Genomic DNA, 53,392 nt, shown 5'->3' on the forward strand with positions numbered 1-53,392 from the left:
ATTGAATTGCCCTTTTCCGGTTGGGCCCAGCGCCGCGTTAATCGCGCGGCGCTGTTGCGTTTTGCGGGAGCGTTCGTCTTGTGCCCTCCGCGCCGCGTCGCAGACGCGGCGCTATGCCCAACGCTGTAGGCGCCCTCGGGAGAGGGCGCTCTCAGGGGCGGGAGCCGTTCAGGCTTTGATGACCACGTTGGGGGAAACGACGTCAATCCCCAGAGCCTTGCCAACCGCATAGTAGGTTAGCTGACCTGCATGGACGTTCAGACCGGCCATCAAGTGCGGATCGTCCTGGCAGGCCTGTTTCCAGCCCTTGTCAGCCAGAGCCAGCATGAATGGCATCGTCGCATTGCCGAGGGCGATGGTCGATGTGCGCGCCACGGCACCGGGCATATTGGCAACGCAGTAATGCATGACGCCATCGACTTCGTAGATCGGATCGGCATGGGTGGTGGCCTTCGACGTCTCGAAACAGCCGCCCTGGTCGATGGCAACGTCGACCAGAACCGCGCCGGGTTTCATGGTGGACAGTTGCGCGCGGGTGATCAGTTTGGGTGCTGCTGCGCCGGGGATCAGAACCGCGCCGATCACCATATCGGCCGTCTGGATCAGCTCGGCGGTGGCACCAGCGGTTGAATACTGGTTCTTGAACTGCCCGCCGAACACGTCATCCAAATAGCGGAGGCGAGGCAGCGAACGGTCCAGAACCGTCACATCCGCGCCCATGCCCGCGGCGATTTTGGCCGCATGCGTGCCGACCACACCGCCGCCAATCACAACCACTTTTGCGGGCCCGACACCTGGCACGCCGCCCATCAGCACACCGCGTCCGCCATTGGCTTTTTGCAGCGTCCAAGACCCGACCTGCGGGGCCAGACGCCCGGCAACCTCGGACATAGGAGCCAGCAGCGGCAGGCCGCCGCTCGCGTCCGTCACTGTCTCATAGGCGATGGCAGTACAGCCCGAGGACAGCAGGTCATGGGTCTGATCCGGGTCGGGGGCGAGGTGCAGATAGGTAAACAGCAACTGGCCTTCGCGCAGCATCTTGCGCTCACCTGCCTGAGGTTCCTTGACCTTGACGATCATGTCAGCGGTGGCGAATACCTCGGCGGCGGTGTCTACGATCTGTGCACCAGCAGCGACATAGTCGGCATTGTCAAAGCCCGAGCCCAGGCCCGCGCCTGTTTCGATGATCACCTCATGACCCCGCGCAACCGCTTCCTGCGCAGCATTCGGAGTCATGCCGACGCGGAACTCCTGCGGTTTGATCTCTTTTGGGCAACCGATTTTCATTTGGTCTCTCCGTTCATAAACTGCCTAAAGAATGGGCAAACTGCGCTGCAATTTCTGTGAAACTCTGCCTGTCCTGGCGGTTTTTTTCGGGAGAATTTCCTGTATGATGCGCCAATCACGCAAAGGAGTTGCGCCCATGAGCCTAGATACGACGGATCGAAAGATTCTGGCCTCGTTACAGAAAAATGGCCGGATGTCTAATGCAGAGCTGTCCGAGCAGGTGAATCTATCGCCCTCGGCCTGCCATCGTCGGGTCCAACGGCTTGAGGCTGAGGGCTATATCCGCAACTATGTGGCCCTGCTGGACGCACGTAAGATGAACGTACCGACCACGGTGTTTGTCGAGATCACCTTGCAGGGGCAGGCCGAAGAAGTTCTGGACGCGTTCGAAAAAGCCGTTGCCCGTATCCCCGATGTGCTGGAATGCCATCTAATGGCCGGGACGGCGGATTACATTCTGAAAGTCGTGGCCGAAAATACCGAGGATTTTGCCCGCATTCACCGCCAATACCTTTCGCGCTTGCCGGGTGTGGCGCAGATGCAAAGCTCATTCGCGCTGAGAACTGTGTTCAAGACTACGGCGCTGCCGGTCTGACGTCAGGCGGGGCCGGGATAGGTGAACAGCGCCAGATGCGCGGCGTTGAAGGCGAAATGCATCAGAACCGGCACCCATAGCCTGTTGGTCGCGTAATATCCCAATCCGCATCCCGCGCCCAAAATAGCTGCGAACACGACAAGCGCCGGGCCACCGGCAAAATGCACCAGCCCAAACAACAAGCTGGCCGCAGCGATACCAAAGGCCGCGCCGAGCTTTGAGGACAGGGCCGATTGCAGATAACCGCGAAAAAAGGCCTCTTCCGCCAAACAGGTTAGGAACAGGTTGGACAGCGCAAAGATCAGCCACCAATGTGGCAGACCAACCTCGGGGCGCACCGCTTGCTGGGACAGGCCTAGCGCAAATAAAGCGGGCAAGGTCAAAATCCCCAGGATCAATGGCGTTTTGCGAATAGCGGGCAAGCCTGCATTCTGTCCGGGCCAGACCAGAAGTGCGGCGAACAGAACCAAAGGTTTGTCCAGATTCATATACATGGAGAAATCGGTACTTCCGGGTCCGGCCTGCACGTGATCAAGCACCAGAAGATTGTTGAACCCCGGAACGATATGCGCACCCAAGGCCACACACCATAAGATCAGCGCGAAATGGCCGGGCAAAGACCAAAGCCCGGATGTGCGGCGCAGCGCTGCGGCCCCCGCAAGCCCGGCAATCGCGACCATTAAGGCGCTGGCTGAAACCAGCCCCTGCGCGAAGGCGACTGTTCCGAACAGGCTCAGCAACGATGCGCCAAGACGCCATCGACCGGATATCGCGCTGATCTGAGCGGCGATCAGGATGAACCAGGGCCAAATAAGGGGCAGAAGGGAAAGGAAATACGCCACAGGCCTCTCGCGGTTTTGACCCGGCCTTGATGCAGCAACAGGGTACGTTGATGCAAGCCGGCGGAGTGCAACCCATTGGCTATGCGGCAATTCCGTTGCTTGCATTTGGGCGTTTTCAGGTCCACATATTTGGAAAGGGTGCCGTTTCCGTGTCCGACCCGCGACCTTGCCGTAACGGTCCGATGAGCATAGGAAAGGGCTTTCATCAATTCATCTGATGACATCAGGCGGTTACATGCGCCCGATAGGGTCCGAACCCGGTTACTAGTAAGGAGCAGACCTTGGCTGACGAATACAACGACGCCCCCAAAGACTGGCTTGAGGCCGAGCTGGAAGACACGCTAGACGAAGATTTCGAGATCGAGTTTAGCGAGCCCATGCTCTCGATGGAGATCCGCAAGATCTATAAGGATCAGCACCCTGAGATGCTGGACCGCAAGGTCTATTTCCGCAACCTGCTGCGCCTTCAGGCTGAACTGATCAGGGTGCAGGATTGGGTACAGCATACCGGGGCCAAGGTTTGTATCCTGTTCGAAGGGCGTGACAGCGCGGGCAAGGGGGGCGTGATCAAGCGGATCACCCAGCGTCTGAACCCTCGGGTCGCGCGGGTTGTGGCTTTGCCCGCGCCCAGTCGCCGGGAACAAAGCCAGTGGTATTTCCAGCGCTACGTTCCGCACCTGCCGGCGGCGGGCGAGATCGTGCTGTTTGACCGGTCATGGTACAACCGCGCGGGCGTCGAGCGGGTCATGGGTTTTGCCACCGAAGATCAGGTTGAACAGTTCTTTCAGGATGTTCCCGAATTTGAACGGATGCTGGTGCGCTCGGGCATCATTTTGCTGAAATACTGGTTCTCGATCACCGATGAAGAACAGCAGTTGCGATTCTTGATGCGTATTCACGATCCGATGAAACAGTGGAAGCTGTCGCCGATGGATCTGGAATCCCGCATCCGGTGGGAGGCTTACACCAAGGCCAAAGAGGATATGCTGTTCCGCACCAATATCTCGGAAGCGCCGTGGTACATCGTCGAAGGCAATGACAAAAAGCGCGAACGTCTGAACTGTATCGAACACTTGTTGACCAAGATCCCCTACACCGATGTACCGCAGGAAAAGGTCAATCTGCCGGATCGCAAGTACAACCCCGAATATGAACGTCGTGTTCTGCCGGATGAGCTGCACGTGCCCAAAATCTACTGATCCTGACGCCCCTGATGTTCCGGGGCGTTTTTCTTTGGGCCAGAAACGACAAACCCCCGAGCGATGCGTCGGGGGTCGTCAAATAGTGTCATCCAAAGCTGGACGAGCGGGGTTTTAGAGCAAACCTTCGCGCTGTGCTTTCTTACGTGCCAGTTTACGGGCACGGCGGATCGCTTCAGCTTTCTCGCGCGCTTTTTTCTCGGACGGTTTCTCGAAATGTTGCTTCAGCTTCATTTCACGGAACACGCCTTCGCGCTGCAGCTTTTTCTTCAGGGCACGAAGCGCCTGATCGACGTTATTGTCGCGAACACTAACCTGCATGTGGTTGTCACCACCTTTCTAGATAGAGTTGCAAGGAAATTGCAGGAAGTGGCCGTATAGCAAAGCCGTTCTAACTTGTCTAGTACTGGTGCCAGAACCCGGAGAACCGCCATGACCACCACTTATGTAGACGCAAAAGAGCAGCTATTGAATGCGATGCTGGACCATGTCCCGTTTGACGGATGGTCGGAAACCAGCTTTCGCATGGCCATCAGTGATTGCGATATTGATGAGGCGCTGGCCCGCTCAATCTGCCCCCGTGGCGCGGTCGATATGGCGCTGGATTTTCATGCCCAGGGGGATGCGGCCATGGTGGAACGCTTGAAAACTGAGGATTTGAGCGATCTGAAGTTCCGCGACCGTATCGCCGCTGCGGTCCGGTTTCGCCTACAGGCCGTCGATGATAAGGAACTGGTGCGCCGCGGCATGACGCTGTTTTCGCTGCCGATGCATGCGGCGGATGGGGCGAAGGCGATGTGGCAGACCTGCGACCTGATCTGGGACACGCTGGGGGATACCTCGGATGATGTGAACTGGTACACCAAGCGGGCGACGCTGTCGGGGGTCTATTCCTCGACCGTGCTGTTCTGGCTGGGGGATGATTCGCCGGATCATCAGAAGACGTGGGAGTTTCTGGATCGTCGCATCGATAACGTCATGCAGTTTGAAAAGCTCAAGGCGCAGGTGAACGGCAACCCTCTGTTCAAACCTTTCCTTGCGGTTCCGAATTGGCTGGCCGGTCAGGTGAAGGCTCCGATGAAGATGCGGGCTGATCTGCCGGGAATGTTGAACCCACGCAAGTAGCACGTAAGTGTCTGGGCCTTTCCGATTTCGCCTGCTAGGCATTGCGCCAAGGAGGACTTGCCTATGACCCAAATGATGCGCGCCGTTGAAATCACCAAGCCCGGCGGCCCGGATGTGTTGCAACTGACCGAACGCCCAGTGCCCGAGCCCGCCGCTGGTCAGGTGGTGTTGAAAGTGGCCTATGCGGGTGTTAACCGCCCGGATGCTTTGCAGCGTGCGGGCGCGTATGATCCGCCTCCGGGCGCGAGTGATCTGCCGGGGCTTGAGGCGTCGGGCGAAGTCGTTGCCCTCGGCGCAGGGGTCGAAGGTGTCGCCATCGGCGATCAGGTTTGCGCCTTGTTGCCCGGCGGTGGCTATGCCGAATACGTTGCCACGCCCGCTGCCCATTGCCTGCCGATGCCAGAAGGGATGGGCCTTAAGGAGGCTGCGTGTCTGCCCGAGACCTTCTTTACCGTCTGGTCCAATGTGTTCACACGCGGCGGTCTGAAAGCGGGCGAGCGGTTTTTGGTTCACGGTGGGTCCAGCGGGATCGGAACAACGGCGATCCAGCTTGCAAATGCATTCGGCGCACGGGTCTTTGCCACCGCCGGATCGGCCGAGAAATGTGCCGCCTGCGAGAAACTGGGGGCCGAAAAGGCGATTAATTACCGGGATGAGGATTTCGTATCCACCATGCGCGCAGAGGGCGGGGCGAACCTAATCCTTGATATGGTGGGCGGGGACTATATCCCGCGCAACGTTAAGGCTCTGACCGAGGATGGGCGGCTAGTTCAAATCGCCTTCCTTCAAGGCCCCAAGGTCGAGCTGAACTTTGCCATGATGATGGTGAAACGCCTGACCCTGACCGGCAGCACCCTTCGCCCGCAATCCGATCTGGCCAAGGCCAAAATCGCCCAGGACCTGCGTGAGGCAGTCTGGCCGCTGCTGGACGCAGGCAAGGTTGCACCGGTTATGGACAGCGAATTTGATATGGCCGAGGCCGCAGCGGCCCATACGCGGATGGAAAGCTCGGGCCATATCGGCAAGATCGTTCTGAAAGTGGGCGGCTAGACGCCATCAGCCTGTTCAGGCCACGGCGCGGCGGTAGAGATGCCATGTGGCGTGGCCCAGAACGGGGATCACCACGATCAGCCCCAGCAGCAGCGGGATCGCGCCCAGGATCAGCATTCCGACAACGATGAAACCCCAGCCCAGGATGACGGCGGGGTTCTGTCTCAGCACTCGGACCGACGTCACCACAGCAACCGGCAGCCCGACCTTGCGGTCCAGCAACAGCGGAAAGCTGACAACGCTGACCGCAAGCGCGATCAGGGCGAACAAAAAGCCGACCGCGTTGCCAAACAGGATCATGGTCCAACCCGCGCCGGTCGTGAAGGTCTGGGTCAGAAATGCGCCCAACGACTCTGGCAGATCAGGACCAAGGGTTCGCACATAGATGCTCTGCGCCACCATCAGCCAGATCAGAAACAACATAACCAGATAGAACCCCAGCGCGAGAATGGCGCCGAAGGAAGGTGAGCGGAATACAGACAGCGCGTCCAGCCAATGCGCCTCGCCGCCCTTTTCACGGGTGCGGCTGATCTCATAGAGGCCAACGGCGGCTACAGGGCCGATCAGCGCGAACCCTGCGACCAGAGGGGCCAGCAGAGGGATCATGTTGCGGTCCAGCCCCAACCCAAACATCAGCAAGCCCGCAATCGGATAGATCAGCACGACAAACACCGCATCCGCGCGGGTTTCCAGAAAGTCGCGACCCCCGGCCTTCAAACATTCCCGCAGGTCCTGCATGGTCAGATCTCGAACAACTGGCAGTTTTCGTGTGTCGGCACTGCCAAGGCTGTTGACGCTTTCCGCGATGTGATCGCTGGTAGCGCCAAGATTTCGCGCAGCCCAGCTTACCGGGTTTCCAATCGTTTTCGCCATCGTCATCCCCTCCTCTTTTGCGGCTTGGCGCAGCAGAGAGAATCCGGCATCGGTTGCCCTGGGCCGGACCCGCCGGCAACGCTTACCCCCGAGTATAGCACAGTTTTTCCCGATTTGCGCCGGGTTGCGCTTTTGTGCCGATTGCGCTGCGTCACAAGCGTGTTAGCTTGTCGTCAGGGTACAGGAGGTGAGTATGCAGCAAACGGCACGTACAGTCGTCATTCACAAACATGGTGGCCCCGAGGTTCTGACCCTCGAAGATCGCCCGGTGGGCGAGCCGGGACCGGGCGAGGTGCGCATTCGTCATCGTGCCTGCGGACTGAATTTTATCGACGTGTACCAGCGCGCGGGTCTTTACCCGCTTGAGCTGCCACACGCGCTGGGAATGGAAGCCTCGGGCGTGATCGAGGCAGTGGGCGAAGGCGTGACCCATCTGGAACTCGGTCAGCGCGCGGCCTATGCCGCAATGCCAGCCGGGGCCTATTGCGAGGCGCGGGTGATGCCTGCGGCGCAAGTGTGCCCGCTGCCTGAAAGCATCTCATTCGACACGGCTGCGGCAATGATGCTCAAGGGGATGACGGTCGAATATCTATTTCATCGCACGACGCCGTTGAAGCGCGGGGATACGGTTCTGTTCCACGCCGCTGCCGGAGGTGTAGGCTTGATCGCCTGCCAATGGGCCAAATCCGAGGGGATTAAACTGATCGGGACCGCAGGAACGGACGAAAAATGTAGCCTCGCCAAGTTCAACGGGGCGGCGCATTGCATCAACTATCGCACCGAAGACTTCGCCGAACGCGTGGCCGAGATCACGGGTGGCAGAGGCGTGGACGTGGTAATGGACTCGATCGGAGCGGATACGTTCAACGGCTCGCTCGACAGTCTCAAGCCACTGGGGATGATGGTCTCGTTTGGCAATGCATCGGGCTCGGTACCGCTTATCGACATCGGCATTCTGGCCAAGAAAGGCTCGATCAAGATCACACGGCCCACCTTGTTCACGCATATTGCCGATCACAGCGTTTGTCAGGCGATGGCGCGCCGCCTGTTCAACAAAGTTGATGGGGGCGAGGTCAAAATCCACATCGACCAGCGTTTCCCGCTGGATCAGGTGGCCGAGGCGCATCGCACGCTTGAGGCACGCAAGACAACGGGCAGCACCATCTTGGAACTATGATCTGACATGGCCCCGACTTTTGGTCGGGACCAAGCTTGTGCGCAAGGAATGGGTTAGAACCGGTATGCGGCGCGGGCCTGAAAGGTGGTCGCATCGACGTCGACGCCGGATGAATTGAAGTCGTTGAACTCGTGATACAGGATTTCGCCACCGATGCTTACATTCGGGGCAACGATCTGTTCGTACCCGGCACCGATGAACCAACCATCGTCACTGCCCAGATTATCGGTTCCGGCTTCGGCAAAGCCGCCGATGCCATAAAGCAGCCCTTGCGATGTGACTTTGTAACCCGCGCGCGCTTTGATGCGCCAAACATCCTCGACCGTGGCTGCGCCACTCAGATCAACGTCTGTCCAATCGTAGTCGAAGCCGCCGCCAACAACCCAATCGCCAAGATCGTAGTCATAGCCCAGAATGATGCCGCCAATCGCACCGTCGCCGTCGATGCCCGAGATGTTTGTGTCGATATCGGCATATCCGACTTGCAGACCGCCATAGAAGCCCGTCCAGTCGCCTGAAGATTGCGCAGCGGCTGATCCCGCCGCCAGAAACGCAAGGCCAGTGGCCGCCAAAATCTTTTTTCTCATGTCGTGCTTCTTTCCCTCAGCTCGGTTTATTGCGCCTTTCCCGGTTTGGATCGCGCACTTGCATATTTGAATACGTTTGAGCGAAGGGTTGGATCACTCGGTGATTTAGCGAAGGAGGGGGTTTTCACCGAACCGACGTGGCAGAGGGGCGTCGTGCGGTTGAAAGTTTGCTTGCGGAAGGGAAACTATCTACAGATAGCTGTCCAACGAAAAACGGCGGCAGATTTCTCTGCCGCCGCCCTGAGGGAATCCGTGAGTGGATTATTGAGCTTGCAGCTCTGCCGGAGTTTTGCCGGCAATGTCTTTCCAGTTGGCGTCTGCGCGCTCGTTAAAGCCCGGGATGTCGCCTTCCCAGCGTTCCTGAATGTCGGCCGACAGGTTCAGGTACAGCTTGTTGTCAACGATTTTCCAGTAGTTCGGGTCGCCGTCAAACTTGAAGCCCATCGCGGTGCCGAATGCGCAGTAGCCGCCATATGCGGGCAGGTAAGCTTCGGGGTTTTCTTCAAATGCAACTTTGTTTTCTTCCGAAGCAAAGCGGTACAGCGCATCGTTGTGCAGTGTGGTGATGCGGTAGTCGCCCTTGGTGGCTTCGCCAACGGTGAAATAGGCAACCGGGTCATAACCCTGCAGCGCCAGGCCGGTCGAGCTTGCGTTCAGTTCAACGCCAGCGGCCAGAGCCGTGCTTGCAACTGCGACGGACAGCGCAACGCCGCCGATGAGGGATTTGATCTTGTTCATGGTGTTCACCTTTCGTGAATTGAGCCACCGGACGACACAGTAATTGTATCTGGGCAACCCTGTCGATTTTGTTCTGTGCGGTCGGTAATTGGCCGTCACGACCCCGAAGTGGGGGCCGGTCTGATCACGTTCAAAACAATCAAATGTGATCATGAGGTAACAAACGCGTTTCGCCCATGAATAAAGGGCGATGCTTACTTTTCGGGCTGAAAAGAAATCACGAATTCAGTGACTTTTTGTGCCGACATCTCACAGGGGCGCAGCAGGGCGCCGCTGTTTTTGGTCAGATAAAGGTTCAGGCTGATATAGTCCGGCCCACCGCGTTCACGGGCCACCAGTTTGTGGGATTTCCCACCCGCCAACTCGGATCGACTGACGACATAGGATTTGGCGCCGCTCTGCCCATTAGACGTGCCAAGAGGGATTGCGAAGAATGCGGTCAGAAACGTGTCCGAGGCGGTCAAGACTGACCGATTTTTGGCTCGGTTCCAGCTTTGATGCGCGCGATATTGGCGCTATGGCGCCAGTAGACCAGCAAGGTCAGGATAACACCCAGCCCAAATGTCGAGGACTCAGTCAGCACCATGATCCAGATTGTCGACATCGCCGCAGCCATCAGAGCCGCGAGAGACGAGATGCGCCAGATCAGCGCCGTCACCAGCCATGTCAGGCAACAGGCTACGCCGACGCGCCAATCCAATGCCAGCCACAGGCCGAGGAAGGTCGCGACACCCTTGCCGCCCTTGAACCCCAGCCAGACCGGAAAGCAATGGCCCAAAAACGCGGCCAGGGCGGCGATTTGAGCGGCGTCTTCTCCGGCCAGTGCGCGCGCCAGCAGGACAGCGACCCCGCCTTTGGCGGCGTCAAAGATCAGGGTCAGCGCAGCAGCGCGTTTGTTCCCGGTACGCAGGACATTGGTCGCGCCGATATTGCCCGAGCCGATATTGCGCAGATTTCCCAGCCCCATCACCTTGGCAAGGATCAGACCAAAAGGGATCGACCCTATCAGATAGCCAAATGCGGCCCAAAGGATCAGTTGGGCCGTGGAACTGTCAATTGGGGGCATCAGGGTCTCCGGTATACTTCTTGGCCTGCGACATAGGTTGCCGTGACCTTACCCTGCATCCGCTGGCCGTCAAACGGAGTGTTCTGCGATTTCGATTTCAGGCTGAAGCGATCCAGCACAAAGGGCACGTCCGGGTCAAACAGCACCAGATCAGCTGGTGCGCCTTCGGCCAGTCGTCCGCTCTCCAGCCCCAGCCGTTTGGCCGGGTTCAAGGCCATGGCGCGGAACAGGGTCGGCAGGTCCAGTTGCTCGGCGTGATAGAGGCGCAGTGCGGCAGGCAATAACGTCTCAAGCGCCACTGCGCCCGATGCTGCCTCTTCAAACGGCAGGCGTTTGCTTTCCTCGTCCTGTGGCGTGTGCATCGAACTGATGATGTCGATCAGCCCAGTGCGCACCGCCTCAATTACGGCTTGCCGGTCATCCTCGGACCGCAGCGGCGGCTTGACCTTGAAGAAGGTGCGATAGTCGGCCACGTCCAATTCGTTCAGCGTCAGGTGGTGGATCGAGGTGCCTGCGGTGATATTCAGCCCGTTCCGCTTGGCGCGCTCCAGCGCGGGCAGGGCGCGGGCGGTGGTGATCTGATCGGCGTGGTAGGCGGCTCCGGTCATCTCAAGCAGAGCAATATCGCGGTCCAGCCCCATGCGTTCTGCCATGGGCGAAACGGCAGGCAACCCATAGAGCGCGGCGAACTTGCCGCTGGTAGCGGCGGCCCCGGTGCTGAGTCCCGGTTCCTGCGGATGCGCTATCACCAGCACGCCGCAGGATTTGGCATAGGTCAGCGCGCGGGAAAAAACCTTGGTATTGGCGACTACGTGGTCGCAATCGGTAAAGGCCACAGCGCCTGCATCTTGCAGAAAGCCGATCTCGGTCATCTCGCGCCCTTCGCGGCCCTTGGTCAGCGCGGCCATGGGCAGCACATTGACCGGCGCATCCGCCTGCGCGCGGCGCGTGGCGAATTCCAGCGTTTCGGGTGTGTCGATGGCGGGCAGCGTATCGGGACGGGTAACGATGGTGGTTACGCCGCCCGCTGCGGCAGCCAAGCCGGCGGATTTATAGCTTTCCTTGTGCCGTTCGCCCGGCTCGCAAACCTTGACTCCGATATCGACGATGCCGGGGGCTAGACATTGCCCGCCGCAGTCGATCACCTGTGCGTCTGTGGCCGGAGCGACACCTTCGCCGAGGCCAGCAATGCGGCCTTCCGAGACGTGCAGCCAACCAACTGTGTCCGTTCCGGCCTCGGGGTCGATCAGGCGGGCATTGGTGAAAATCTGGTCGGTCATGTCTGGGCCTCTCGGGCTTTGATCAGGGCTGCCATGGCGGCGTCCGGGTCGGGCAGGTATTCGAATACCAGAAACCGCAGCTGCGAAAACACGATGTTGTGTCCGTTGCGATAGAATTTCAGGTCGGGATGAACGGATAAGGATTTTGCTTTGAATATCTCGCTGATCCACCAGACGTTGCGGTTGGTCACGACATAGACGCGCCGCGTGCGGATCAACCGCTCCCACCACATGAAAAACGCCAACAACAACGTGCAACCGATAAGCTTCCAATAATCGCGCGCAGTCTCCGCAAACCATGGGCTGGCAATCCAACTGAGCGCAAGGCAGGCAATTAGAATGCCATATGCCCATCTCAGGCGTGGAGGAAAATATCCCTGGTCAGGCCGCCCATGCCACAGTACCTGTTCAGTGTCGGGTATTTTCTTGCGCCAGCAGTCGTCGCTCATCCCATGGCCCTTTCTATGGCGGCTTTGGTGGCGGCGGGGTCGGCTTGGTACTTGATCAGGTGCTTGTCGCCGCTTTTGGTGACGACCTGCACGAAACTGCCCATCGTGTTGACGGCTTCGATCTGGTTCAGCGCAACCTTGCGCGGGCCGGGACCGGTGAGGGTGCTGTCAGACATTTCCCACGCATTGCTCAGTTCCTCGGACGCCAGATACCACGCGCGGATGCCGATGGCTGCAAGCCCGGCGGGCGCTCCGGTCCAGACATAGGGGTTTCCGATCAGCCAAAGCACGATCATCGCGCCCGCCATGGCGATGGCGGCCAGCGTCAGGTTGGTTTGGATATAGGCGCGCTTGTTCGGGGTGAAGACTACAGGATCAGCCACAGGGCACCTCCGAAAACAAACAAGATTATCACCGCCAACAGGGCCGAGCCGATGCGGTTGGGTGCGACGGTCTCGATCGGGGATTGCGGGGCCGAGAAGGGCCGCGCGCTTTCAGTGTCGATCGGGCCGCCGGTCCAGTTGGTGGCCTCTTCGGTATAAAGTCCTTGCAGGTGAAGGCGGGCGTCAGGCGTCAAGTTGGCCACGCGATCGTGAAACGCGGCACTGCGCACCACCATCACCCAGCCTTCGATGGCGTCCAGCGTGGCGCGGTTCAGCTGATCCTCGGACACACCGCAACCTTCGTGCAGGTATCCATAAAGCCCGAGGTCTTCGAGGTCTGAAACGGGAAAGATATCGATCTGCCCTATATCCAGACCATCGACCCCAAGAACTTGATCAGCAGCGCCGGGTTCGCGTAGGAATTTCGCCTCCTCGGCGCGCATATCCAGCGTGAACAGGCGGATCACACCGCGTTCATGGGGGGCGACGGTCAGGTTGTTCATGCCGCCTCGCGCAGGTTGCGGGCCAGCAACTCCATCGCGGCCATGCGGACGGCGACGCCCATTTCGACCTGTTCCTGAATGACCGAGCGGTTGATATCATCGGCCAGCGTGCCGTCGATTTCCACGCCGCGATTCATCGGGCCGGGATGCATGACGATGGCGTCGGGTTTGGCCAGCGCCAGTTTTGCCGAATCCAGCCCGTAGCGGTGGTAATATTCGCGCTCCGAGGGGATAAAGCCGCCATCCATCCGCTCTTTCTGAAGGCGCAGCATCATCACGACGTCGACGTGCCTCAGACCTTCGTTCATGTCGTCGTAAATCTCGGCCCCAAACTCGGCAAAGGTCGAAGGCACCAACGTCGGCGGGCCGATCAGGCGGATACGGTTTTCCATCTTGCCCAGCAGGATCAGGTTCGACCGTGCCACACGCGAATGCGCGACGTCCCCGCAAATCGCGATGTTCAGGCGGTGCAAACGACCCTTGGCGCGGCGGATGGTCAATGCGTCCAGCAGCGCCTGCGTCGGGTGTTCGTGCTTGCCGTCACCTGCATTCAGCACAGCGCAGTTCACCTTTTGCGCCAGCAGGTCCACCGCACCGGAATGCGGATGCCGTACCACCAGCAGATCGGGGTGCATCGCGTTCAGGGTCATAGCCGTGTCGATCAGAGTCTCGCCCTTTTTGATTGAGCTGGCCTGCATCGCCACGTTCATCACATCCGCGCCCAGCCGCTTGCCCGCCAGTTCGAAACTGGCCTGCGTTCGGGTCGAGTTTTCAAAGAACATGTTGATCTGCGTCAGCCCTGACAGCACGTCGGAATGCTTGGTCGACTGTCGGTTCATGTCGACATAGGTCTCGGCCAGATCAAGGATGGCGGTGATATCGGATTGTGACAGATGCTCGATGCCAAGAAGGTGACGATGGGCGAAACGCATGGGCGGGCTCCTGTCTGACAATCGAGCCGCTTATAGAAACCTGCGGGGGCTAAGGCAACCTATGGTTCCGACCCCTCGGGCAGTTTCTCGCACCCGCCTTCGGGCAGGCAACGCTCGCCGGGTCTGCACCATTTGGCATTGCCGCAATCAACGGCCTTGACCGGGACGCAGCCTTGATTGGCTGAGCATTTGAATCCCTGCCGACATTGCGAGCCGGTTTCTTCGCATAGGAACCAGCCCGGACGGGTGCAGCCGCCGCCCGGCAAGCAACTTGTACCGCTGGCGCAGGTGCTGCCGTCGTCACATTTGGCTTGTGGGCGGGGCAGGTTAAACTCCAGCTGGATCGCTTCGCATTCACCGCGTCCGTTGCAAGAGGTGCCACTGGGACAATCCAGGCTAGTTCGGCACTTGTTCTCGCCTTTTGGGGCGCAGCGGCGACTGCCGATGCAACGCTCGAACGGACCGCAGGAAAACCCGCCGCCGCAATAGGTGCCGCCGGGTGGGATGCAATGTCCGTCAAAACCGCAGCGTTGCCCGACCGGACAGCAGTTGCGCCCGCACCGCAATTGCCCCGCGCGGCATTGGTTGACGCGGTCCTGAACCCGGTTGCGTTGCGACAGGCCGTTGCGGTTATGGATGCCTGGGGTTTGAATGCCAAGGCGGTCATTTATCTGCGCAAAGCTTGGGCTGCTGAAGGGGATCAGCAACACGGCAACCAGAAAGAATCGCAAAAGGGTCAACATGAATGCGACAATGGTCGGCGCGGCAGGGCGGGCGATCAAGTGCTATTCGCTTTCCCTCGGTCAAAAGCTGGTTAGATTGAGGGGCATGGAATCGGCTTTGGACTATTACACCGCGCGGGCGCTGCTGGATTGGCAGATCGAACTGGGCGCAACGGATGCAATTGGCGACGCGCCGGTTGACCGATATGCGCTGCCCGATACCGCACCCAAAGCCAAAAAGCCGGAGGTGCAGGCCGCACCTGAAAAGCCCAAACAGGTCGATCCTGTGGCGGTTGCCAAGGCCGCGGCCACAGCGGCGGGGTCGCTGGATCAGTTGCGCGCGGCGATGGACGGGTTTGATCATTGCGAGTTGAAGCGCGGCGCGCGACAGTTGGTTTTTGCCGATGGCACGCCGGGTGCGCGGGTGATGATCATCGGTGAGGCTCCGGGCCGGGACGAGGATCGTGAGGGCAAACCTTTCGTAGGCCGCGCGGGTCAGTTGTTGGACCGTATGCTGGCGGCGATTGATCTGGATCGGCGGGAAAACGTCTACATCACCAACGTGCTGCCATGGCGGCCGCCGCAGAACCGCGACCCCAAGCCCGAAGAGATCGGGATGATGAAGCCGTTTCTGGAACGTCACGTGGCACTGGCCAAGCCCGACGTGCTGGTGGTCATGGGCAATATAAGTTGTCAGGCAGTGCTGGGCAAACGAGGTATCACCCGGCTGCGCGGGCAATGGGCTCAGGCGCTGGATCTGCCGGTGATCCCCATGTTCCACCCTGCCTATCTGCTGCGCCAGCCGCAGGCCAAACGACAGGCCTGGGCCGATCTGCTGGAACTGAAAGCTCGGCTGGAGGGTAAGTGATGCGCATTCTGGCCTTTTCTGACTTGCATATGGCACGTCACCGCGCCTCCGAACTGGTTGCTGCGAGTACCGAGGCCGATCTGGTGATCGGCGCCGGGGACTATTGCAACATGCGGCAGGGTCTGGGTGAGGCGATGGACATGTTGTCCGGCATCACCGCTCCGCTGGTTCTTGTGCCCGGCAACGCCGAAAGCGCCGAGGAACTGACCGCTGCCGCGCCGCATGGCGTTCATGTCCTGCACGGGACAAGTATGACTGTGGACGGGTTGCGCCTGTTCGGTCTGGGCTATGGCGTGCCGCCGACGCCGTTCGGAGACTGGTCCTGTGACCTGTCCGAGGGCGAGGCCGCTGAGTTGCTGGACCGGTGCGAAGGGGCGGAGGTTCTGATCACGCATTCGCCTCCCAAAGGCTATGGCGATGTGACCTCGACCGGTGATGCGGTTGGGTCGACCGCGGTGCGAGATGCGATCGAACGGTTGCAACCGCAGATGTCGCTACATGGGCACATCCACGACAGCTGGGGCTATCGCGGCACGCTAGGGCAGACACAGATTGCCAATCTTGGGCCGCGCGTGAATTGGTTCGAGGTTGAGATATGATCGAAACAGTCACTCTATTGGCTTTCATCCCGGCGGCAATGGCGCTGAACTTTACGCCCGGCGCGGACATGATGTTCTGTTTCGGGCAGGGTTTGAAATCCGGAGCAAAACCCGCGCTGGTTGCTAGTGCCGGAGTTTCGACGGGGCTGATGGTGCATGTGTTGTTGGCTGGGCTTGGGCTTGGGGCTGCGGTTTCTGCTCTGCCATGGTTGTTCGACGTGATCCGCTGGATGGGTGTGGCCTATCTGCTGTATCTGGCCTGGGGTGCGATCCGACATGGGGCTGTGTCTGCGGATGCGCCTGCTAAACCGGCGCGCTATGCGTTTCGGGACGGGATGGTGGTGAACCTGACCAATCCCAAAGTGATCCTGTTCGTGCTGGCCTTTATCCCGCAATTTGTGAACCCGGCCATCGGACCGATCCTGCCGCAATTCCTCATCCTGGGCGTGATCATCGCGCTGGGTGGGTTCGTGGTGAACGGACTGGTGGGGATTTTTGCTGGAGGCGCTGGGCGAGTGCTGATTTCGAACCCGCGCGCCTCACGTATCATTGGTTGGGTGACGGGCGGGATTTTCACTGCTCTGGCGATCCGCCTTGCAATTCTGGAAAGGGCCTGACGCAAGATGTCACGCATTGATGAAACCATGGATTTCATTCCCGTTCGGATTGCGGTCCTGACCGTCTCGGACACCCGTTCACTGGATGAGGACCGTTCGGGCCAAACCTTGGTGGACCGGATCGAAAAGGCGGGCCATTCGGTGGCGGATCGCAAAATCATCCGCGATGAGCGCGCCCAGATCGCAGGTCAGCTGCGCACTTGGATTTCCGACCCCGAGATCGACGTTGTGATCTCGACCGGCGGCACCGGGCTGACGGGGCGTGACGTGACGGTCGAGGCGCATCGGGACGTCTACGAAAAAGAGATTGAGGCCTTTGGCACCGTCTTCACGATTGTCTCGATGGAGAAGATCGGTACCTCGGCCGTTCAGTCCCGCGCAACGGGCGGCGTGGCAGGTGGCACCTATCTGTTTGCGCTGCCCGGCAGCCCCGGTGCTTGCAAGGACGCCTGGGATGCGATTCTGGAAAAGCAGTTCGATTATCGCCACCGTCCCTGCAATTTTGTAGAAATAATGCCCAGATTGGACGAACATCTGCGACGGAAGTAGACTGCTCGCACGTTCAACATTTTATAACCGCTTTGTGGCTTGGCATTTTTGACCGCCCGGCTACCTTTTGTAGGTGGCGGCTTGATGCAACCGGGGTAAGTGCAACATGCGATTTCTGAGGCAGAGCCTTGTCGGTGTGTTTCTGGCGTCCGTGACGCTGGCGCTGCTGTTTGTTGCGGCCCAGATGATCGCGGGGGCCGTGCAAGAAGTGCTGACCCGCGAAGATCGCCCGCCGAAGGCTCGTGAACGCATCTTTGCCGTATCCGTACGCCCGGCCGAGTTTGTAACCGTCACCCCTAATCTGGAAGCGTTCGGTGAGGTTCAAAGCCGTCGCCGGTTGGAACTGCGCGCGGCGCTGGGTGGGCGGGTCGTTGCCCTGTCTGAGGATTTCGAGGATGGCGGTGCGGTAACCGCAGGCGAAGTGCTGGTCGAGTTGGACCCGGCAAATGCGCAATCGGCCCTTGATCGCGCCAAATCGGATTTGCTGGATGCCCAGTTCGAAGAACGTGACGCCGAGCGTTCGCTTCTGTTGGCGCAGGATGAGTTGAAATCGTCAGAAACGCAGGTTGAATTGCGAAACCGCGCGATGAAACGGCAGCAGGACCTTCTGGCTCGGGGTGTTGGTTCTGTCGCGGCGGCGGATGATGCGGAACTTGCAGCAGCCGCGGCCGAGCAAGCAGTTCTGGCCAGGCGTATCGCATTGGCGCAGGCGGAATCGCGGGTGGATCAGGCGACGACACTGCTGTCTCGCGCCCGTATCGCGCTTGAAGCCGCCGAACGTGATCTGGGCGACATGACCATCCACGCCCGGTTTGGTGGAACGCTGACGGATGTCACGCTGGTCGAAGGGCGTTTGGTTGCGGCCAACGAAAAGCTGGCCGAACTTGTGGACCCCAACGCGCTGGAGGTCGCTTTTCGCGTCTCGACTGCGCAGTTCGTGCGTCTTTTGGATGCAAATGGCGATCTGATCTCGGCCCCGGTCACGGTCTCGCTTGAGGTCACGGGCGCGGATCTGACTGCACAGGGACAGATCAGCCGTGACAGTGGGTCTGCCGGGGAAGGGCAGACCGGGCGTCTGATCTATGCGCGGCTTGACGGGGCCTCGGGCTTCAAGCCGGGGGATTTCGTGACCGTCACTGTGCAGGAACAGCCGCTGGACAATGTGGTGCGCCTGCCTTCGTCTGCTTTGGATGCGGTGGGGACGGTTCTGGTTCTGGGCCCCGATGACCGGCTTGAGGCGCTGCCTGTGCAACTGGTTCGCCGTCAGGGGGACGAGGTTCTGCTGCGCGGCGAAGGTTTGGAAGGGCGAGAGGTTGTCATTGGCCGCACGCCGTTGCTGGGCGCGGGGGTACGTGTGCGCCCGTTGCGGGTTGAGGCGAGCGCCGGAGCGGATGCGGGCTTGGTCGAACTGTCTGACGAACAGCGGGCGCAGCTTGTGGCGCAGGTCGAAGCCAGCGACCGGATGCCCAAGGACATGAAAGAGCGCGTGCTGACTCAATTGAGCGAGCCTAAAGTCCCCGCCTCCCTGGTGCAGCGAATTGAAAACCGGGCCGGAGGATAGGCGCGATGATGCGCGAAATCCCCGGTGCGGCCAGCGGCATTCTCAGCTATTTCACCCGCCATAGGACCGTCGCCAACCTGTTGTTGCTGGTCATGGTGGTTCTGGGCGTCGCGGCTGCCCCAAACATGCGGGCGCAGTTCTTTCCCGATGTGATCCTGGAACGGGTCGACGTGAATGTCGCGTGGGAAGGCGCGGGCCCCGAAGACGTGGATAACGGGATTGTTCAGGTGCTGGAGCCGGCACTGTTGGCGGTTGAGGGCGTGGCCAGCACAGATGCGACGTCGCGCGAGGGCAATGCCCGCATTCGGCTGGAGTTCGAGCCTAACTGGGATATGTCGCGCGCGGTCGAAGAAGTCAGAACTGCCGTTGATGGCGTGACCAACCTGCCCGAAGATGCGGACGAGCCGACTATTCGGCGCGGGGCTTGGCGCGATCGGGTGACCGATCTGGTTGTGACAGGGCCGGTCGCGCCGGATCAGTTGGCAAAGTTCACCGATGAATTGATCAACCGCCTGTTTGCCGTGGGCGTCACGCGGACCACGATCCGGGGCCTTGCTGCGCCGCGCATCGTGGTCGAGGTGCCCACCGCGCAACTGATCGCCAATGACATCACCCTGTCCGAGATTGCACAAGCTGTCGCTGCCGAGGTCACAGCAAACCCCGCAGGCGATGTGACCGGGGCCAATGCGCGCATCCGCACAGGTACCGAAAAACGGAGCCCCGAGCAGATTGAGGGCATCCCTCTGCGTAATTTCGACGATGGCTCGAAGCTGTTGATCGGCGATGTGGCGCAGATCCGGGTCGAGGGCGTGAACCGCGATCGCAGCTATTTCGTCGGCGAAAACCCGGCCATGTCGGTGCGGGTTGACCGCTCGAACCTGGGGGATGCGATTGAAATTCAGCACACGGTCGAAGACGTGGTCGCCGAAATGCAGGCCAGTCTGCCCGAAGGTGTCACGGTCGAGCTGATCCGAACCCGTGCGCAGGCCATCACCGACCGTCTGGATATTTTGATCGACAACGGGCTGGTCGGGTTGGGGCTGGTCGTGTGCCTGCTGTTTCTATTCCTCAACGCGCGGATCGCCTTTTGGGTGGCGGCGGGGATTCCGGTGGCGATGTCTGCGGCGATTGCCTTCATGTATATCGGCGGGTTGTCGATCAACATGGTCTCGCTGTTTGGTCTGATCATCACGCTCGGTATTGTCGTGGATGACGCCATCGTGGTGGGCGAACACGCCGATTTCCGTGCCCGACGACTAGGCGAGCCGCCCATGGTCGCCGCCGAACGCGCCGCACGCCGGATGGCCATGCCGGTCTTTGCCGCGACGTTGACGACGGTGATTGCCTTTTTCGGCCTGACCGCGATTGGAGGTCGGTTTGGCGAGTTGATCCGCGATATCCCCTTCACGGTGATTGCGGTGCTGATCGCCTCGTTGATCGAATGCTTCTTAATCCTGCCGAACCACATGGCCCATGCTATCGCGCATTCGGCCAAGGAGCATTGGTACGATCTGCCCAACCGCGTGGTCAATCGCGGGTTCCGCTGGGTGCGGGATCATGTCTTCCGCAAGGTGATCGCCTGGGCCGTCGCCGGACGGTATGTGGTGGTGGCTGCCATGGTGATGGTGTTGGCCAGCCAGGTGGCTCTGTTCATCAAGGGCGACGTGAACTGGCGGTTCTTTAACGCGCCCGAACGTGGCTCGGTCACCGGTAATTTCATCATGGTCGAGGGTGCGACCCGCACGGACACGCTGGCGATGATGCGGCAGTTGCAGATCGCGGTCGAAGAGATGGGGCAGATCTACGAAGAGCGCCACGGCCGCAACCCCATCGAATACGTTTTGGCCGAGGTCGGCGGCACCGCCGGGTTCGGACTGGCTGCGGCGGACGGCAAGGATTCAGATCTGTTGGGCGGGATTTCGATCGAACTGATCGATGCCGACCTGCGCCCCTATTCCGGCTTTGAGTTCATCGGAGAACTTCAGGACTACGTCCCGCGCCATCCGAAGGTCGAATTGCTCAGCTTTAGGGGATGGCGGTCAGGACCGGGCGGCGATGCAATCGACGTGCAGTTTTCCGGAGCGGATGTGAACACGCTCAAGGCGGCGTCCGAGGACCTGCAACTTGAACTGTCGAAATACCCCGAAGTGTCCGCGCTGGAAGACAATCTGGCCTATGACAAGGAAGAATACATCCTCGATCTGACGGCACAGGGGCAGGCGTTGGGTTTCCGCATCGAAACACTGGGCCGTGTTCTGCGTGACCGGCTAAACGGGATCGAGGCCGCGACCTTCCCCGATGGCCCTCGCAGCGCTGAGATCAGGGTTGAACTGCCAGAGGGCGAGTTGACCGCAGATTTTCTTGAACGCACGCTGATGCGTACGCCGGATGGGGTTTACGTGCCGCTGGCCGATATCGTCTCGGTCCAGCGCAAGTCTGGCTTTTCCACGGTGCGGCGTGAGAATGGATTGCGGGTGATCTCGGTCAACGGAGATATATCGGAAGACGATCCGGCCCAAGCAGCCGAGATTGCGCGCGCCATGCAAGAAGAGATCCTGCCCAATATCGCCGCTGAACGGCAGGTGGAATGGACCATGGCTGGCCTCAGCGAACAAGAAGATGAATTCCTGACCGAGGCGCGCACCGGTCTGATCCTGTGCCTGACCGGTATCTATCTGGTTCTGGCCTGGGTCTTTGCCAGTTGGACGCGCCCACTGGTGGTCATGGCGATCATTCCGTTCGGTCTGGTTGGCACCATTTGGGGGCATTACATCTGGGATGTCCCGCTGAGCATGTTCACGGTTGTCGGTCTGTTGGGAATGACCGGGATCATCATCAACGACTCGATTGTTCTGGTTACGACCATTGATGCCTATCAGCAGGACAGGGGGCTTGTGCCCTCGATCATCGAAGGCACCGCCGACCGGTTGCGACCGGTAATGCTGACGACGCTGACCACGGTTCTGGGTTTGACACCCTTGCTGTATGAGGGCTCGCAACAGGCGCAGTTCCTGAAGCCGACTGTCATCACACTGGTCTATGGGCTGGCCTTCGGGATGCTGTTGGTGCTGCTGTTGGTTCCGGCGCTGCTGGCGATTCTGAACGACCTGTCGCGCCCGATGACCGCCATGCGCCGCGCCCTGCGTGCCCCGGATCGGGTCGTACAGGCGATGCTGACGGCAACGGGCTTTGTGTTGCTGGTCTGGTTCGGGCTGACCATGGTCTGGCCCGTGGCCACTGGGGCACCGATATCGATGTTGACTGGTCTTTACGGGGCCGAAGATGGAATCGCGGCGTTGAATATGGGGCTTGGGGCCTTTGTCGCAGGGGCTGCTATGATTTTGGTGATAAGTATCGCGCTGTCCGGCCTGCTCTATGCGCGGCTCAAGGGGCGCATGGCCTAGCCCCGGCTCAAGGCGGTTGTCAGAAGGTCTGGGACCCGGTTGCTCATCGGCAGGTCGCCGCGTTGGATTTGATCCAGCGGAAACCACCGCGCATCCCGCGCGTCATCACCTGCGGCAGGCTGACCCGAGATATATTCACAGGCCACACCGACCAGCAGATAATGGTTTAGAACCGCACCTTGGGCATCCCGGCGCAGCAGGTCCAGATTGTCCAGATAGTGCAACGGGCGCGCGTTGACCGAGGTTTCCTCCAGCAATTCCCGCCGGGCGGCCTCCAGAACGGTTTCGCCCCATTCGACATGACCCCCGGGAAACCCCCACAGCCCGGCATCAGGCTGTTTGCCACGCTGGACCAGCAGAACCTGCCCGGCATGCACGACAACGGCCAGCGCACCGATTTTGGGGGTTTGGGTCATGCGGGGTCAGCCTGCGCTGCACCCCTGAATGTCGACGGCATGGTTTTCGCCCAGAACGGTGATCCGAATTGCAGACCGGTTCAGAGCAAAAGCGGCCCCATAGGCGCTGACGACTTCAGAGGTCGCAACCAGCGTATCGCCCTGACGCGAAGTGTCGGGCTGCGAAGCCCAGAGCGTTGGGTCGCCGGGCTCGATCACGGCGATCTCCTGCCCTCCGGCCGAGGGCATGGTCACGCGTGCTTCGATCTTGACGCCGTCCGAAGTGGGCGTCAGGCTGCAATGCGCACCGGACACCCGTGCCTCTTTCGCCGAATAAGGGCGCTGAGCCAGCGCTGCGGCGATAGTGGGGTTGCGCCCGGCATCAGCGTTCAGCGTATGGTCAAAGCCCAGCCGTTCGGGAATGCAGACATCCTTGCATATGCCCAAGTCCATTGTGCCTTTCAGATGCACGGGCTTTGCCGGGTTGGTAGGCGTGATCTCGACCGGCAGGACAAGTTGGTCCTCGTAGCCGATAGATTGAAGGCCGTTCTGGTCAAAGATATCCGGTGCGGGCCACGTGATCGACACATCCCCGACATTGTCCGAACTGGTCCAGTCGAACTGAGGCGGGATACCCGCATCACCTGGCGCGCGCCAATAGGTTTTCCATCCGTCCTGCAACGTCACTCGCACGGCGCCCAGATAGGTGCCCTTGGCGGTGCGTCCACCATCCAGAATGTCCAGTTCAGCCACAGGGCCATTGACCTCGGCCGTGGCCGCACCGGCCGCACCGAGGATGAGGGTCAAAGCGACCGCTGAAAATGTCATATGCGCGTTCATAATATATAAATGCGCGGTTGCAGCGCAGATTCCAAGTCACGTTCCGGTCACCTGAATGAAATCTGCGGAAAACTGCTGTGATCCCTTGCCAATGCCCGTCCGCAGGGGCCATTGTTGAAGGTGACTCAGCAAGAGATGTCGTTTTATGGACCTAACCGGAAAACTGTTGATTGCGATGCCTGGCATGGGCGATCCGCGTTTCGATCATTCGGTGGTGTTTATGTGCAGCCATGGCGATGACGGGGCGATGGGCCTGATTATCAACAAACCGGCAGACCTGCGGATCAAGACCCTGCTGAGCCAGCTCAATATCCCCTGCCGTATTCCGATTGTCGGCGAACGTCTGGTGCATTTCGGGGGTCCGGTTGAGATGTCGCGTGGCTTTGTCCTGCACAGTGCGGATTATGACGCCAATCTGCATTCGATGAAGATCTCGGATGATTTCAGTATGACGGCGACGCTGGATGTGCTCGAAGATCTGGCCTCGGGGCGTGGGCCGCTGAATTCGACCCTGGCGTTGGGTTATTCCGGCTGGGGTCCGGGTCAGCTTGAGGATGAGATCGCTATGAATGGCTGGCTGACCACGGATGCGACCTCGAAACTGGTGTTCGACGTGCCCGATGATGACAAATGGGAGGCCGCGCTGGCGACCCTTGGTGTTGATCCGCTGACTCTGTCGGCCAGCGCCGGGCGCGCCTGATCAGCTATCTCGCGGCGCGGCGGCGCGGCGCAGGCGGTCATTGATGGCTACACCCAGCCCGACAGAGGGGATCGGCGACACCGCAATCGGGCGTCCGGTATCGTTCAGCTTGTGCAGGGCGGCAAACAGGTTGGCGGCGGCCTCGGTCAGATTGCCAGTGGGCGACAGATTCAGATCGCAATCCACCGCGCCGAAACCCAGCAAAACCTCATCCCCCTGCGCCTGATCAGCCTCAAGGCGAACCGGGGAATCCGGCGCGTAATGCGATTGCAGCTGACCCGGCGCCGTTAAGATGCCACCGGGTTGATGGTGGTGAAGCTCAGTGCCCAAGACATGTTCTATCTGGTCCAGGGCCACGCCGCCAGGGCGCAGCAGGGTTGGCTCACCTGCAAGCCCGACAATTGTGGACTCCAGGCCTACGCCACAGGGACCATCATTCAAAATGGCCGCGATGCGCCCGTCGAGACCGGCGCGTACGTGGTCGGCGGTGGTTGGGCTGATCTGGCCCGAAGGGTTGGCAGATGGGGCGGCCACGGGGCCGTCAAACGCCGTCAAAATGGCGCGCGCTGTAGGATGGGCCGGAACCCGCACCGCCAACGTATCCAACCCGGCCGTGACCAGCGACGACACGCCATGATCTGCGCGCAGGTGCAGCACCAGCGTAAGCGGGCCGGGCCAGAAGGCATGCGCAAGTGCTTCGGCCTGATCCGACCACTGCACGAAGCGCTGTGCCGCCTCAACCGAGGCGACATGCGCGATCAGAGGATTGAAACTGGGCCGTCCCTTGGCCGCGTAGATGTTTGCGACCGCCTCACCGTTGCAAGCATCGCCACCCAACCCATAGACAGTCTCGGTCGGGAAGGCGACCAGCAGACCCTGCCGCAGCAGGTCCGCCGCCTGCGCAATTCCGGTCGGGTCGGCGGACAGTTCGAGGGTTCCGTTGGGGATCATGAGGGGTGACGCCGCGTTTCGATTGCTTGTATCATGGGGACAGGTACCTAATCGTCTAAATCCAGATGAATAACGGCGGGTGCCGGGTTTTCCAACCCTGCCGTTTGAGACCCATTGAAAGCCCCGAGGTGAAGCCATGCCCTATCGCGCTCCCGTTTCCGACTATGAGTTCCTGTTCCGCCACGGCGTCGCGTTCGATCAGATCGCGGCGACGGACCGGTTTTCGGAAGCCAGCGAAGATGTGGTGAGCGCAATTCTGACCGAAGCGGGCAAGATGTGCGAAGAGGTTATGGCCCCGCTACAACGCCCCGGTGATCTGGAGCCCGCGCGCCTGGAAAACGGCGTTCTGCGCACCTCGCCGGGCTATGGCGACGGTTGGAAAGCAATTGCCGAAGGCGGCTGGATCGGGATGAGCGCTGACCCGGAATATGGTGGTATGGGCCTGCCGATGACCCTGACCACGGCTGTTAACGAGATGATGTCGGCCGCCTGTCTGTCGCTGCAACTTGCCCCTTTGATGACCCAGGGCCAAATCGAGGCGTTGGAACATCACGCCAGCGACAGCTTGAAAGAACTGTATCTGCCCAAGATGATCGCAGGTGAATGGTCGGGCACAATGAACCTGACCGAACCGCAGGCCGGTTCAGATGTGGGTGCTCTGACCTCCAAAGCCGAGCCCAACGGTGATGGCACCTATGCGGTTTCGGGCCAAAAGATTTATATCTCGTGGGGCGATAACGATTTTGCCGAAAACATTTGCCATCTGGTGCTGGCGCGTCTGCCCGACGGTGTGCCCGGAACCAAAGGGATTTCGCTGTTCCTGGTGCCCAAGTACCTGCCGGATGAGAATGGGAACCCCGGCGTGGCCAATGACCTGAAGGTGGTTTCTTTGGAGCATAAAATGGGTCTGCACGGCTCGCCGACCTGTGTAATGCAGTATGACGGGGCCACCGGTTGGCTGGTGGGCAAGGAACATGGTGGTATGGCCGCGATGTTCACCATGATGAACAACGCTCGTCTGGGTGTCGGCGGGCAGGGCGTGGGTGCGGCCGAAGGGGCCTATCAGCACGCACTGGCCTATGCGCAGGAACGTAAGCAGGGCAAGACCCCCTCGGGCACCATCATCGACCATGCGGATGTGCGCCGGATGCTGATGGGTATGCGTGCCGATGTTTTTGCGGCGCGTGCAATTATGCTGGCCAACGCTGCGGCCATCGATATGGCCACAGCCACCGGGGATGCTGATTGGGTGGCGCGCGCAGCGCTGCTGACGCCAATCAGCAAGGTCTTTGGCACTGAAACCGGAATGCGGGTTTCGGAAACAGGGGTTCAGGTGCATGGCGGCATGGGCTTTATCGAGGAAACCGGCGCGGCGCAGTTCTATCGCGATGTGCGCGTGACCGCGATTTACGAAGGCACGAACGGCATTCAAGCGATGGACCTTGTCGCGCGCAAGATGATGGATGGCGGCGAGGCGGCGGGTCGCCTGCTGGACGAGATCGAAGATCACGCCGAAAAGGCCCGCGCAACCATGCCCGAACTTGCGGGCCCGGTTTGGGAAGCGACCGAAAGCTTGCGTGAAACCACCGAATGGCTGGTTTCGCAGAGCGATATGAACACCCGTTTTGCCGGTGCGGTGCCCTATCTTCATGCGTTTGCGCGCGTGTTGGGCGGACATTTTCACCTCAAGGCGGCGCTGGCTGCGGCCGATGGACCTCGGTTCAAGCTGGCGCGTTATTATATCAACGCGCTGCTGCCTGAATGTGCCGGTTTGTTGGCGCAGGCTCAGAATGGCGCTGACGACATCTACGCAATGGACGTAGATGAACTGGTGGCCTGATGGATGGAGATACCGCGCTGACGATCCGCTATCCTTGGCCCGAGCCTCCGGCACCAGGTGAAGCGATCGAGATTGCCGAAGGCGTGTTGTGGATGCGTCTGCCGCTGCCTATGGCGCTGGATCACGTCAATGTCTATGCGCTGGATGACGGCGATGGGTGGACGCTGATTGACACGGGGCTGTCCTCGAACAAGACCCGGCGCATCTGGACCGGCCTGATGGCCGGTCCGTTGGCTGGCAAGCCAGTCAAACGGGTGGTCGTCACACATCACCATCCTGATCACGTAGGCAACGCCGGGTGGTTTCAGTCCGAACACGGGGCCGAACTGGTCACGACCCGCACCGCCTGGCTGTTTTCCCGAATGCTGCAACTGGACGTCCAGGAAACTTGGCCGAACGAGACGCTGGATTATTACCGCAGCGCCGGCATGGATTCGGATTTCCTGGCCAAACGAATGACCGAACGGCCCTTTAACTTCTGCGACACGGTCTATCCGATGCCACTGGGCTTTACCCGGATCAAGCAGGGCAGCGTGATCCGCATGGGTGGGCGCGACTGGGACGTGCATATCGGCAATGGCCACGCGCCCGAACATGCCACCTTCTGGAGCCGCGACGACAATCTGGTGATCACCGGCGATCAGATCCTCAGCTCGATCAGCCCCAATCTGGGGGTCTACGTCACCGAGCCGCTGGCAGACCCGGTGGCCGAATGGCTGGACGCGTGCGAGCGTTTGCAGGGCCTCGCGCAGCCCGATCATCTGGCGCTGGGCGGGCACAAACTGCCCTTTACCGGGCTGCCGCTGCGGATGAAGCAATTGATCAACAACCATCACAGCGCGCTGGAACGTCTGACCGATTTTCTGAACACGCCTAAAACCGCCGCCGAGTGCTTTCCGCCCCTGTTCAAACGAGAGATCGGCAACGGCGAATATGGGCTGGCGCTGGTCGAGTCAGTTGCACATCTGAACCATCTCTATCACATTGGAGCGGTGACCCGGACGCGGCGCGCAGACGGGGCGTGGGAGTTTCAGCGCAAAGGGTAAAACCATGGACAAGATCGATACCTCGGCCGAGGCGGCAGAATCCGCAGCCCTTCCCCGATGCTACGAGGTCCATGCCAATCCTGACGCTCAATCCGGGGCACAGGAGTTGCCCAACACGCTGCAGAAACCGGTCGAGACCAAAAGCCCCGCGCAATGGGCTTACGAGCGGTTGATTCTCTATATCCAGAATTTCGAAAAGACGCTGGATGCCGATCACGAAGTTGCCATGGGCTTTACCGGTGGCGACGCTGGCGTGATGCGGATCGAAGGGATGGGCTATTTCGATCCGGACATGATCACGTTCTATGGATCGGATGCGACGGGCGCGAGGACGCAACTGGTGCAACACGTCAGTCAGTTGAACGTGATGCTGCGCGCCCTACCCAAATCGGTCGAGGATAAACCGGCCAACCGGATCGGGTTCAGGCTGGCGGCTGATCTGGAAGATAGCTGATTACCTGACTTGCAATTCACGTTTGCGCAGCCTTGAATGAGTGCACCATTCAGGAGGGGCGCGGCATGACGACTTTCGTTGACGTTACAAATGCCTACAGGGGGGCATGGGCGCGATGGCACGTTTTTGTGCCGGTATACATCGCCGTACGGCTGCTGCTGGTGGCCCTGATTGCGCCCGGCGTGGCGATTGCGGTGAACTTGGCGGTCTCGCTGTCCGATCAGACCGCCCTGACCGATCAGGATATCGCGGCTTTCATCCTGTCTCCGGTCGGCTTCGTGGTCGCGATCGCAGTGCTCAGCATCTTTCTGCTGGCTGAAGTGTTGGTGTTTTCCGTCATGGCCGGATCGCTGCGGATGGGGGAAAGCGACGCGTGGCGGGCGGGCAGTTCCGCGATCCGTTTGATCCTGTCGCGCTTGCCTGCGCTCTTTAGTTTTGCCGCGCGGTTTATTTTGCGGGTTTTGCTGTTGATTCTGCCTTTCGCGGCCGTCTCGGCCCTGATCGCGTGGTGGACGCTGACTGAATATGACATCAACTACTACCTGACTTTTCAGCCTCCGTCCTTCTGGATTGCGGTAGGGCTGATCGGGGCGGTTATGTTGGCGATGGCATCGGTGTTGATCCGCCGGCTGTCGGCCTGGGCGCTGGGTCTGCATCTGGTCCTGTTCGAAGGGGTTGCTCCGGCTAGCGCCTTTAACATCAGCGCCAACCGGATGGAGGGTAAACGCGGGCGGTTGAAAATTGAGCTGGCGATTTGGCTTGTCCTGCGCCTTGTCATTGCCGGTTTGATCGCAACCGTTGCAGGGCTTCTGTTCGATCTGGTTCCGTTGCAAGGAGCGGCGCATCTGCGGCTGGCACTGATCTATAGCCTGATCGTTGCGGGTCTGTGGTCGCTGGCCGGGCTGATCCTGGCGGCAACTGCACTGGGCGCTCTGGCCGTGTTGCTGGATGGGTTTTTCGAGATCAAGACCTCGGAACCGCCGCACCCAGAGCCGGGCAACCTGCGTGTGCCGCTTTTGGGCGCCGTCGGTGCGGCCGCTGTAGCGGTGCTGATCGGGCTATGGCTGGGGCAAGGTCTGCTTGAGAACATTCAGGCCCCAGACCGGGCCGAGGTTATTGGACACCGGGGCGCGGCGGCGTTGCGGCCCGAAAACACCATGGCTGCTGTTGAAAAAGCGATCGAGGATGGCGCGGATTGGGTCGAGATCGACGTGCAAGAATCGGCGGATGGTGTTGTAATTGTGGCCCATGACAGTGATTTCATGAAACTGGCCGGTGTGCCCACCAAGGTTTGGGATGCCACGATGGAAGACGTGGCCGAGATCGACATCGGCAGTTGGTTCGATCCTGAATACGCCGATGTACGCACCCCGACACTGCGACAGGTTTTGGAGGCAGCCAAAGGCAGATCCAAGGTTATTATCGAGTTGAAATATTACGGCCACGACGTCGATCTGGAAAACCGCGTCGCCGCGCTGGTGGAAGAGTTCGAGATGCAGGACGACATCGCGACCATGTCGCTGAAATACCCCGCGGTGCAAAAGATGAAAAAGTTGCGCCCAGATTGGCGCGCTGGTGTTCTGGCGGCCACTGCCGTCGGCGATCTGTCCGGGTTGGAGGGTGAATTTGTCGCCGTCAACGCAGCGATGGCAACGCCGGGATTGGTGCGCAACGTTCAGGCGGCAGGCAAGGATATCTATGTCTGGACTGTAAACGATCCACTGCAAATGTCGGCCATGGCCTCAATGGGTGTGGACGGGTTAATCACCGACCGCCCCGCCATGGCAAATGAGGTCCTGCGCGTTCGTGCCGAGATGGGTCCGGCTGAACGCCTGCTGTTGTGGTTCGCTACCACCTTCGGAATGTCTGTCGATACCGAGACGATGCGCGATGAAAGCCCTTAAGTCAGCCATCCTTGTGATATTGATGGCGGAACCTGCGGTAGCACAGGACATCCTGCGCAATCTTGAAATGCCCGCCCACCGCGCGTTGATTGCAGCTGCGGCCGGTTCCCCTCTGACGCCATTTGAAACCGACGGCTGTTCTGGCGGTTTGTCATCAAGCTGGCGCTTCGTGGCCGAAACCTTTCCCAAGTTCCGCGCGCTTTATCAGACGCATCCGCCGTGGGAATATTGCTGCGTGACCCATGACCGCGCATATCACAATGCAGGAGCCGGGCTTTTTGCTGAGGACAGCTATACCGCGCGCCTGTCTGCCGATGACACGCTGCGCGCCTGCGTCAAGCAGCACGGCGCCGATCACGCCCAAGAATATGCTGTTCTCTACGATATGACTCCCGACCAGATTCGCACCGCCCATTCGGTCACGGCCGAGGCGATGTATGCAGCGGTCCGGTTTGGGGGTGCGCCATGCTCGGGGCTGCCCTGGCGTTGGGGGTTTGGGTATCCGGGATGTTCGGTGTTTCCGTCTCTTGCACCTGCGCGCGAATGACGTGGTGACAGCCCTTGGATTTTCGATTATCCAACATTTCAAATACGCGAATTGGGAATCTTTCAGATGGCTGAACACAAGCACGGCGAAATGGACATCAAAGTTCAGGAAAAAACCTTTGACGGCTTTATCAAGGCCACCACCTGGTGCGTGGTTGCGATTGCCTTCCTGTGCCTCTTCTTGGCGGTTTTCGCCTCCTAAATTCAAGAATCGGGGTCGGTTGTGATCAGGATTTTTATGGCCTGCCTGCTGGCAGTGACAGTGGCCGGCTGCACCGGATCGCAACGCCCGCAAGCCGAGCAGGCCGAGATCGTGTCGCGATCTTATCGTGATCCCGGGCCGTCGACCCTGACCCTTTATACGATGATCAGCACCCGGACGGGTTCGGGTGCCCACACGTCGCTGATGATCAGTGGCAGTGAAAGGGTGATCTTTGACCCTGCGGGATCATTCCGGGCGGATGTGGTGCCGATCAAGGACGACGTCCTGTACGGCATCACCCCCAACGTGGAACGCGCTTATCGCAGCAGCCATGCGCGCGAAACGCATTATGCGCGCATCCAAACCGTCGAAGTGACCCCCCAGCAGGCCGAGATTGCCCTGCAGCTTGCCAAGCAGTCAGGGCCGGTTGCAGGTGCGTTTTGCGCCAATTCGACGGCTCAGTTGCTGCAGCAGGTGCCGGGGTTCGAGCAGATCGAAACCACCTTTTATCCCGTCAAGCTGTCGGACCAATTTGCCCAGCTACCGGGTGTTCAAACCGCCGAGTACCGGGAAAACGACGACGCCGATCTGCAAACCGGTCTCGCCTTCAACAATGCGCGTTTGAACCAGTTGGAGGCTAGCTCAGCCCAATAGGTAGAGCAGTCCGTAAAGCGTTGCGGCCCCGCTGAAGATGGCTGCGATCACGTTCTTGGTGACAATCCCGACGGCCAGCGTGACCGCAGCGGCGGTCATTCTTGGGACATCTGGCTGCCCTTCGGTCGCGGTGGGCCAGACCACCAAGGGCGCGATCAGGGCCGGTACTATAGCCACCGCCGTGTAACGCAGGTGCCGCAGCAGCCATGCGGGCATCGGGCGGTCGCCAACGATGCCGATAAAAGTAAAGCGCAGGGCAAAGCTGCCCACGGCCAACCCGAGGATGATGATCCAGATGGTGGTCGTGTCGATGTGAGTCATGATTTCCTACGCTCCAGAAACAGCTCGGCCTGCGCACCTGCGATCATGCCCGCCGTGCCAGCAATCAACAGACCCAGATTAAAGGGCACAGCCACGGTCAACAGCGCGACCACGATGGCAACCAGAGCGGCGATTACATGCGCTAGCGTGCGCATCATCGGGCCGATCATGGCCAGAAAGGTGATCGGTAGCGCAAAGTCCAGCGCCCAGCTTTCGGGAATTTGCGTGCCCAGAACCGCCCCCAGATAGGTCGCCAACAACCACAACGGGGTCAGCGGCGTTGCGGTGCCAAAGAAATAGACCATGCGTTGCGGGATGGTCATGTCCGGCTCTTTTTCGAACCGCATGATCGAGCAGGCATAGGTCTGGTCCACCGTCAGATAAGCCGCACAGGCCCGCTGCCACAGCGGTGCCGCCCCCAGATACGGCGTCAGCGAGGCGGAATACATCGCAACCCGCAAGTTCACCGCCAAAGCCGAGGCCAGCACGATCGCAGTGGGTGTATTGTCCTGCAAAAGCTGCAAGGCGGTGAACTGGGCGGCCCCGGCAAAGACGGTGGCGGAAAAAGCCAGCGTTTGTACGACGTTCAGCCCGGCTTCGGTCGAAAAGACGCCGAACAGGGTACCAAAGGGGATCGCAACAAAGATGAACGGCGTCCCGTCGCGAAAACCCTTCCAGAAGTATGACTTGGATGTGGTGTCTGCCATGGCTAAATCCTATGGTGTTATCCGCAGCAGTAGCGGTCTTGGGAAAGGGTTGCAATTGGCCACCGAACAGAACCTGTCAGACTATCTCATTGCCCCTGATCCGGGCGCTGCCCGCCTGACCCGCGCGGTCGAGGGCGTGGACCAGAATGGTGAGGTCAGCCACATCTCGGTGGTCGAGGAACGCCCGCTGACCATTTTCCTCAACTCGCAGGAAATCGTGACGGCGATGACAATTGGTGATTATCCCGAATATCTGGCACTGGGCTTCCTGCGCAATCAGGGGATGCTGCTGGCCGATGATGACATCACCCGCGTTGACTATGACGACGATCTGGAAACCGTGGTCGTGCGGACCGCGCGTGAGACATCCTATGAGGACAAGCTCAAGAAAAAGACCCGCACCAGTGGCTGCGCAGTGGGCACGGTCTTTGGCGATATGATGGAGGGGCTCGAGGGTGTGCGCCTGCCACAGGTTCAGGTTCGGACCTCGTGGCTGTATGATTTGGCCGCCAAGATCAACCGCACGCCGTCATTGTACCTTGAAGCCGGGGCGATTCACGGCACGGTGCTGTGCCACGAAAGTCGCCCTCTGGTCTATATGGAAGACGTGGGTCGTCACAACGCGGTCGACAAAATCGCGGGCTGGATGCTGTCCGAGGGCGCGGTGGCCGAGGACAAGATCCTCTATACGACGGGCCGTCTGACCTCCGAGATGGTGATCAAAACGGCGATGATGGGCATTCCGGTGCTGGCGTCTCGATCCGGGTTTACGGCGTGGGGCGTCGAGATCGCACGCGAGGTCGGCCTGACCCTGATCGGTCGCATGCGCGGGCAGCGGTTCGTGTGCCTGTCGGGTGAGGACCGTCTGCTGCGCGACATCGACCCGGCCAGCGTGGCGGTCGAGGATAAGAAACATCGCAGGAAGAGTGCGGGATGATCTTTGATGTTCTTTACCTTATTCTCTTATTTGTTCTTTCGATCAGCATCTTACCGCTGGGCGTTCTTGCCGCGTGGAACTACTCACGCAGCAAAAGAACCGTTGTAGAGGGAATGGCTCGATTGGACGAAAACACTCTGGATCGATTGGGTTGGGAGGCAAGAGAATACATCGGGGCTTTTGATCTGCGGGCTCCATTTCGATTGGGTTGGAACACGTGGGGGCTGGCTGTCAAGAAGCAGAACGTCGCCCTGCAGCGCACTCTATTGCGCGGTTTGCCAACTGGAGTTGACGTCTCAGATGAAACCAGAAAATCGGTTCACCGGTTCCGTCGCTATTTCAGTTTTTTTGTCGTGCCGGTAGCGGTCGTTATCCTGTTTCCAGCTTACATTCGTCTGAGCCATGATATGGCTAGCTTTTCCGGCCTGCCATTGTACGCGTGTTTCATTTTGCTGGGTTTGGGTGTCGGGCTTTCTATATTCATTCCCCCGGAAAAATTCCAAAGATGGCCAGAGATCGAGAACCAAACATGACCAAACCCCTCGGAGTTATCCTCGCCGGAGGACTGGCGACCCGGATGGGAGGTGGCGACAAAGGGCTGCAGCGCATCGGCGGGCAGAGCCTGCTTGGTCATGTGATCGACCGCTTAGCCCCGCAGGTGGACAGTCTGGCGCTGAACGCCAATGGCGATCCCGCGCGGTTTTCCGACCTGAACCTGCCGGTGATCGCGGACACGGTCGAAGGGTTCGCGGGCCCTCTGGCCGGTGTTCTGGCTGGGCTGGACTGGGCCGCCGAAGAAGGGGCCGATTGCATCGTCACCGCCGCTGCCGACACGCCATTTTTTCCGCGCGATCTGGTGGCCAGACTGGTAGACGCCGCCGAAGGGCAGACCCATCCGCTTGTGCTGGCCACCACGCCGCGCACGGGGGATGAGGCGCTGAAATCCGGCGGTGGCAAACGTGTCAACCGGCACCCGACCTTTGGCCTCTGGCCCGTTGCGCTGCGCGATGATCTGCGGGCTGCGTTGCAGGACGGTTTGCGCAAAGTGGTGATCTGGACCGATCAGCACGACGGGCGCGAGGCGCTGTTCCCCGCCGACCCGTTCGATCCGTTCTTCAACGTCAACACGCCCGACGATCTGGCGCGGGCCGAACAACTGTTGGAGCAGGCATGAGGGTCTACGGCGTCACCGGCTGGAAAAACGCGGGCAAAACCGGGCTGATGGAGCGTCTGGTGGCCGAGATCACCGGTCGGGGGTTTTCGGTGTCGACGCTCAAACACGCGCACCACAGCGTCGATGTGGATCAACCCGGCACCGACAGCTATCGCCACCGAACGGCGGGCGCGTCCGAGGTGCTGCTGGCCTCGGGTCAGCGTCTCGCGATCATGCAAGAACTGCGCGGTGCGCCCGAGCCTTCGATGGCGGATCTGCTGGCCCGGCTGTCTCCGGTCGATCTGGTGCTGATCGAAGGGTTCAAACGCGAGGACCACCCCAAGATTGAGGCCTTCCGGGCCGAGGCCGGGAACGCTCTGATGGCCCCTGGAAACCCGACGATCCGCGCCGTGGCCAGCGACACGCCGCTAAAGGTCGACCAACCGGTTTTTGACCTGAACGATACCGCCGCGATTGCCGATTATATCCTGAACGAGGTAGGGCTATGACCAAACCCGACATCGCACCTCCGCCCTTGCGCAACGATTGTTTTGCTTTGCCCGCCGGGGTGAACTGGACCCCGGTCGAGGACGCGCTGTCCTTGCTGCGCGACCGGCTGACCGTGGTTGCGGGCGTGGAAACCGTGCCCTTGGCGCAGGCCACAGGGCGTATTCTCCCGCAGGAGGTTATCGCCCAACGTTCGAATCCGCCGCAGCCCAATACGGCGGTGGATGGCTATGGCTTTGCCGGGGCCGCGCCTGACGGGCCGCAAGTGATGCCGCTGCATCCGGGGCGCGCGGCGGCTGGGATACCGTTTGACGGCTTGGTGCCCGCAGGCCATGCGCTGCGTGTGCTGACCGGGGCAGCGCTGCCTGCGGGCGTTGATACCGTCATTTTGGAAGAGGACGTGACAGTTCAGGACGGGCACATTGCATTTCACGGACCCCTGAAACGCGGCGCAAATACCCGCAAGGCAGGCGAGGATGTGGCTGAGGGCGACGCGGTTCTGCCCGCCGGACGTCGCCTGACCCCGGCCGATCTGGCGCTGTTGTCGGCCACCGGTCTGGCCGAGGTTCCGGTGCGCAAAGTGCTGCGCGTGGCGGTTCTGTCCACGGGGGATGAACTGGTCGAACCCGGTGAATCCGCCGGTCCGGGCCAGATTTACGATGCCAACCGTCCGATGCTGTTGTCCTTGTTGGAACGCATGGGGTTTGAGGCGGTCGATATGGGCCGGGTGCCCGACGACCGCGAGGCGTTGCGGACTTGTCTGAACCAAGCCGCTGAACGAGCGGATGTGATCCTGACCAGTGGCGGCGCGTCTGCCGGGGATGAGGACCATGTCTCGGCCCTGTTGCGGCAGGCAGGGGCGATGCAGGAATGGCGGATTGCACTGAAACCGGGTCGGCCTCTGGCGCTTGGGATGTGGGACGGAACGCCTGTGTTCGGCCTGCCGGGAAACCCGGTGGCCGCGTTGGTTTGCACGTTGATCTTTGCACGTCCTGCCTTGGGTTTGTTGGCAGGCGAGGGTTGGCTGGAGCCGCAAGGATTCGACGTGCCCGCCGCCTTCGAGAAACGTAAGAAACCGGGCCGCCGCGAATACCTGCGCGCCCGTGTGCGCGATGGACGGGTCGAGGTCTTTGCATCCGAAGGATCAGGCCGGATCAGCGGGCTGAGTTGGGCAGAGGGTCTGGTCGAGATTGAGGATGGCGCGCGCCATATCCAACCGGGCGACCTCGTCCGGTTCATCCCGTATGGCAGTTTCGGTCTTTAATCGAAGGTCCCGGCAACCCGTCCCAACAGCATGAACGCCCGCGCGGTGCGTGTATCGCCCAAGGCGGTCAGATCAGCGTCACTGGCTTCGGGTTCAAACTCGATAATCATATGGTCGAACCGGCGCAGGAAATGGTGGGCTGCGTCCCGGAAAATCGGGTCTTGCTTCATCCGGGCCGAGGTCAGCGCCAGAGAGGAGCGGTCCCGGATGCCGCCCAAGGCCGCCACGGATCGGCCCCGCGCGCCTTGCGCAAATTGCCGCCAAATCTCGGGGCGCGCCATGTCGGGGCGCAGGTCATCCATGTAGATGCCTTCCTGGCTAAGCAAGGTCAGAACATCCTGAGACGCCTGTACCAGTTGCGCCGCCTTGCGATCCTTCAGCGCCAGCCGCAGGGCGTTGAACCCTTCGGTATCTTCCTGGGTTTCCGGGAAATTCAGTGCGCGAATAAACACATCATTGCTGAGCGGGGGCGCGATATCTTCGGCCTGCGTACCCAGTTCCAGCGTGGTCTGATCCCCGTTTGCGTTGGGCGATTTCCCTCGCACCGGCTCAGTACGTTGGGTCGAGAATGTGGCCAGCGCGGTTTCGGTCTTCTTCGCGGTCTCAGCGATCTGGTCCAGCTTTTGCGTGACCGCAGGCTCATACCCGCTGGAGCTGCGCTGTTGCTGGGCGATGAACGTATTGCGCAACGCATCGATCGAGGTTTGCAGCCGCGTGCTTTCCTCGCGCATGATACGGCTGGCCCGCATCGCAGTCGCTGCAACCCAGATCATCGCAACGGGCATGAACACCGCCAGCAATGTCACCACAAAGCCGCCACCTTCGACCTTGTCGGGCAGCACCAGAAACACGACCGAAACGATCAGCCAGATAACGCTGAGCGCGATGGCCGCGATCTCGATCTCGGTCAGGGCAGGCAAGGCGGGCTTGTCATAGATACCCAGCGAAGTTGGCTGCTCGGCTTCCTGCTCTGTCGTGGGGTCGGACATGCGTGCGCTCCGGGGTCAGGCGTATTCGATAGTCAAGATCTCATACGAGCGCACGCCGCCGGGGGTGCGCACTTCGACGCTGTCGCCTTCATCCTTGCCGATCAGCGCGCGGGCGATAGGGGATTTGATGTTCAGCAGACCCGCTTCGATATTGGCCTCATACTCGCCCACGATCTGCCAGGTCTTTTCTTCGTCGGTATCTTCATCAACCAACGTGACCTTGGCGCCGAATTTCACAGCACCGGACAGCTTTGCCGGGTCGATCACGTCGGCCAGCGACAGGATGCCTTCAAGCTCTTTGATCCGGCCTTCGATAAAGCCCTGTTTTTCGCGGGCCGAGTGGTATTCGGCGTTTTCTTTCAGATCGCCCAACTCTCGGGCCGAGGCTATGGCCTCGATGATCGCAGGGCGCTCGACGGATTTGAGGTTTTTGAGCTCGGCTGCGAGCGCGGCATTGCCCGCAGGCGTCATTGGAATTTTTTCCATATTCTTGTCGTCCACGCGTAAAGTGATTAGCCCCGCCGCACGAAATAGGCGCCGGGGCGAATGAATGGGTCGTCAATTACCTGACCCAAATGGCGTGGAAAATGCAAGGGGGCTAAATCGCCCCGATGCGGATTACAGCCTAGGCGTAGCTGATCACCTCGAATTCGATGCCATTGTCATCATCGAAATAGAATCGTTTGCCCGGTTCGTAATCCGCGTGGGATTTTGGCGTGAATCCGGCCTTGACGACTTTGGCCTCGGTTTCGTCGATATCTTCGACCAGAATACCCACATGGTTCAGCCCGCCCACGATGTCATAGCTGCTTTCGGACGACGGTTTCGGATCGCTGGGCGCATAAAGCGCCAGATAGGTGTGCGCGCTGCCAACATGGACGGTGTATCCTCCGGCAATGGCCGGACCCTCCCACCGGGTTTTCCAGCCAAAGACGTCGTGCATCCACTTGGCCGAAGCCTGCGGGTCGCTGACGGTAAAGTTGGTGTGTTCAAGCGTCGCCATCATGGGATCTCCTTTGCGAATTGAGGCTTGTCCCGACTCACCGTAATTTCTAAACCTAACTTTAGGTCAAGAGATTTATAGAGGTTGAAATGGCGGTATCCGAAGGACTGGCAATTGGAGCTTTGGCCCGGCGCACAGGATTAGCGGTGTCGGCCATTCGCTACTATGAGGCGCAGGGGCTGATCACACCGTGGCGCAATGCGGGCGGGCAAAGGCGCTATCAGCGTGCCGATATCCGGCGGTTAAGTTTTGTTATGATCGCCCAGCAATTCGGTCTGTCCCTGCCGGAAATTCGTCAGGTGCTGTCGGGCCTGCCCGGAAACCGCACTCCCACGCCGCAGGATTGGAAAGAGATCAGCGTCGGGCTGCGCGCGCACCTGGATCAGCGAATCGACACGTTGACCCGGCTGCGGGACAATCTGGATGGCTGTATCGGCTGTGGTTGTCTGAGCTTGCCCAAATGCGCGCTCTACAATCCCGATGACCGGGCAAAATCCAAGGGAAGCGGCCCCAGATACCTCATGGGGGACACTCCTGAGGGCTGAAGTGTCGAATAGCGGCATTGTTACGCCGTGTTTCGATTGACCTATGTCTTTCTCAGCATGTAATCAGCCGTGAAACAAAATTGCGCCAGCCAAGCTGAAACAGCGCCAATTCGGAAAGTTAGCTAAGGAGCCCACGATGGCCGATATTGAACGCGAAGCGATGGAATATGATGTGGTGATCGTGGGCGCAGGTCCTGCGGGCCTGTCGGCGGCCATCCGTCTGAAACAACTGGATGCCGATCTGAACGTCGTGGTGCTTGAGAAAGGCTCGGAAGTGGGCGCGCACATCCTGTCGGGCGCGGTGCTGGACCCGTGCGGCCTGGATGCCCTGATCCCGGACTGGAAAGAAAAGGGCGCGCCGCTGAACGTGCCGGTGCATGAAGACAATTTCTATATGCTGGGTGAAGCCGGTCAGATACGTATCCCAAACTTCCCCATGCCGCCGCTGATGAACAACCACGGTAACTACATCGTCTCGATGGGCAATGTCTGTCGCTGGATGGCCGAACAGGCCGAAGAGCTAGGCGTGGAAATCTTCCCTGGCATGGCCTGCTCGGAGCTGGTCTATGGTGAGAATGGCAAAGTCAAAGGCGTGGTCGCCGGTGTCTTCGGTCTGGAAGCGGATGGTTCCTATGGCCCCAACACCGAACCGGGGATGGAACTGCACGGCAAATACGTCTTCCTGTCGGAAGGCGTCCGTGGCTCGCTGTCCAAGGAAGTGATCGCCAAATACGACCTGCAAGCTGGGAAAGAGCCGCAGAAATACGGCGTCGGCATGAAAGAGATCTGGGAGATCGACCCGGCCAAGCACAAGGAAGGCACCGTGACCCACACCATGGGCTGGCCCTTGGGCAGCAATGCGGGTGGCGGATCGTTCATTTATCACCTGGAAAACAATCAGGTCTATGTCGGTTTCGTGGTGCACTTGAACTACAAAAACCCGCACCTGTATCCCTACATGGAGTTCCAGCGCTTCAAGCATCACCCGATGGTGGCCGAACTGCTGAAAGGCGGCAAGCGCGTGGCCTACGGTGCCCGTGCGATCACCGAGGGCGGCTATCAGTCGATGCCCAAGCTGGTGGCTCCGGGCGTGGCGCTGCTGGGCTGTTCGGCGGGCATGGTCAACGTGCCGCGCATCAAGGGCAACCACAACGCGATGCTGTCGGGCAAGGCCGCAGCCGAGGCCGCCTTTGACGCCATCAAAGCCGACCGCTCGGGTGACGAACTGACCGCTTATGAGACCGACGTACGCGACGGCGCTATCGGTGCAGACCTGAAGAAGGTGCGCAACGTCAAACCGATCTGGTCGAAATGGGGCCTGACCGCATCGCTGATGCTGGGTGGTCTGGACATGTGGACCAATACGCTGGGCTTTTCGCTGTTCGGTACCGTGGGCCATGGCAAGAACGACGCCGAGGCGACTGAGGACGCCAGCAAACACAATCCCATCGACTATCCCAAACCCGATGGTGTGCTGTCTTTCGACCGTCTGACTAACGTCTCCTTCGCGGCCACCAACCACGAAGAAAGCCAACCCTGCCACCTGAAGCTGGCAGACCCGGCGATCCCAGTCAGCGTCAACCTGCCCAAGTTCGATGAACCGGCACAGCGCTACTGCCCGGCGGGTGTCTACGAAATGGTCGAAGACGAGAACGGCCCGCGATTCGTCATCAACTTCCAGAACTGTGTTCACTGCAAGACCTGCGATATCAAGGATCCCAGCCAGAACATCACCTGGACCACGCCGCAGGGCGGTGACGGGCCGAATTATCCCAACATGTAAGCAAAAAACAGGCAATGGCGGCGTCGTGAAGGCGTGGCCATTGCCTCTTTCCGACCGAAGCCCTAGCTTGTGTGGCAGTCAACAATAGCAAGGCAGGATTTCGGTGGCATCCCGTTTACGTCGCGCAGCACTGGCTGTGCTGTTTACTTCTACCTTTGCCATTCCGTCACTCGCAGACACGGGGTCCGGGGCGTATCTTGCCGGGCGTCAGGCAATTTTCCAAAGCGATTACGCGGCGGCCGAGCAGTATTATTCCGAAGCGCTGCAGGCTGATCCCGAAAACAATCAACTTCTTGAAAGCGTGGTCGTGGCCCGCTTGTCGCTGGGCGAGATCAAGCGTGCCCTGCCTGTCGCTGAGGCGATAGAGGAGCGTGGCATGCCAAGCCAGGCGGCGCGCATGGTGATCGCTGCTAATTTGGTCGCAGATGGCGCGTTGGACGAATTTCTGGAGCGCGACCCGGAAACGCAGGGCGTTGGGCCGCTGGTTGATGGCCTGATGATGGGTTGGGCCCATATGGGTCAGGGCGCGATGACCAAGGCGATGGAACAGTTCGACCAGGTCTCGACCCAGGAAGGCCTGCGAGAATTCGCGATGTACCACAAGGCACTGGCGCTGGCTTCAGTCGGGGATTTCGAAGGGGCCGAGGCGATCTTTTCGGCGGATAACGATGCGGTCGCGCGGTTCACTCGCCGTGCCGCGCTGGCCCGAACCGAGGTATTGTCGCAACTGGACCGAAACGAGGATGCGTTGCTTTTCCTCAGCACAGTGTTTGCCGCCGGAAGCGATCCGTCCATCGAAGGGTATGAGGCGCGATTGGCCGCGGGTGAGACCTTGCCATTTACCCATGTCCGTACCCCGCAGGATGGCATGGCCGAGGTGTTCTTTTCCGTCGGTGCCGCGCTTAGCAGCGAAGCCGCCCAAACCTATGTACTGCTATATGCGCAGGTCGCCGCGTTCCTGCGCACAGACCATGTCGACGCGATCTTGCTGACGGCTGAACTGCTGGATGCGTTGGAGCAATATGATCTGGCGGTTCAAGCTTATCGCCGGGTTCCCGCTGACAGCAGCGACTACCATGCCGCCGAACTGGGTCGGGCCGAGGTTCTAAGCCGCGCAGGCAAAACCGATGCCGCGGCCGAAGTATTGCAATCCCTCGCCGCGCAAAGCCCGGATTTGCCCAGCGTGCATGTGGCATTGGCTGATTTGCAGCGGCGGCAAGAGGATTACGCTGAGGCCGTTCAGACCTATGACAAGGCCATCGAACTGATCGAGGAAGGTGCGGGCAGCAATTGGTTCCTGCACTACGCCCGAGGCATCTCGCATGAGCGTCTCAAGCAATGGGATCAGGCCGAGGCCGACTTCCGCCGCGCGTTGGAACTGAACCCGGACCAGCCGCAGGTGCTGAACTATCTGGGCTATTCGCTGGTCGAGCGGCAGGAAAAGCTGGATGAGGCGCTGGACATGATCGAACGCGCCGTGGCAGCCCGCCCGGACAGTGGCTATATCGTTGACAGCCTGGGCTGGGTTCTGTTCCGTCTAGGCCGCTATGACGAAGCCGTGGGCCATATGGAACGCGCGGTCGAGCTGATGCCGGTTGATCCGGTGGTCAACGACCATTTGGGCGATGTTTACTGGGCTGTTGGCCGCGCGCGCGAGGCTGAGTTCCAGTGGAAACGCGCCCTGTCCTTCATCGACCCCGAAGACACCGATGGTGAGGCTGACCCGGATCGCATACGCCGCAAGCTGGAAATCGGGCTGGACGCGGTTCTTGTCGAAGAAGGGGCCGAGCCGCTGAAGGTCGCCAATGAAGGCTGAGGCATTTGCCCCTGCCAAGATCAACCTGACCCTGCATGTGACCGGCCGCCGCGCGGATGGTTATCACCTGCTGGATTCGCTGGTGGTCTTTGCTGATGTAGGTGACACATTGCAGTTCACCCCGGGCGATGATCTGTCAATTTCTGTGGCGGGTGAACACGCTGTAGGAGTGCCGACAGACAGCCGAAATTTGGTCTGGAAAGCCGCACAGGCGGCGGGTTGGACCGGTCATATTGACTTGAACAAGGTGCTGCCGCATGGAGGCGGCATTGGGGGCGGGTCCTCGGACGCGGCGGCGACGCTTCGGATGGCGGCAAAGCAGGGCAGTACAGCTTCGCGCGACGTGGCCCTGTCGCTGGGGGCCGATATTCCGGTCTGCGTCACGGCTCGGGCCATGCGAATGCGGGGCATTGGGGACGATCTGACACCCGCTTCGCTGCCGTCTCTGCCAGCCCTGTTGGTCAACCCTGGCGTCGAAGTCCCCACCGGGCGCGTGTTTGCGGCATTGGAAAGCCGCGACAACCTGCCAATGCCCGCAGAGATCCCTGAATTTGAGACTGTCGAGACCTGCGCCGATTGGTTGCGGGATCAACGCAACGACCTTGAACCGCCAACAACGGGCTTGGCTCCCGAAGTCGCCCGCGTTTTGGATGAACTTGATAGCACCAAAGCGGCCCTTATGGCCCGCATGTCAGGGTCGGGTTCGACCTGTTTTGCGCTTTATCCCACGATGAAAGACGCGCATTTCGCCGCTTATGAGATTGGCGCAGCCCATCCCAATTGGTGGTGCCGCGCGACTCAGCTTAATTGAGGCGCGAAACCACGTAGTCGGCCAAATCACGCAACAGCGTGCGGATCTCGTGGTCGGGCAGGGCGTCCAGCGATGCTTTGGCCTTGTTCGCCCAGCCAAAGGCATCCGCTCGCGTCGCTTCAAGCGTACTGTACTTGGCCATTAGGCCAAGGGCATGGTCCAGATCGCCCTCTTCCTGACGACCGCGCCCAATAGTGCGCTCCCAGAAAGCGTGTTCGTCGGGCGTGGCCTGTGCCACAGCTTTGATCACTGGCAGGGTCAGCTTACGCTCGCGGAAATCATCGCCCACATTCTTACCTGTGGCTGCGCTGTCGCCTTGGTAATCCAGCAGATCATCCGCAATCTGGAACGCAATCCCCAGCGCGTCGCCATAGTCATAAAGCGCCTTGACCTGTTCCTCGGTTGCGCCGGAAATTACGCCACCCACCTCGGTCGCGGCCGAGAACAGCGCCGCCGTCTTACCGCGCACAACTTGCAGGTAAATCGCCTCGGTCGTGCCCAGATCGGTCGCGGCGGTCATTTGCAGCACTTCGCCTTCGGCAATCGTGGCCGAGGCATTGGCCAGGATATCCAGGACCCGCAGCGATCCTGTCTCAACCATCAACTGAAAGCTGCGGGAGAACAGGTAATCACCGACCAGAACGCTGGATTTGTTGTCCCACAGAAGGTTCGCAGTAGGCCGCCCGCGCCGCTGGGCACTTTCGTCGACCACATCATCATGCAGCAGGGTTGCGGTGTGAATAAACTCGACCGTCGCGGCCAGACGCACGTGGTGATCTCCGGCATAACCAAACAGCCGCGCCGCCGCCAAGGTCAGCATCGGGCGCAGGCGTTTGCCGCCTGCCTCGACCAGATGCGCGGTGACTTCGGGAATGCGCGGCGCGTGTTCTGACGCCATGCGCGTGCGGATCAACTCGTTGACCGCGCCCATCTCGCCCGTCAGGATTTCCGCCAAACGCTCATGCGGTTTTGTGACCGTGTCGATATTCATCACACCCTTGATACAAGGCTCGACATCGCGGCCGCCTTGCCCTTACATCCATCCCCATGAAAGAACTTTTGCGCAGCACTGATCCGACGATTCTGGCCTTTGCATCCGCTCTTCTTGAGGGCGAGGATATAGACTGCTTTCAGATGGACGTAAATATGAGCATCCTCGAAGGTGGTATCGGAATCTTCCCTCGCCGCTTGATGGTGCGCGCGGATGACCTGACCCGCGCCGAACGTGTCATGCACGACAATGATATCCCTTTGGGTCGATGACACTGTTTGCTGACGCCGACCTGACCCGAAATGACTTTTTGGGAGGACGTGTGCGCCTGCGGCAACCCCGTAAGGGGTACCGCGCAGGCGTGGACCCTGTTTTATTGGCCGCATCTGTACCCTCAAAGCCCGGCCAGACGGTTCTGGAATTGGGGTGTGGTGCTGGGGCCGCCGTTTTATGCCTGCTGGCGCGGGTGCCAGACCTGCAGGCTGTGGGGGTCGAATTGCAGCCTGCTTATGCTGATCTTGCGCGTCGGAATGCCGCTGAGAACGGCACCACGCTTGAGGTTTTTGAGGCTGATCTGACCGCTTTGCCGTCCGATCTCAAACAGCGCCAGTTCGATCACGTTATTGCGAACCCGCCCTATTATCGGGCCGGAGCGCACAGCCCTGCGGCGGATGAAGGCCGTAGCGCCGCATTGGGTGAAAACACGCCGTTGAACCTTTGGATCGAGACTGCGGCCAAACGCCTTGCCCCCCGGGGTTATCTGCACATGATTCAGAAAGCGGACCGGTTACCAGATATGCTGGCCGCCTGCGAGGGGTGCTTGGGGTCTGTCGAAGTATTGCCATTATCCGCCCGTGTTGGTCGACGTGCTGAACTGGTTATTCTGAGGGCTAGAAAGGGCGGAAAAGCCGCGTTTCAACTGCATGCCCCGCTGGTTCTCCATTCAGGTGAGCGCCATGAGGTAGACGGTGACAGTTACACTCCGCCAGTTTCGGCCGTATTGCGCGAAGGGGCTGGCTTGCCCGAATTTTCCAGCTGACAGGCATTAACCAGCCGATTTTGTCGGATTTGTTATATTTTCTATGCACCCGCAGCGTGACAGGGTGGAAACGATGTGCTCAACTTCTTACGTGAAACTCAGACATCAACAGAGGAGTACCGCCATGAGCGTGAGCGCACACCTGACCGAACTGAAGAAAAAGCACGAAAACCTCGGTCTTGAAGTTGAACAAGCACAACGCTCGCCTGGTATCGACGACCTTCACATTGCTCAGCTCAAAAAACAGAAACTAAAGCTCAAGGAAGAGATTGAGCGATTGTCGAGTTAACGGCGCATACTGGCCCGGGCGGCGATTGTAGCGCCGCCAGTGATTAAAACGGCCGCGATCGCCAGACCCCAGCTTGGGTCGGCGATCCCGGCGACCACCAGAACAAGTGTAGACAGAAGCGGGGCCGCGTAAGATGACGTGCCCAGAATTTGAATGTCTCCCTGCTTGACCCCGATATCCCAGACATAAAACGCCAAGCCAACGGGCCCCAGCCCAAGAGCTATGACCGATCCCCAGCCCAGAATGGTTTCTGGCCAGACTGTCTCTTCAATGGCGATGTGCAAAAGGCCCGAGGCAACGGCCGTGGCCACACAGAACACAGCGACCGAACTGGTTGGCGTGTCGCCCAGACGACGCGACAGCACGGAATAGCCCGACCATGTCAGCGCGCACAGCAGTGCCAGTGCATAGCCAGGCAAATGTTCGGCCTGGAAACCGCTGCTACCCCCACCCGCGATGATCACGGCGGCCCCGGCGAAACCCAGACAGGCTCCGATCAAATGGCCGATCCGCAGATGTTCTCCGGGCAAGAGCCCCGAGAGCAGAACAATCAGCAGAGGCCACAGATAGGCGATCAGCCCGGCCTCTGCGGCAGGGGCCATTCGCAAAGCCGAGAAATACAGCGCATGATAGCCAAAAAGACCGATTGTCCCAAACAGATAGGTGGTCCAGGGGATTTCTCGAAGCTGACTCAACCCGCCTGTGGCCCATGTCCAAACCAATCCCAGCGTCCCCCCGATGGAAAAGCATAGGGCGTTCAGCAGCAAAGGCGGCGTGGGCGCGGACCCAACCGTAAAGAGGGCCAGCAGGGCCCAAAGCAGGACGGCGACAAAACCGATTCCTGTTGCGTGCGTTCTTGTCACGGTGCGGGTACCTCTTCCACCGGAATGATTTCGAACTCATCCGACAAATGCGCAGTCTTTTCAATCTCGGACATGAACCAATCGCGGAATGCCGCAATCTGAGGTCTGCTTTCGGCCCCTTTCAGACACAGGAACCGGAATCGTCCCATGGTCTCGATTGCGACCTTGAAGGGGGCGACCAACCGGCCCTCTGCCAGGTCCTTGATAATCATAGCCCTTCGACCGAGCACGACGCCCACTCCGGCAACTGCCGCGTCAATCGCATGATCCGCGTTGGAAAAATGCGCGCCGTGCTGTGGGTTGAAGTCTACCCCGACGGCCCGAAACCAGGTGGGCCAGTCAGACGGGGGCCGCAGAAACGCAATCGAGTCGTCAAAGATCAATGGCGCCTCCCGCAGGCTTTCAGGCGTTGGGAATTGTTCGGCCAAATCCGGGGTCATCACCGGGGTCAGCCATTCCTTGCGGACGGGCACGGAATACAGGCCCTCATCCCCGCCATAGCCAAAGCGGATCGCCACATCCACATCGTCCCGTTCGAGGTCCATGTTACGTAATGTGGCCGAGAACTTCAGGTCGATCTCAGGATGCGCCCGGGCAAAGTCATATAGTCGGGGAGCTAGCCATTTGGCCGTCAACGCCGGGCCCGCCGTAACGGTCAGACTGGTATCATTCCCTTGCCGCCGGGCGGCCTGCCACGCGGCTTGCAATGTGGCGAACCCGTCTGCCGCGCCAGGGGCTAAGGCGCGCCCAGCCTCTGTCAATTCCACCGCCCGATTGAGGCGACGAAACAGGGTGCGTCCCAGATGTTCCTCCAACGACTTAATCTGAAAGGACAAGGCTGCGGGCGTGACATGCAGTTCCTCAGCAGCCTTAGCAAAGGACATGTGACGGGCGGCGGCATCAAAGGCGCGCAAGGCGGTCAGCGGCGGAAGGTAGTCGCTCATAGGGCAAGAAATTCTTAATTGAGATCAGAAAAAAGCTCGTTTGTCGCTCTAGAAAATAAGCCTCATATTGATCTCAAGTCAAACAAAGCTGAACTGAAAGGATACTTGTCATGATCGAGGCTACCTCCAGCCCCTCTGTCGCCCGCGCCTTTCGGCGTGCCCATTTCGAACGGTCCCGCGCGATCGGTGACTTGGTGAAGTGGCTATTTGGTTCCCGCTGAGCGCAGCGCGCGCGTTCTTACGGGATAAAAAAGGGCCGGTCATAGTGACCAGCCCTTTTTTGATTCTGAATTTGGGATCAGACGAAGAACTGCGCACCGTTGGCCGAAATGGTCGAGCCATTGATGAATTGCGAATCGTCCGATGCCAGGAAGGCCACGCAGCGTGCGATTTCTTCGGGCTCACCCAGACGTCCCGCCGGGATTTGGCCGATGATCGACTCGCGTACCTTTTCAGGCACAGCCATGACCATCTCGGTTGCGATGTAGCCGGGGCAGATGGCGTTTGCGGTGATACCAGCCCGCGCGCCTTCCTGTGCCAGCGACTTCACGATGCCCAGATCACCGGCCTTGGTCGCGGCATAGTTCACCTGTGCGAACTGACCTTTCTGACCATTGATCGAGCTGATGACGATGATGCGGCCGAACTTGCGCTCGCGCATGCCGGGCCAGACGGGGTGGACGGTGTTGAACACGCCGGTCAGGTTGGTGTCGATCACCTGATGCCACTGTTCCGGGGTCATCTTGTGGAACGGAGCGTCGCGGGTGATGCCCGCGTTGGCGACCACGATGTCGATGGGGCCAACCTCGGCCTCAACCTTTTCGATACCCGCTTTGGATTCGTCATAATCAGCCACGTTCCACTTGTACGTGGCGATGCCGGTTTCCTCGGTGAATTTTGCGGCCGCTTCGTCGTTTCCGGCATAGGTGGCTGCAACATTGTACCCTTCGGCTTTCAGCGCCTTGGAAATTGCTGCGCCGATGCCGCGGGAACCGCCGGTGACGAGTGCTGTACGTGCCATTTAGGCTTCCTCCAATTTAAGTCGTCTTGGTAATGCTGTTACTTTGATAGGTGATCTTGCGCAATATTGTTTCGTCGAGAATCATCGAAACCCATAGGGCAATATCGTCGCATCTTTGGGTCAGCCCCAATGTAACAAAAAAGGGCGCCTGCGGGGCGCCCTTTCTATGTTCAGTGCTTAACAGCTTAGTCGCGCTCCACGCAGAGGGCGACGCCCATGCCGCCGCCGATGCAAAGGGTCGCCAGACCCTTCTTCGCGTCGCGGCGTTTCATTTCGAACAGAAGCGTGTTCAGAACGCGGCAGCCCGAGGCGCCGATCGGGTGGCCGATGGCAATTGCGCCTCCGTTCACGTTTACGATCGACGGGTCCCAACCCATGTCCTTGTTCACGGCGCAAGCTTGCGCAGCGAAGGCTTCGTTGGCCTCAATCAAATCCAGGTCGTCGACTGACCAGCCCGCTTTTTCCAGCGCTTTGCGCGAGGCGTAGATCGGGCCAACGCCCATGATCGACGGGTCCAGGCCCGCCGTCGCATAGGAGGCGATCCGGGCCAGAGGTTCAATCCCACGCTTCTCGGCGTTTTCTGCCGACATCAACAGGGTCGCCGCTGCGCCATCATTCAGGCCGGATGCGTTGGCCGCCGTGACCGAGCCATCCTTGGTGAAAGCGGGGCGCAGCTTGGCCATCGCCTCCATCGTTGCGCCGTGCCGGATATATTCGTCGCTGTCCATCACGATGTCGCCCTTGCGGGTTTTGATGGTGAAGGGCGTGATCTCATCTGCGAACTTACCAGCTTTTTGTGCGGCTTCGGCCTTGTTTTGGCTGGCGACGGCAAATTCATCCTGCATATCGCGGCTGATCTGCCATTTCTCGGCTACGTTCTCGGCTGTCTGACCCATGTGGTAGCCGTTGAACGCATCCCACAAACCATCGCGGATCATGGTGTCGATATATTTCATGTCACCCATCTTGTGACCGGCGCGCAGCGCGGCAGCGTGAGGAGACATGGTCATGTTTTCCTGACCACCAGCAGCGACGATTTCCGCATCGCCCAGTTGGATATGCTGCGCACCCAGTGCAACCGCGCGCAGGCCCGAACCGCAGACTTGGTTGATCCCCCAGGCCGCGCTTTCCTGTGGAAGACCCGCATTGATATGCGCCTGACGCGCTGGGTTCTGACCCTGTGCCGCAGTCAGAACCTGGCCCATGATGGTCTCGCTGACCTCACCCTTTTCGATCCCAGCGCGTTCGACGACTGCTTCGAGAACGGCGGTACCCAAATCATGCGCGGGTGTGTTTGCGAACGAGCCACCAAAACTACCGACGCCTGTGCGTGCTGCGGATGCGATTACTACGTTGGTCATTAAGACAATCCTTTACCGTCAAGGTTCTGTGGGAAACGTGACGGCGCAGGCGATAGGGAAAGGCCCTTATCGGTTCAGAGCGCCTCATGATCCCCCGCTCCAACTGTCCATGGAATAGCGCAATGCTGCACATGCAGCAACGGTCAGCTTGTCTCAGGCCGAAGTTGGGTAATGCCGCGCGGGTCAACCCGCTGATTGTTCAATGTTCTTTGCTGTCCATGGCGCCGATACGCTGGGTGCGCCGAACAAGAAACCCTGAAGGCAATCGACGCCATTTGCGACAAGAAACTCTGCGTCTTCTTTCCTTTCGACCGATTCGGCAGTGACAAGAATCTCAAACTCGCGGGCGACGGCGATCAGGGCGCGGACCAGGGCCTGATTGTCCCGGTTGGCGGCAATGCCGCGTACGAACTGGCCGTCGATCTTGGCGGCATCGAACAGAAACTCTCGGAAATGGCGGAAACTGAAATTGCTGGCGCCGAAGTCGTCCAGCGCAAAGGCAATACCGCGCGGTTGCATCCGATCCATGAAATCCATCACCAGATCGGGCAGGGTCATCGCCGAGCTTTCCGAAATCTCAAGGATCAGGCGGTCGCCGATGCTGGTGTCTTTCTTCAAGAACCGCTCCAGCACGCGGGACCATCGCGCGAAGCCGATCGAGCGCGCGGACATGTTGATGGACAGGCGGATATCGGGGTGTCGGGCCAGTGTGCGCAACCCCATCTCCAAGGCAATACAGTCCAGTTCCCGACCGATAGGCGTGTTTTCCAACTGTGGCATGAAATCTCGCGCGGGAATTACCCGGCCGGTTTCGTCCAGTACCCGGATGAACCCTTCGTAGAAGGCGACGCCGTGCGGCGCGTTGGCCTGCATCACCGGCTGAAAGGCCAGCTTGCATTGTCTGTGCTTCACGGCGTCCGAGGCCATTTGAACCGTTGAGGCATCGCGCGATGTCACAGCCGCGTCCAAAGGGCTGTCCGACCTTTCGGGCAAATCTGCCAGGTGTTTGTCCGCCATGATTGCCTTGCCTTTTGTCGCTTTAGGTCAAGGTTGGATTTCAGACGAAACTTGTGAATTTGAGGTTAATGAGGGTGCGATTGCCGACTAACGGGCAACCTCCCAGGCACGACCGACCGTAATCGCCGCCCCGATGACTGCGCCTGCAAATCCCAGAGCCATCATAATGAAACCAAACGCGATAAGAGGCGCTGCACCGCCGCTGAGCGCGGACAACATGGCCACGACCAGACCCGCCAATCCCAGAAAGGTCGAAAGGGTCGTGATGCGGGTCATATCAGATCTCCGGGTTAAGCGGCTTCGTATCAATGTGATATGGACCGCTCGGATCGGTATTCAAGAAACGAAACCGTGTGGATCGGCGAATTTAAGCCTGTTCTGCCTGCGATTTGGGCAGGTCGGCCCGGAAATGCTCGAATCCGGGCGTTCCGCGATCTTCGGGGTGCAGGGCGATGTGCTTGGCTTTGATCTGTTGGGAATTGTCCCGGCTTCCATCGTGGCTATACCCCGGTGGGGCAAAGCAATAGGCCAGACGCTGGCGTAGGGTCAGGCCCGGTTGCGAGGCATCGCGCCAGATCCCGACCCATTCGTGAAACGCCACGCGCAACGGATTGAATGTGCCGATATTGTGGACCAGTCCGAAATCTACGCGGTCATCCTCCTGCTCGGGGACGAAGGTCCCGAACACCTTGTCCCAGATGATAAAGACACCTGCATAGTTGCAGTCTAAGTAGCGCGCATTGCGGCCATGATGGGCGCGGTGGTGGCTGGGGGTGTTCATCACCGCCTCGAACCAGCGGGGCATCTTGCCGATGGCTTCGGTGTGGATCCAGAACTGATAGATCAGGTTCAGACCGCCCACGAACAGAACCATGGCCGGGTGGAACCCCAACAATATCAAGGGTGCGCGCACGACCATCATGAAAGTGAAGGTATAGGTCCAGGTCTGTCGCAGCGCGGTCGTCAGGTTGTAATGCTGCGAGCTGTGGTGGTTCACATGGCTGGCCCAGACCCAGCGGATGCGATGGCCGAACCGATGCACCCAGTAATACCGCAGGTCATCCAACACAAAACACAGGACGATGACGGGGATCGAGGTGCCCAGATCCAACGGAGTGATCTGCCACAGCCACATGAAGAACGCATAGGCGATGAACCCCAGCAGCAGGCCCGAAGCGATATTCCCCGCGCCCATGATCAACGAGGTTACAGCATCGCGTGTCTCGTACCGGCCACCTTTGCCTTTGACGGCTATCCAAAGAAACTCGGCCAGAATCGCAGCGATGAAAAAGGGGACGGCCCACTGAACGGCATCCGGAAAGGTGACTTGGTCGGTCATGCGGGCTCCATCAGGTTGTGCCAGTGCTGGCGCTCGGTGTCATCGAGGTGGATCAGGACGCGGGGCGTGCCGAAGTCGTGAAAGCGGACCTCGAACCCTTTGGGGTGGTCCAGCCAATCGAAATCCTGAAGGCGTCGCGCGACCGTGTCGGCGCCGAAAGACCAAACAAGACCGTTACCCGCAGGTGTGCGGATCAAAGCCGTATGGCCGTCATTGGTGATTGTTACATCAACAACCTTGTCGCCGGGTACATGTCGCAACCAAGCGGCTTTTGCGACGTCCGGGGTTAGCTGCGTGACACGAGACTTGCCCGCAAGATGCATCATCAAGGTGATCCCCGCGATCCCCCCGATCACCAGAACCAGCAATATTCCAAGCGGCATGACCATCCTCCCGCAGGACAGAGTGCAAGTCGGCTGCGGCAGTGTCAAAGGTGGCGTTGCGTAAGCCTTTCGCAGAAAACGACCGGCCCGCGAGGCACGGACCGGTTACTGCATTTTTAAAGTCGACTGCGATCAGCTTTCGCCGCCCACCAATGCGCCGACAATCGCCTTGGCACTGTCCGAGTTCCATTCGGCATCGCCGATCAGACGGGCAATCTCGTCTCCGTTGGGATCAAGGATCACAGTAATCGGCAGGGCAATCACGCCGAATTCCCGCGCCACAGCCGAACCGGGATCCTGATGGCGGGGCAAGTTGTCGATACCGGTTTCGTCGAAGAACTTCTTGATACCGGCAGGTGAGTTACGGCCAG

Annotated in this window: 63 protein-coding genes (1 of these 63 cut by a window edge); 31 read left to right on the plus strand and 32 right to left on the minus strand. The window is 59.9% G+C overall.

The annotated features are described in order from the left end of the window. Nucleotides 1-168: 168 nt before the first annotated feature. Complete coding sequence (ald, locus tag ACR0CA_RS15310; RefSeq protein WP_170789654.1) at nucleotides 169-1,287, minus strand: alanine dehydrogenase; 1,119 nt, start codon at nucleotides 1,285-1,287, stop codon at nucleotides 169-171. Nucleotides 1,288-1,423: 136 nt separating this feature from the next. Between ald and ACR0CA_RS15315 the strand changes: the two genes are divergently transcribed. Then, entirely contained in the window at nucleotides 1,424-1,882 is a 459-nt protein-coding gene (locus ACR0CA_RS15315) for an Lrp/AsnC family transcriptional regulator (RefSeq protein ID WP_170772689.1), read from the plus strand. 2 nt (nucleotides 1,883-1,884) lie between these two features. Here ACR0CA_RS15315 and ACR0CA_RS15320 read toward each other — a convergent pair whose 3' ends face one another. Next, nucleotides 1,885-2,724, minus strand: coding sequence for a CPBP family intramembrane glutamic endopeptidase (locus tag ACR0CA_RS15320; RefSeq protein WP_480900047.1), 840 nt, complete (start codon nucleotides 2,722-2,724; stop codon nucleotides 1,885-1,887). Between the two features lie 281 nt (nucleotides 2,725-3,005). On the opposite strand from ACR0CA_RS15320, the gene ppk2 reads away from it, so the two are divergent. Next, nucleotides 3,006-3,923, plus strand: coding sequence for a polyphosphate kinase 2 (gene ppk2 / locus ACR0CA_RS15325; RefSeq protein ID WP_170785014.1), 918 nt, complete (start codon nucleotides 3,006-3,008; stop codon nucleotides 3,921-3,923). A gap of 114 nt (nucleotides 3,924-4,037) precedes the next feature. On the opposite strand, the gene rpsU is transcribed toward ppk2, so the two are convergent. Next, entirely contained in the window at nucleotides 4,038-4,244 is a 207-nt protein-coding gene (gene rpsU, locus ACR0CA_RS15330) for a 30S ribosomal protein S21 (protein ID WP_005614280.1), read from the minus strand. A gap of 111 nt (nucleotides 4,245-4,355) precedes the next feature. Between rpsU and ACR0CA_RS15335 the strand changes: the two genes are divergently transcribed. Both ACR0CA_RS15335 and ACR0CA_RS15340 read left to right on the plus strand, forming a co-directional pair. Continuing rightward, nucleotides 4,356-5,048, plus strand: a complete 693-nt coding sequence (locus ACR0CA_RS15335; RefSeq protein WP_480900050.1) for a COQ9 family protein — start codon at nucleotides 4,356-4,358, stop codon at nucleotides 5,046-5,048. Between the two features lie 63 nt (nucleotides 5,049-5,111). Next, nucleotides 5,112-6,098, plus strand: a complete 987-nt coding sequence (locus tag ACR0CA_RS15340) for an NAD(P)H-quinone oxidoreductase (protein WP_480900052.1) — start codon at nucleotides 5,112-5,114, stop codon at nucleotides 6,096-6,098. Nucleotides 6,099-6,113: 15 nt separating this feature from the next. Here ACR0CA_RS15340 and ACR0CA_RS15345 read toward each other — a convergent pair whose 3' ends face one another. Further along, nucleotides 6,114-6,971 (minus strand): DUF2189 domain-containing protein, encoded by an 858-nt coding sequence (locus ACR0CA_RS15345; protein ID WP_170785008.1) that lies wholly within the window; start codon nucleotides 6,969-6,971, stop codon nucleotides 6,114-6,116. Between the two features lie 193 nt (nucleotides 6,972-7,164). Between ACR0CA_RS15345 and ACR0CA_RS15350 the strand changes: the two genes are divergently transcribed. Next, nucleotides 7,165-8,148, plus strand: a complete 984-nt coding sequence (locus tag ACR0CA_RS15350; RefSeq protein ID WP_480900054.1) for a quinone oxidoreductase family protein — start codon at nucleotides 7,165-7,167, stop codon at nucleotides 8,146-8,148. Between the two features lie 53 nt (nucleotides 8,149-8,201). Here ACR0CA_RS15350 and ACR0CA_RS15355 read toward each other — a convergent pair whose 3' ends face one another. The 10 genes from ACR0CA_RS15355 to ACR0CA_RS15400 form a co-directional block, all read right to left on the minus strand. Continuing rightward, nucleotides 8,202-8,735 (minus strand): outer membrane protein, encoded by a 534-nt coding sequence (locus tag ACR0CA_RS15355; protein ID WP_170789659.1) that lies wholly within the window; start codon nucleotides 8,733-8,735, stop codon nucleotides 8,202-8,204. Between the two features lie 261 nt (nucleotides 8,736-8,996). Next, a complete protein-coding gene (locus ACR0CA_RS15360; RefSeq protein ID WP_170772674.1) occupies nucleotides 8,997-9,473 on the minus strand; it encodes a YHS domain-containing (seleno)protein in 477 nt (158 codons plus the stop codon). 194 nt (nucleotides 9,474-9,667) lie between these two features. Next, the gene (locus ACR0CA_RS15365) at nucleotides 9,668-9,937 is read right to left on the minus strand and encodes a hypothetical protein (protein WP_170772672.1); all 270 of its coding nucleotides are present in this window, start codon (nucleotides 9,935-9,937) and stop codon (nucleotides 9,668-9,670) included. Then, nucleotides 9,934-10,539 carry a glycerol-3-phosphate 1-O-acyltransferase PlsY gene (gene plsY / locus ACR0CA_RS15370; RefSeq protein WP_480858258.1) on the minus strand — a complete coding sequence of 202 codons (606 nt, stop codon included), beginning with the start codon at nucleotides 10,537-10,539 and terminating at the stop codon, nucleotides 9,934-9,936. Before plsY ends, ACR0CA_RS15365 begins: the two co-directional genes overlap by 4 nt. Next, nucleotides 10,539-11,819 (minus strand): dihydroorotase, encoded by a 1,281-nt coding sequence (gene pyrC, locus ACR0CA_RS15375; RefSeq protein ID WP_480900057.1) that lies wholly within the window; start codon nucleotides 11,817-11,819, stop codon nucleotides 10,539-10,541. Before pyrC ends, plsY begins: the two co-directional genes overlap by 1 nt. After that, complete coding sequence (locus ACR0CA_RS15380) at nucleotides 11,816-12,268, minus strand: hypothetical protein (protein ID WP_480550356.1); 453 nt, start codon at nucleotides 12,266-12,268, stop codon at nucleotides 11,816-11,818. The genes pyrC and ACR0CA_RS15380 overlap by 4 nt, the downstream gene beginning before the upstream one ends. Next, a complete protein-coding gene (locus ACR0CA_RS15385) occupies nucleotides 12,265-12,651 on the minus strand; it encodes a hypothetical protein (RefSeq protein ID WP_170772665.1) in 387 nt (128 codons plus the stop codon). Before ACR0CA_RS15385 ends, ACR0CA_RS15380 begins: the two co-directional genes overlap by 4 nt. Then, complete coding sequence (locus tag ACR0CA_RS15390; RefSeq protein ID WP_480900060.1) at nucleotides 12,636-13,154, minus strand: hypothetical protein; 519 nt, start codon at nucleotides 13,152-13,154, stop codon at nucleotides 12,636-12,638. Before ACR0CA_RS15390 ends, ACR0CA_RS15385 begins: the two co-directional genes overlap by 16 nt. Continuing rightward, nucleotides 13,151-14,086, minus strand: a complete 936-nt coding sequence (locus ACR0CA_RS15395; protein ID WP_480900062.1) for an aspartate carbamoyltransferase catalytic subunit — start codon at nucleotides 14,084-14,086, stop codon at nucleotides 13,151-13,153. The genes ACR0CA_RS15390 and ACR0CA_RS15395 overlap by 4 nt, the downstream gene beginning before the upstream one ends. 59 nt (nucleotides 14,087-14,145) lie before the next feature. Next, a complete protein-coding gene (locus ACR0CA_RS15400; protein WP_480900064.1) occupies nucleotides 14,146-14,829 on the minus strand; it encodes a scavenger receptor class F, member 2 in 684 nt (227 codons plus the stop codon). Between the two features lie 85 nt (nucleotides 14,830-14,914). Between ACR0CA_RS15400 and ACR0CA_RS15405 the strand changes: the two genes are divergently transcribed. The 6 genes from ACR0CA_RS15405 (at nucleotide 14,915) to ACR0CA_RS15430 (ending at nucleotide 22,406) form a co-directional block, all read left to right on the plus strand. Next, complete coding sequence (locus tag ACR0CA_RS15405; protein WP_480900195.1) at nucleotides 14,915-15,676, plus strand: uracil-DNA glycosylase; 762 nt, start codon at nucleotides 14,915-14,917, stop codon at nucleotides 15,674-15,676. Beyond that, nucleotides 15,676-16,275 (plus strand): metallophosphoesterase family protein, encoded by a 600-nt coding sequence (locus tag ACR0CA_RS15410; RefSeq protein WP_480858269.1) that lies wholly within the window; start codon nucleotides 15,676-15,678, stop codon nucleotides 16,273-16,275. Before ACR0CA_RS15405 ends, ACR0CA_RS15410 begins: the two co-directional genes overlap by 1 nt. Next, nucleotides 16,272-16,892, plus strand: coding sequence for a LysE family translocator (locus tag ACR0CA_RS15415; RefSeq protein WP_170772656.1), 621 nt, complete (start codon nucleotides 16,272-16,274; stop codon nucleotides 16,890-16,892). Before ACR0CA_RS15410 ends, ACR0CA_RS15415 begins: the two co-directional genes overlap by 4 nt. A 6-nt stretch (nucleotides 16,893-16,898) precedes the next feature. Next, on the plus strand, nucleotides 16,899-17,441 hold the full coding sequence (moaB, locus tag ACR0CA_RS15420; RefSeq protein ID WP_480900066.1) for a molybdenum cofactor biosynthesis protein B: 543 nt from the start codon (nucleotides 16,899-16,901) through the stop codon (nucleotides 17,439-17,441). A gap of 106 nt (nucleotides 17,442-17,547) precedes the next feature. After that, the gene (locus ACR0CA_RS15425; protein WP_170772652.1) at nucleotides 17,548-19,002 is read left to right on the plus strand and encodes an efflux RND transporter periplasmic adaptor subunit; all 1,455 of its coding nucleotides are present in this window, start codon (nucleotides 17,548-17,550) and stop codon (nucleotides 19,000-19,002) included. A gap of 5 nt (nucleotides 19,003-19,007) precedes the next feature. Then, complete coding sequence (locus tag ACR0CA_RS15430) at nucleotides 19,008-22,406, plus strand: efflux RND transporter permease subunit (protein WP_480504458.1); 3,399 nt, start codon at nucleotides 19,008-19,010, stop codon at nucleotides 22,404-22,406. On the opposite strand, the gene ACR0CA_RS15435 is transcribed toward ACR0CA_RS15430, so the two are convergent. Both ACR0CA_RS15435 and ACR0CA_RS15440 read right to left on the minus strand, forming a co-directional pair. Then, entirely contained in the window at nucleotides 22,403-22,822 is a 420-nt protein-coding gene (locus ACR0CA_RS15435) for an NUDIX hydrolase (RefSeq protein ID WP_480900069.1), read from the minus strand. The two genes, ACR0CA_RS15430 and ACR0CA_RS15435, sit on opposite strands and share 4 nt — an antisense overlap. 6 nt (nucleotides 22,823-22,828) lie before the next feature. After that, a complete protein-coding gene (locus ACR0CA_RS15440; protein WP_480875970.1) occupies nucleotides 22,829-23,629 on the minus strand; it encodes a protein-disulfide reductase DsbD domain-containing protein in 801 nt (266 codons plus the stop codon). Between the two features lie 157 nt (nucleotides 23,630-23,786). On the opposite strand from ACR0CA_RS15440, the gene ACR0CA_RS15445 reads away from it, so the two are divergent. Further along, nucleotides 23,787-24,341, plus strand: a complete 555-nt coding sequence (locus ACR0CA_RS15445; protein ID WP_170772643.1) for a YqgE/AlgH family protein — start codon at nucleotides 23,787-23,789, stop codon at nucleotides 24,339-24,341. On the opposite strand, the gene ACR0CA_RS15450 is transcribed toward ACR0CA_RS15445, so the two are convergent. Then, on the minus strand, nucleotides 24,342-25,292 hold the full coding sequence (locus tag ACR0CA_RS15450) for an L-threonylcarbamoyladenylate synthase (protein ID WP_480900071.1): 951 nt from the start codon (nucleotides 25,290-25,292) through the stop codon (nucleotides 24,342-24,344). 136 nt (nucleotides 25,293-25,428) lie between these two features. On the opposite strand from ACR0CA_RS15450, the gene ACR0CA_RS15455 reads away from it, so the two are divergent. The 7 genes from ACR0CA_RS15455 (at nucleotide 25,429) to ACR0CA_RS15485 (ending at nucleotide 31,938) form a co-directional block, all read left to right on the plus strand. Beyond that, entirely contained in the window at nucleotides 25,429-27,132 is a 1,704-nt protein-coding gene (locus ACR0CA_RS15455; RefSeq protein WP_170789674.1) for an acyl-CoA dehydrogenase family protein, read from the plus strand. Further along, nucleotides 27,132-28,178, plus strand: coding sequence for an MBL fold metallo-hydrolase (locus ACR0CA_RS15460; protein ID WP_480900073.1), 1,047 nt, complete (start codon nucleotides 27,132-27,134; stop codon nucleotides 28,176-28,178). Before ACR0CA_RS15455 ends, ACR0CA_RS15460 begins: the two co-directional genes overlap by 1 nt. Nucleotides 28,179-28,182: 4 nt before the next feature. After that, nucleotides 28,183-28,632 (plus strand): DUF6173 family protein, encoded by a 450-nt coding sequence (locus tag ACR0CA_RS15465; RefSeq protein WP_480858283.1) that lies wholly within the window; start codon nucleotides 28,183-28,185, stop codon nucleotides 28,630-28,632. A gap of 65 nt (nucleotides 28,633-28,697) precedes the next feature. Next, entirely contained in the window at nucleotides 28,698-30,536 is a 1,839-nt protein-coding gene (locus ACR0CA_RS15470) for a glycerophosphodiester phosphodiesterase family protein (RefSeq protein ID WP_480900075.1), read from the plus strand. Nucleotides 30,537-30,558: 22 nt separating this feature from the next. Next, the gene (locus ACR0CA_RS15475; protein WP_480900077.1) at nucleotides 30,559-31,083 is read left to right on the plus strand and encodes a hypothetical protein; all 525 of its coding nucleotides are present in this window, start codon (nucleotides 30,559-30,561) and stop codon (nucleotides 31,081-31,083) included. 66 nt (nucleotides 31,084-31,149) lie between these two features. Next, the gene (locus ACR0CA_RS15480; RefSeq protein WP_170772630.1) at nucleotides 31,150-31,284 is read left to right on the plus strand and encodes an aa3-type cytochrome c oxidase subunit IV; all 135 of its coding nucleotides are present in this window, start codon (nucleotides 31,150-31,152) and stop codon (nucleotides 31,282-31,284) included. Between the two features lie 21 nt (nucleotides 31,285-31,305). Beyond that, a complete protein-coding gene (locus tag ACR0CA_RS15485; RefSeq protein WP_480900079.1) occupies nucleotides 31,306-31,938 on the plus strand; it encodes a hypothetical protein in 633 nt (210 codons plus the stop codon). Here the strand turns inward: ACR0CA_RS15485 and ACR0CA_RS15490 are convergent. Then, nucleotides 31,927-32,259, minus strand: coding sequence for an AzlD domain-containing protein (locus ACR0CA_RS15490; RefSeq protein ID WP_170772626.1), 333 nt, complete (start codon nucleotides 32,257-32,259; stop codon nucleotides 31,927-31,929). The genes ACR0CA_RS15485 and ACR0CA_RS15490 overlap by 12 nt on opposite strands. Beyond that, the gene (locus tag ACR0CA_RS15495) at nucleotides 32,256-32,966 is read right to left on the minus strand and encodes an AzlC family ABC transporter permease (protein ID WP_170772624.1); all 711 of its coding nucleotides are present in this window, start codon (nucleotides 32,964-32,966) and stop codon (nucleotides 32,256-32,258) included. The genes ACR0CA_RS15490 and ACR0CA_RS15495 overlap by 4 nt, the downstream gene beginning before the upstream one ends. A 49-nt stretch (nucleotides 32,967-33,015) precedes the next feature. Here ACR0CA_RS15495 and ACR0CA_RS15500 point away from each other — a divergent pair, with 49 nt between their 5' ends. Genes ACR0CA_RS15500 through ACR0CA_RS15520 form a run of 5 tightly spaced genes read left to right on the plus strand, consistent with a single transcriptional unit; the run spans nucleotide 33,016 to nucleotide 36,827 of the window. Further along, complete coding sequence (locus tag ACR0CA_RS15500) at nucleotides 33,016-33,903, plus strand: formate dehydrogenase accessory sulfurtransferase FdhD (protein WP_480876222.1); 888 nt, start codon at nucleotides 33,016-33,018, stop codon at nucleotides 33,901-33,903. Then, nucleotides 33,900-34,436, plus strand: a complete 537-nt coding sequence (locus tag ACR0CA_RS15505; protein ID WP_480900082.1) for a hypothetical protein — start codon at nucleotides 33,900-33,902, stop codon at nucleotides 34,434-34,436. The genes ACR0CA_RS15500 and ACR0CA_RS15505 overlap by 4 nt, the downstream gene beginning before the upstream one ends. Then, nucleotides 34,433-35,077: a molybdenum cofactor guanylyltransferase MobA gene (mobA, locus tag ACR0CA_RS15510; RefSeq protein ID WP_480900084.1), complete on the plus strand. Its 645-nt coding sequence runs from the start codon at nucleotides 34,433-34,435 to the stop codon at nucleotides 35,075-35,077. The genes ACR0CA_RS15505 and mobA overlap by 4 nt, the downstream gene beginning before the upstream one ends. Beyond that, on the plus strand, nucleotides 35,074-35,565 hold the full coding sequence (gene mobB, locus ACR0CA_RS15515; protein ID WP_480900086.1) for a molybdopterin-guanine dinucleotide biosynthesis protein B: 492 nt from the start codon (nucleotides 35,074-35,076) through the stop codon (nucleotides 35,563-35,565). The genes mobA and mobB overlap by 4 nt, the downstream gene beginning before the upstream one ends. Beyond that, nucleotides 35,562-36,827, plus strand: coding sequence for a molybdopterin-binding protein (locus ACR0CA_RS15520; RefSeq protein ID WP_480900088.1), 1,266 nt, complete (start codon nucleotides 35,562-35,564; stop codon nucleotides 36,825-36,827). Before mobB ends, ACR0CA_RS15520 begins: the two co-directional genes overlap by 4 nt. On the opposite strand, the gene ACR0CA_RS15525 is transcribed toward ACR0CA_RS15520, so the two are convergent. The 3 genes from ACR0CA_RS15525 to ACR0CA_RS15535 form a co-directional block, all read right to left on the minus strand. Further along, the gene (locus ACR0CA_RS15525) at nucleotides 36,824-37,816 is read right to left on the minus strand and encodes a hypothetical protein (protein WP_170772613.1); all 993 of its coding nucleotides are present in this window, start codon (nucleotides 37,814-37,816) and stop codon (nucleotides 36,824-36,826) included. The two genes, ACR0CA_RS15520 and ACR0CA_RS15525, sit on opposite strands and share 4 nt — an antisense overlap. 15 nt (nucleotides 37,817-37,831) lie before the next feature. Continuing rightward, nucleotides 37,832-38,302 carry a transcription elongation factor GreA gene (greA, locus tag ACR0CA_RS15530; protein WP_170772611.1) on the minus strand — a complete coding sequence of 157 codons (471 nt, stop codon included), beginning with the start codon at nucleotides 38,300-38,302 and terminating at the stop codon, nucleotides 37,832-37,834. A gap of 139 nt (nucleotides 38,303-38,441) precedes the next feature. Continuing rightward, nucleotides 38,442-38,822, minus strand: a complete 381-nt coding sequence (locus ACR0CA_RS15535) for a VOC family protein (protein WP_480900090.1) — start codon at nucleotides 38,820-38,822, stop codon at nucleotides 38,442-38,444. A gap of 86 nt (nucleotides 38,823-38,908) precedes the next feature. Here ACR0CA_RS15535 and soxR point away from each other — a divergent pair, with 86 nt between their 5' ends. The 4 genes from soxR to ACR0CA_RS15555 all read left to right on the plus strand — a co-directional run bounded on the left by soxR (nucleotide 38,909) and on the right by ACR0CA_RS15555 (nucleotide 43,774). Continuing rightward, complete coding sequence (gene soxR / locus ACR0CA_RS15540) at nucleotides 38,909-39,364, plus strand: redox-sensitive transcriptional activator SoxR (RefSeq protein ID WP_170772607.1); 456 nt, start codon at nucleotides 38,909-38,911, stop codon at nucleotides 39,362-39,364. 136 nt (nucleotides 39,365-39,500) lie between these two features. Further along, entirely contained in the window at nucleotides 39,501-41,147 is a 1,647-nt protein-coding gene (locus tag ACR0CA_RS15545; RefSeq protein WP_480900092.1) for an electron transfer flavoprotein-ubiquinone oxidoreductase, read from the plus strand. A 103-nt stretch (nucleotides 41,148-41,250) separates the two neighbouring features. After that, on the plus strand, nucleotides 41,251-42,963 hold the full coding sequence (locus ACR0CA_RS15550; protein ID WP_480900094.1) for a tetratricopeptide repeat protein: 1,713 nt from the start codon (nucleotides 41,251-41,253) through the stop codon (nucleotides 42,961-42,963). Next, complete coding sequence (locus tag ACR0CA_RS15555) at nucleotides 42,953-43,774, plus strand: 4-(cytidine 5'-diphospho)-2-C-methyl-D-erythritol kinase (protein WP_480900096.1); 822 nt, start codon at nucleotides 42,953-42,955, stop codon at nucleotides 43,772-43,774. The genes ACR0CA_RS15550 and ACR0CA_RS15555 overlap by 11 nt, the downstream gene beginning before the upstream one ends. Here ACR0CA_RS15555 and ACR0CA_RS15560 read toward each other — a convergent pair. Continuing rightward, on the minus strand, nucleotides 43,767-44,765 hold the full coding sequence (locus ACR0CA_RS15560) for a polyprenyl synthetase family protein (protein ID WP_480900097.1): 999 nt from the start codon (nucleotides 44,763-44,765) through the stop codon (nucleotides 43,767-43,769). The two genes, ACR0CA_RS15555 and ACR0CA_RS15560, sit on opposite strands and share 8 nt — an antisense overlap. A gap of 56 nt (nucleotides 44,766-44,821) precedes the next feature. On the opposite strand from ACR0CA_RS15560, the gene ACR0CA_RS15565 reads away from it, so the two are divergent. From ACR0CA_RS15565 to ACR0CA_RS15575, 3 genes are all read left to right on the plus strand, one after another. Continuing rightward, complete coding sequence (locus ACR0CA_RS15565) at nucleotides 44,822-45,037, plus strand: putative signal transducing protein (RefSeq protein ID WP_170353555.1); 216 nt, start codon at nucleotides 44,822-44,824, stop codon at nucleotides 45,035-45,037. Further along, nucleotides 45,034-45,804 (plus strand): tRNA1(Val) (adenine(37)-N6)-methyltransferase, encoded by a 771-nt coding sequence (locus tag ACR0CA_RS15570; RefSeq protein WP_480900099.1) that lies wholly within the window; start codon nucleotides 45,034-45,036, stop codon nucleotides 45,802-45,804. Before ACR0CA_RS15565 ends, ACR0CA_RS15570 begins: the two co-directional genes overlap by 4 nt. Before the next feature lie 124 nt (nucleotides 45,805-45,928). Continuing rightward, on the plus strand, nucleotides 45,929-46,093 hold the full coding sequence (locus ACR0CA_RS15575; RefSeq protein ID WP_170772595.1) for a YdcH family protein: 165 nt from the start codon (nucleotides 45,929-45,931) through the stop codon (nucleotides 46,091-46,093). Here ACR0CA_RS15575 and yddG read toward each other — a convergent pair. The 9 genes from yddG to ACR0CA_RS15620 form a co-directional block, all read right to left on the minus strand. Next, complete coding sequence (gene yddG, locus ACR0CA_RS15580; protein ID WP_480900100.1) at nucleotides 46,090-46,956, minus strand: aromatic amino acid exporter YddG; 867 nt, start codon at nucleotides 46,954-46,956, stop codon at nucleotides 46,090-46,092. The two genes, ACR0CA_RS15575 and yddG, sit on opposite strands and share 4 nt — an antisense overlap. Further along, a complete protein-coding gene (locus ACR0CA_RS15585; protein WP_480900102.1) occupies nucleotides 46,953-47,900 on the minus strand; it encodes a transcriptional regulator GcvA in 948 nt (315 codons plus the stop codon). Before ACR0CA_RS15585 ends, yddG begins: the two co-directional genes overlap by 4 nt. Nucleotides 47,901-48,198: 298 nt before the next feature. Further along, the gene (gene phbB / locus ACR0CA_RS15590; protein ID WP_170353550.1) at nucleotides 48,199-48,921 is read right to left on the minus strand and encodes an acetoacetyl-CoA reductase; all 723 of its coding nucleotides are present in this window, start codon (nucleotides 48,919-48,921) and stop codon (nucleotides 48,199-48,201) included. Nucleotides 48,922-49,106: 185 nt separating this feature from the next. Then, entirely contained in the window at nucleotides 49,107-50,282 is a 1,176-nt protein-coding gene (locus tag ACR0CA_RS15595) for an acetyl-CoA C-acetyltransferase (protein WP_170772589.1), read from the minus strand. A gap of 183 nt (nucleotides 50,283-50,465) precedes the next feature. Next, the gene (locus ACR0CA_RS15600) at nucleotides 50,466-51,299 is read right to left on the minus strand and encodes an EAL domain-containing protein (protein ID WP_480900105.1); all 834 of its coding nucleotides are present in this window, start codon (nucleotides 51,297-51,299) and stop codon (nucleotides 50,466-50,468) included. Nucleotides 51,300-51,386: 87 nt separating this feature from the next. Next, nucleotides 51,387-51,575, minus strand: coding sequence for a hypothetical protein (locus tag ACR0CA_RS15605; protein WP_170784944.1), 189 nt, complete (start codon nucleotides 51,573-51,575; stop codon nucleotides 51,387-51,389). A gap of 91 nt (nucleotides 51,576-51,666) precedes the next feature. After that, nucleotides 51,667-52,638 (minus strand): sterol desaturase family protein, encoded by a 972-nt coding sequence (locus ACR0CA_RS15610; protein ID WP_480900107.1) that lies wholly within the window; start codon nucleotides 52,636-52,638, stop codon nucleotides 51,667-51,669. Further along, a complete protein-coding gene (locus ACR0CA_RS15615) occupies nucleotides 52,635-53,021 on the minus strand; it encodes a hypothetical protein (RefSeq protein ID WP_480900108.1) in 387 nt (128 codons plus the stop codon). Before ACR0CA_RS15615 ends, ACR0CA_RS15610 begins: the two co-directional genes overlap by 4 nt. Before the next feature lie 132 nt (nucleotides 53,022-53,153). After that, nucleotides 53,154-53,392, minus strand: the end of a protein-coding gene (locus ACR0CA_RS15620; RefSeq protein ID WP_170789713.1) for a TlpA disulfide reductase family protein. It continues 328 nt past the right edge of the window; only the last 239 of its 567 coding nucleotides appear in the window; the start codon falls outside the window, past its right edge; the stop codon is at nucleotides 53,154-53,156.

Source organism: Ruegeria sp. F12 (assembly GCF_056533885.1).

What these genes read in the sequence shown, in the direction of transcription:
- ald (WP_170789654.1), bottom strand. Translation starts at nt 1,287, where the DNA reads ATGAAAATCGGTTGCCCAAAAGAGATCAAACCGCAGGAGTTCCGCGTC.
- ACR0CA_RS15315 (WP_170772689.1), top strand. Translation starts at nt 1,424, where the DNA reads ATGAGCCTAGATACGACGGATCGAAAGATTCTGGCCTCGTTACAGAAA.
- rpsU (WP_005614280.1), bottom strand. Translation starts at nt 4,244, where the DNA reads ATGCAGGTTAGTGTTCGCGACAATAACGTCGATCAGGCGCTTCGTGCC.
- ACR0CA_RS15335 (WP_480900050.1), top strand. Translation starts at nt 4,356, where the DNA reads ATGACCACCACTTATGTAGACGCAAAAGAGCAGCTATTGAATGCGATG.
- ACR0CA_RS15340 (WP_480900052.1), top strand. Translation starts at nt 5,112, where the DNA reads ATGACCCAAATGATGCGCGCCGTTGAAATCACCAAGCCCGGCGGCCCG.
- ACR0CA_RS15345 (WP_170785008.1), bottom strand. Translation starts at nt 6,971, where the DNA reads ATGGCGAAAACGATTGGAAACCCGGTAAGCTGGGCTGCGCGAAATCTT.
- ACR0CA_RS15350 (WP_480900054.1), top strand. Translation starts at nt 7,165, where the DNA reads ATGCAGCAAACGGCACGTACAGTCGTCATTCACAAACATGGTGGCCCC.
- ACR0CA_RS15355 (WP_170789659.1), bottom strand. Translation starts at nt 8,735, where the DNA reads ATGAGAAAAAAGATTTTGGCGGCCACTGGCCTTGCGTTTCTGGCGGCG.
- ACR0CA_RS15360 (WP_170772674.1), bottom strand. Translation starts at nt 9,473, where the DNA reads ATGAACAAGATCAAATCCCTCATCGGCGGCGTTGCGCTGTCCGTCGCA.
- plsY (WP_480858258.1), bottom strand. Translation starts at nt 10,539, where the DNA reads ATGCCCCCAATTGACAGTTCCACGGCCCAACTGATCCTTTGGGCCGCA.
- pyrC (WP_480900057.1), bottom strand. Translation starts at nt 11,819, where the DNA reads ATGACCGACCAGATTTTCACCAATGCCCGCCTGATCGACCCCGAGGCC.
- ACR0CA_RS15380 (WP_480550356.1), bottom strand. Translation starts at nt 12,268, where the DNA reads ATGAGCGACGACTGCTGGCGCAAGAAAATACCCGACACTGAACAGGTA.
- ACR0CA_RS15390 (WP_480900060.1), bottom strand. Translation starts at nt 13,154, where the DNA reads ATGAACAACCTGACCGTCGCCCCCCATGAACGCGGTGTGATCCGCCTG.
- ACR0CA_RS15395 (WP_480900062.1), bottom strand. Translation starts at nt 14,086, where the DNA reads ATGCGTTTCGCCCATCGTCACCTTCTTGGCATCGAGCATCTGTCACAA.
- ACR0CA_RS15400 (WP_480900064.1), bottom strand. Translation starts at nt 14,829, where the DNA reads ATGTTGACCCTTTTGCGATTCTTTCTGGTTGCCGTGTTGCTGATCCCC.
- ACR0CA_RS15405 (WP_480900195.1), top strand. Translation starts at nt 14,915, where the DNA reads ATGGAATCGGCTTTGGACTATTACACCGCGCGGGCGCTGCTGGATTGG.
- ACR0CA_RS15410 (WP_480858269.1), top strand. Translation starts at nt 15,676, where the DNA reads ATGCGCATTCTGGCCTTTTCTGACTTGCATATGGCACGTCACCGCGCC.
- ACR0CA_RS15415 (WP_170772656.1), top strand. Translation starts at nt 16,272, where the DNA reads ATGATCGAAACAGTCACTCTATTGGCTTTCATCCCGGCGGCAATGGCG.
- moaB (WP_480900066.1), top strand. Translation starts at nt 16,899, where the DNA reads ATGTCACGCATTGATGAAACCATGGATTTCATTCCCGTTCGGATTGCG.
- ACR0CA_RS15425 (WP_170772652.1), top strand. Translation starts at nt 17,548, where the DNA reads ATGCGATTTCTGAGGCAGAGCCTTGTCGGTGTGTTTCTGGCGTCCGTG.
- ACR0CA_RS15430 (WP_480504458.1), top strand. Translation starts at nt 19,008, where the DNA reads ATGATGCGCGAAATCCCCGGTGCGGCCAGCGGCATTCTCAGCTATTTC.
- ACR0CA_RS15435 (WP_480900069.1), bottom strand. Translation starts at nt 22,822, where the DNA reads ATGACCCAAACCCCCAAAATCGGTGCGCTGGCCGTTGTCGTGCATGCC.
- ACR0CA_RS15440 (WP_480875970.1), bottom strand. Translation starts at nt 23,629, where the DNA reads ATGACATTTTCAGCGGTCGCTTTGACCCTCATCCTCGGTGCGGCCGGT.
- ACR0CA_RS15445 (WP_170772643.1), top strand. Translation starts at nt 23,787, where the DNA reads ATGGACCTAACCGGAAAACTGTTGATTGCGATGCCTGGCATGGGCGAT.
- ACR0CA_RS15450 (WP_480900071.1), bottom strand. Translation starts at nt 25,292, where the DNA reads ATGATCCCCAACGGAACCCTCGAACTGTCCGCCGACCCGACCGGAATT.
- ACR0CA_RS15455 (WP_170789674.1), top strand. Translation starts at nt 25,429, where the DNA reads ATGCCCTATCGCGCTCCCGTTTCCGACTATGAGTTCCTGTTCCGCCAC.
- ACR0CA_RS15460 (WP_480900073.1), top strand. Translation starts at nt 27,132, where the DNA reads ATGGATGGAGATACCGCGCTGACGATCCGCTATCCTTGGCCCGAGCCT.
- ACR0CA_RS15465 (WP_480858283.1), top strand. Translation starts at nt 28,183, where the DNA reads ATGGACAAGATCGATACCTCGGCCGAGGCGGCAGAATCCGCAGCCCTT.
- ACR0CA_RS15470 (WP_480900075.1), top strand. Translation starts at nt 28,698, where the DNA reads ATGACGACTTTCGTTGACGTTACAAATGCCTACAGGGGGGCATGGGCG.
- ACR0CA_RS15475 (WP_480900077.1), top strand. Translation starts at nt 30,559, where the DNA reads ATGGCGGAACCTGCGGTAGCACAGGACATCCTGCGCAATCTTGAAATG.
- ACR0CA_RS15480 (WP_170772630.1), top strand. Translation starts at nt 31,150, where the DNA reads ATGGCTGAACACAAGCACGGCGAAATGGACATCAAAGTTCAGGAAAAA.
- ACR0CA_RS15490 (WP_170772626.1), bottom strand. Translation starts at nt 32,259, where the DNA reads ATGACTCACATCGACACGACCACCATCTGGATCATCATCCTCGGGTTG.
- ACR0CA_RS15495 (WP_170772624.1), bottom strand. Translation starts at nt 32,966, where the DNA reads ATGGCAGACACCACATCCAAGTCATACTTCTGGAAGGGTTTTCGCGAC.
- ACR0CA_RS15505 (WP_480900082.1), top strand. Translation starts at nt 33,900, where the DNA reads ATGATCTTTGATGTTCTTTACCTTATTCTCTTATTTGTTCTTTCGATC.
- mobA (WP_480900084.1), top strand. Translation starts at nt 34,433, where the DNA reads ATGACCAAACCCCTCGGAGTTATCCTCGCCGGAGGACTGGCGACCCGG.
- mobB (WP_480900086.1), top strand. Translation starts at nt 35,074, where the DNA reads ATGAGGGTCTACGGCGTCACCGGCTGGAAAAACGCGGGCAAAACCGGG.
- ACR0CA_RS15520 (WP_480900088.1), top strand. Translation starts at nt 35,562, where the DNA reads ATGACCAAACCCGACATCGCACCTCCGCCCTTGCGCAACGATTGTTTT.
- ACR0CA_RS15525 (WP_170772613.1), bottom strand. Translation starts at nt 37,816, where the DNA reads ATGTCCGACCCCACGACAGAGCAGGAAGCCGAGCAGCCAACTTCGCTG.
- greA (WP_170772611.1), bottom strand. Translation starts at nt 38,302, where the DNA reads ATGGAAAAAATTCCAATGACGCCTGCGGGCAATGCCGCGCTCGCAGCC.
- ACR0CA_RS15535 (WP_480900090.1), bottom strand. Translation starts at nt 38,822, where the DNA reads ATGATGGCGACGCTTGAACACACCAACTTTACCGTCAGCGACCCGCAG.
- soxR (WP_170772607.1), top strand. Translation starts at nt 38,909, where the DNA reads ATGGCGGTATCCGAAGGACTGGCAATTGGAGCTTTGGCCCGGCGCACA.
- ACR0CA_RS15545 (WP_480900092.1), top strand. Translation starts at nt 39,501, where the DNA reads ATGGCCGATATTGAACGCGAAGCGATGGAATATGATGTGGTGATCGTG.
- ACR0CA_RS15555 (WP_480900096.1), top strand. Translation starts at nt 42,953, where the DNA reads ATGAAGGCTGAGGCATTTGCCCCTGCCAAGATCAACCTGACCCTGCAT.
- ACR0CA_RS15560 (WP_480900097.1), bottom strand. Translation starts at nt 44,765, where the DNA reads ATGAATATCGACACGGTCACAAAACCGCATGAGCGTTTGGCGGAAATC.
- ACR0CA_RS15565 (WP_170353555.1), top strand. Translation starts at nt 44,822, where the DNA reads ATGAAAGAACTTTTGCGCAGCACTGATCCGACGATTCTGGCCTTTGCA.
- ACR0CA_RS15570 (WP_480900099.1), top strand. Translation starts at nt 45,034, where the DNA reads ATGACACTGTTTGCTGACGCCGACCTGACCCGAAATGACTTTTTGGGA.
- ACR0CA_RS15575 (WP_170772595.1), top strand. Translation starts at nt 45,929, where the DNA reads ATGAGCGTGAGCGCACACCTGACCGAACTGAAGAAAAAGCACGAAAAC.
- ACR0CA_RS15585 (WP_480900102.1), bottom strand. Translation starts at nt 47,900, where the DNA reads ATGAGCGACTACCTTCCGCCGCTGACCGCCTTGCGCGCCTTTGATGCC.
- phbB (WP_170353550.1), bottom strand. Translation starts at nt 48,921, where the DNA reads ATGGCACGTACAGCACTCGTCACCGGCGGTTCCCGCGGCATCGGCGCA.
- ACR0CA_RS15595 (WP_170772589.1), bottom strand. Translation starts at nt 50,282, where the DNA reads ATGACCAACGTAGTAATCGCATCCGCAGCACGCACAGGCGTCGGTAGT.
- ACR0CA_RS15600 (WP_480900105.1), bottom strand. Translation starts at nt 51,299, where the DNA reads ATGGCGGACAAACACCTGGCAGATTTGCCCGAAAGGTCGGACAGCCCT.
- ACR0CA_RS15605 (WP_170784944.1), bottom strand. Translation starts at nt 51,575, where the DNA reads ATGACCCGCATCACGACCCTTTCGACCTTTCTGGGATTGGCGGGTCTG.
- ACR0CA_RS15610 (WP_480900107.1), bottom strand. Translation starts at nt 52,638, where the DNA reads ATGACCGACCAAGTCACCTTTCCGGATGCCGTTCAGTGGGCCGTCCCC.
- ACR0CA_RS15615 (WP_480900108.1), bottom strand. Translation starts at nt 53,021, where the DNA reads ATGCCGCTTGGAATATTGCTGGTTCTGGTGATCGGGGGGATCGCGGGG.